Source organism: Streptomyces sp. NPDC017529 (genome assembly GCF_044329785.1).
Taxonomy (GTDB): domain Bacteria; phylum Actinomycetota; class Actinomycetes; order Streptomycetales; family Streptomycetaceae; genus Streptomyces.
This window is the reverse complement of the sequence record NZ_JBIRJY010000005.1, coordinates 568,726-624,518: the sequence shown is the minus strand read 5'-3', so window position 1 is coordinate 624,518 and position 55,793 is coordinate 568,726. Positions and strand designations below refer to the sequence as shown.

Below are 55,793 nucleotides of genomic sequence, written 5' to 3'. Positions count from 1 at the left end.
CGTCGTCGGCGTCATCACCAGTACGACGAGCCCGGTGGGCGGCGAGGCGTTCACCGGGCCGCGGGACGGCGCGCTGGCGTACTTCGCGGCGGTCAACGCCGAGGGCGGCGTCAACGGCCGGCCGGTGCGGGCCGTCACCTGCGACGACGGGGGCAGCGGCGTCGGCAACGACGCGTGCGTGCGCAAACTCCTCACCGAGGACAAGGTCTTCGCGCTGGTCGCGACCACCGCACTGGACTACGCGGGGGCGCCCAGGGTCTCCGCCGCCGGCGTCCCCGACATCGGGGGACAGCCGGTCGGCGCCGCGTACGACACGTATCCGCACCTCTACGGGATCTACGGCAGCCAGGCGCCGCGGGACGGCAAGGCACCGGGCTGGGGCGGGAAGCTGTACGGCGGCACGGAGGTCTACCGCTACTTCAAGCGCGCCCAGCGGGCCCGCAGCGCCGCCGTCGTCTCCTACAACCAGGCGGCGTCCGCCGCGTACGCCCGGCTGATCGTGCGCGGCCTGGAGGCCGAGGGGTACGACGTGACCACCGAGCAGGTCGACTTCGCGCTGCCCAACTTCCCCGCGGTCGCGGCGGGGCTGCGCGACCGGGGCGCCGACCTGGTCTTCGACGCGATGGACACGCACGGCAACGCGCAGCTGTGCGAGGCGATGGACGCGGCGGGGGTCCGGCCGACCGCGAAGGTCACGAACGTCCAGAACTGGTCGGACACGGTCGCCGAGGACTACAAGGACTCGCCGGGCTGCCGCAACGCCCTGTGGGCCACCGGGGCCAGCCGCAACTACGACGATCCGGGCAGCGGTCCGGGCGGCGCGGCGGTACGGGAGTTCCGGGCGGGGATGGCCCGGCACGCCGGGGACGGGCCGCTGTCCCAGTGGCAGCTGGAGGGCTGGGCGGCGGCGATGTGGTTCACCGACGCCGCGCGCTCCTGCGGGGACCGGCTCACGCGCGCGTGCGTGGAGCGCTTCGTCGGCCAGGGCGCGCCGTACACCGCCCGTGGCCTGCTGCTCCCGGCCTCGTACCGGCCGCGTGCCGAGCCGCCCGCCACCGACCGCACCTGCCTGTCGGTCGCCCGCTGGCGGGACGAGGCGCGCGGCGGCAAGGGCGGCTGGGTCACCCAGGGCACCATGGACACCAACTGTTTCACCGTGCCGCAGCTTCCGTACCGGCCGTGAGGCGCCGCGTGCCGGGCGGCCGAGCCGGTGGCCGCACGCCTCGTGACGGGAGGGCCCGGGGCGGCATAGCTTGTGGCGATACAGCACGGAACGGAACTGACGAACAAAGATCCGGGAAAGTTCCGCGATGTTGCTACCGATGTCCTAACTCTTTCGGAACAAGTTGGCCAAACGCCTCAACCCGGAACCACGGCCCGAGGTCTAACCGTTCAGCAGACGGACGACCGAACGCGTCCGCGGGGCGGCCAAGGAACACGGGGACGGGATACCGGAACGGATGCACATCTCATTCCTGACGCATGTCCGCGGCATGGGGGAGACGACCCGGACGACGTACAACCCGGCCCCGGGGCGCGGGGCGTACGCAACCAAGGACGCGGCGCGAGCCGCTGTGAGAGGGGTGCGGACGGTATGAACGCGTCGACGCAACTGCCCGCGACGGGCGCCGGGACGGCCGCCGACCCCGGCAGCCGCCCGGCGGACGGAGCCGCGCAGCCGCTGCGCGCGGACTGCATAGCCGACTCCGCCGGCGGGCTCACCTTCGACATCACCGCCCCGCGGGGCAGCAGCACGGTCTGGAGCGCGGCGCTCGTGCTGCGCCCGCGCGACGGCGGCGAGGAGACCCGGCTGCCGCTCGGCCCGAACGGGACCGGACGGCTGCGCGCCGTGCTGCCCAGCACCGTCGCCCTCCCCGAGGGCCGCTGGAACGCCTACGCCGACCTCGGCGACGGCCGGGAGCCGCAGCGGCTGCTGCCCGGCGTCCACGACCTGCGCTCACTGGTGGACCGCCGGCCGCTGGCCGGCATCGGGCGGCTCGGCGTGCGCATCCCGTACACGACCGGCTCCGGCCGTCTCGCGCTGCGCAGCTGGCTGCGCGGACCGCACGCCGAGGCCGGTGACATCCTCGTCGACGCCGGCGGCATGACCGTGGTCGGCCGGCTGTACGGCGCCGCGCTCGGGCCGGGCGCCCGCGCCGAGGCCCGGCTCCGCCGCGGCGCGCCGGAAGCGGACGGTACGGCCGTGCCCGGCGCGACGGCGGGCCCGGCCATCACCGTCCCGCTCACCGGCGAGGGCCCCGGCTTCTCCTTCACGCTGCCCTACACGCAGCTGGCCGAACGCTGGGAGCGGGGCGGCGAGCACTGGGAGCTGTGGCTGCGCGCGGACGAGGGCGCCGAGCCGGTCCGTATCGCCCGGCTGCTCGACGACGTGCCGGAGAAGGAGGAGGTCTTCGTCTATCCGGCGCTGCCCGTCGGCTGCGTGGCGGGCCGGCTGCGCATCGGCCCGTACTACACGTCCGACAACGACCTGACGATCCGGGTCACGGACGGCCCGCCGGACACGGAAACGGCCGGCCGGTGACCGTACCGCCGTACGGCGCATAACACCGCGCACCCGGGGCACTCGGAGCAGCGGAGGTGCGAAACACATGGTTCCTGTTCTCTTGGTCCTGCTTCTCGCGCTGATCCTCTTCGGCGCGGGGTTTGCGCTCAAGGCACTGTGGTGGATCGCCGTCGCGGTGCTCGTCGTATGGCTGCTCGGATTCCTGTTCCGCTCCACGAGCGCGGGAGGCGGCCGTACCCGCTGGTACAGGTGGTAGACCGCGGACCGTAGCGGTCCGCTCTTCCCTCCGCAGGCACACGGCCCCCGGCACCGCCGGGGGCCGTCGACTTACCACCGAGCACTCACCGGGCGCGGTCGACCGGCGGTTCGGTCCGCACGATCTCGGGGTGGTGCAGGTCGAAGGCGGGTGACTCCGAGCGGATGCGGGGGATGGTCAGGAAGTTGTGGCGCGGCGGGGGGCAGGAGGTCGCCCACTCCAGGGAACGGCCGTAGCCCCAGGGGTCCTCCACCTCGACCTTCGTGCCGTACTTCGCCGTCTTCCAGACGTTGTAGAGGAACGGCAGCGTGGACAGGCCGAGCAGGAAGGCGCCGATGGACGACAGCGTGTTCAGCGTGGTGAAGCCGTCCGCCGCCAGGTAGTCGGGGATCCGCCGCGGCATGCCTTCCACCCCCAGCCAGTGCTGCACGAGGAACGTGGTGTGGAAGCCGGTGAAGAGCGTCCAGAAGTGCAGCTTGCCGAGCCGTTCGTCGAGCATCTTGCCGGTGAACTTCGGCCACCAGAAGTAGAAGCCGGCGAACATCGCGAAGACGACCGTGCCGAAGACGACGTAGTGGAAGTGGGCGACGACGAAGTACGTGTCGGTGACGTGGAAGTCCAGCGGCGGCGAGGCCAGGATCACGCCCGTCAGCCCGCCGAACAGGAAGCTCACCAGGAATCCGACGGCCCACAGCATGGGCGTCTCGAAGGACAGCGAGCCGTGCCACATCGTGCCGATCCAGTTGAAGAACTTCACGCCCGTCGGCACCGCGATCAGGAACGACATGAACGAGAAGAACGGCAGCAGCACCGCCCCCGTCGCGAACATGTGGTGCGCCCACACCACCACCGACAGCCCGGTGATCGCCATCGTCGCGCCGATCAGCATCACGTATCCGAAGATCGGCTTGCGGGAGAAGACCGGGATGACCTCCGTGATGATGCCGAAGAACGGCAGCGCGATGATGTAGACCTCGGGGTGCCCGAAGAACCAGAACAGGTGCTGCCACAGCAGCGACCCGCCCCACTGCCCCTCGAAGACCACCGAGCCGAAGCGCCGGTCCGCCTCCAGCACCAGCAGCGAGGCCGCCAGCACCGGGAAGGCGAGCAGCACGAGGATCGAGGTGAACAGCACGTTCCAGGTGAAGACCGGCATCCGGAACATCGTCATGCCCGGCGCGCGCATCCCGATGATGGTGGTGAGGAAGTTGACCGAGCCGAGGATGGTGCCGAAGCCGGAGAGCGCCAGCCCCATGATCCACATGTCGGCGCCGATGCCGGGGGAGCGGACCATCGAGCTGAGCGGCGCGTACGCGGTCCAGCCGAACGCCGCGCCGCCCGTCGACACCAGCAGACTGCCCAGCACGATCAGGCCGCCGAAGAGGAACAGCCAGTACGAGAGCATGTTCAGCCGCGGGAAGGCCACGTCGGGCGAGCCGATCTGCAGCGGCATGATCTCGTTGGCGAAACCCGCGAAGGCCGGGGTGGCGAACAGCAGCAGCATGATCGTGCCGTGCATCGTGAACGCCTGGTTGAACTCCTCGTTCGTCATGATCTGTAACCCGGGGCGGGCCAGCTCCGCCCGCATCAGCAGCGCCAGCAGGCCGCCGACCAGGAAGAAGCCGAAGGCGGTGACCAGATAGAGATGGCCGATCTTCTTGTGGTCGGTGGTCGTCAGCCAGTCCACCACCACCGCGCCGGGCCGCCGCGCCCGCACCGGCCCCGGGCTCGCCTCCACGGTCTCCGTACCCATCTGCGCCACCTCGTTCACCAAGAAACCACCGGTGGGCCGCCGGCTCACCGGTAAGGGACGTGCTCGGGCTCACGCCATGATGGCCGCCCGGCCCGCATCACGCGAGAGGGCGTGCGCAGCCCGGCCGGATCATTGCGGCACCCCGCGGGGTGCGCCGCGGTGTTCACTCCCGGGGCAGCAGCGGGCCCAACGGCCCCAGGTCGAGATTGAGTTCGTCCTTCCCGATGCCGTACCGCTCGCACAGCTCGCCCATCCGGCGCTCCAGCAGCATCAGCGTCAGGCCGATCCGCTCCTCCTGGTCCTCGGACAGATCGCCCTGGTCGACGCGGCGCAGCGCCTGCCGCTCCATGAGCTGGTGCAGCAGCTCCACCACGGTCAGCACCAGCCGCACCAGGTCCCGCTCCACGGTGTCCTCGTCCAGCTCGACGCGCCGGGTCATCCCGCCACCTCCTCGCAGTTCTCCGATGTCACGACCCCGGCTCCTCGAAGGGCGAGGGAATGTTGGCGTTCACCGAGCTGATCAGCGCCCGCAGGTCGATCCGTACGAGATCCACCTCCGCGATCCGCAGGGTGAGGTCGCCCGCGATGACCGCGCCGCCAGCCAGCAGCCGGTCCAGCAGGTCGACGAGGGCGATCTGCCGTTCGGCCAGGGGATTGTCCGAGACCGGTCCTGCCGCCGGGTAGGTCATACGGCGCCTCCGTCCGCGGCGGTGGGCTGCGGTGGCTGCGCGAAGGAGTAGGGGGCCCACGGCCCGGTCAGCTCGATCCGCACGCCGGGACTGCGGTCGGCCAGCTCGCCGACCAGCCCCGCGAACGCCCCCGCCTGCTCGCGCGGGATCAGGTAGGCGCCGTTGAGCACGTTGCGTCCGCTGACCCCGGACAGCCGGGCGTCCTGCGGGCGGTGCAGCCGGCTGCGCTCCGCGAACTCCTCCAGCGCCTCGTGGGCGGCGCGGGCCAGCTCGTCGGCGCGCCGCTGGGACTGCTCCCGGGCCTGCCGGTGGGCGAGCCGCCGGCGCAGGAAGTCACGGCCCGAGCCGTCGGCCGGCGCCTGGCGGGCGGAGCCGTTCGCGGGCACGGCCGGCTTGGCGGTGCCGGCGTCGTCGACGTACGCCTTCACGCCCCACTCCACCCGGCCTTCCAGGCTCACCAGCGTGCTCAGGAACTCCTCGGCGCGCTGCGCGAGCACCTGCCGGACACCGCGCTCGTCACGGTGCACGGTCACCAGGCGCAGCGGCAGCACGCAGAAGTGCGCGGCGGCGGTGTCCACCACACTGCGGTGCGCGCGGGCGGTGCGCTCCAGCCACGCCATGTCCTCCAGGTGCGCGCGCAGCGCCTCCTCCTCGAAGTCGGCGGCGGGCACCCGGGAGACCAGGGCGGCGAGGGCGCCCTCCGTGACGGTCTCCACGGGGGCGTCCGCGACGCCGAGCAGCCCGTCCTGCGGCCGGCTGCCGGCCCGGGCGACGGCGTAGGTGTACAGCAACTCGTCGCCTTGGGTACTCAATTGATCTCCTCTCGCGGCTCCTGCTCCTCCAGGGCGGCGATCCGCTCGCGCAGCCGCTCGTTCTCCCTGGCCAGTTCGCGGCGCCGGGCACCGGAGGACAGCGACGGGTCGTCGCGCCACCAGTCGATGCCCATCTCCTCCGCCCGCTCGACCGAGGCCACGATCAACCGGAGCTTGATCGTGAGCAGTTCGATGTCGAGCAGGTTGATGCGGATGTCACCGGCGATCACCACGCCCTTGTCCAGGACGCGTTCGAGGATGTCGGCGAGGTTGGCGCCGCCGTTGGAGGAGCCGTAGGGGGAGGGAACCTGGGAACTCATCGGGCCGGCTCCGGCTCCGGCTCGTACTCGGCGTCCTCCTCGTCCGCCGGCTCCTCCTCGTAGTCGTCAGCGGCCTCGTCCTCGTCCGTGGCCTCGTCGTCGTCCTCGTCCGCGGCTTCGTCCTCGTCGTCGTACGCGCCGTCGGCGTCGGAACCGGCCTCTTCGTCTTCCGCTTCCTCGTCCGCTTCCTCGTCCTCGTACGCGTCCTCGGCGTCCGGCTCCTCGTCGGCGCCTTCGGTGCCGCGCCGCTCCCCGGACTCCTCCCGCTCCTCGCGTTCGACGGCCTCGTCGTGGCCGACGACGACCTCGCCGTCGCGGATCTCGCCGCGCCACTCGCCGGTCGCCTCGCCGCGCATCATCACGAAGCGGCGGAAGTGCTTGAGGTCGAGCCGCGCGCGGCGGCCCTGCGCACGCCAGATGTTGCCGGTCTTCTCGAACAGGCCCTTCGGGTAGTACTCGATGACGAGCAGCACCCGGGTGAGGTTCGCGGCCAGCTCGTGGAAGGTGACCACGCCCTTGAGGGTGCCCTTGGCGCCCTCGGAGGTCCACGCGATCCGCTCGTCGGGGACCTGTTCGGTGGTGTGCGCCTTCCAGCTGCGGGTCGACCAGAAGACCTTGGCGCGCCAGTTGGAGTCGGTGTCGTCCGCGGACTCCACCCCCTGCACCCCCTTGGTGAAGGTGCTGAACTCCTGGAACTGCGTCCACTGGTTGTACGCCTCGCGGACCGGCACGCCCACGTCGACGTCCTCGCTGATCGTCACGTACTTGCCCTGGCCGCCGCCGCCCTTGCGCTTGCCGGTGAGCTTCCCGAAGGCGCCCTTGACGGTGTTCTTGGCGGTGTCCTTGACCGCGCCCTTGAGCGTGTCCTTGATGACCGGGCCCACCAGCCCTTCGCTGCGGCCCTCGGCCACGTCCGTGAGCCGGGTGGTGGCCTCGCCGAGCCGCTTCCCGGTGGCGACCAGCAGGCGCTGTGCCTGGGCCGCGGCGAACGAGGCGGCCTCCTCCTTGAGGCGGTCGACGGCCGGGTTGCCCGCCACGCTCTCCTTGACGGCGGCCACGGGACCGCCGGACTTCGAGTCAGCCACGGTCCTCACCGCCCGTCCGGCGCGCGGTGGCGCGGGCCGTCTTCTTCGCTGCCGAGGCGCTCTTCGCGGCGGTCTTCTTCGGGGCGGCGGACGCCTGCTTGGCGGGCCGCTTGCGCCGTTCCCGCGCGTCCCCGGTGCCGGATTCGGCGCCGGACTTGGCGCTGGACTTGGCGGATGCCTTCGAGCGCGCGCTCTGCTTCTTGGCGGCGCCCCGCCCGTCTCCCGAGGACTCCGAGGGCTCCTCCTCCGCCTCCTTGCCGCCGCGCCCGGACGCACCCGCGTCCAGCTGGTCGCGCACGTTCAGCGTCCGTTTGTGCAGGCTGTCCGCCAGGGAGTCGAGGCGCTTGGTGACCAGCGCGCCGGTCGCCGCCTTGCCCACGCCCTTGAGGTCGCCGCGCAACTGCTCGCGCAACTCCTTGAGCTGCGGATTCGCGGCTATCTGGTCGTTGACCAGAGAGAGGAGTTGCTGCGGGCTGAGGTTCAGGCGCTTGCCCAGGACCATGCTGCCGATACCGATGGCGAGCTTGGCCTTTTTCGTACGGCCGAGCAGATAGCCTCCGGCGACGGCCAGCACCAGTGCCGGCCGGTTCTTCATATCGGGGATCTCCTCAATGTCTGTGCGGTGGTTGACACGGGCCCGGCGGGCCGGGCGGCGGTTACGCCCCGGACTGCTGCTGCCGCTGCCGCAGTTCCTCCAGCCGGTCCAGCAGTTCGTCCTCGCGCCGGTCGAACTCCGCCTCGTCGATCCGCCCGGCGTCCAGCTGGTCCGCCAGCTCCCGCAGTTCCCGCTGGACCGCGGCCGGGTCGTAGTACTGCCGCTCGGCCTCGGTGAGGACCTGCCGCAGCACCCAGCCGGTCCCGCGCACGGGAGCGGCCGGAAGCAGCAGCAGTTCCTTGATCAGGCCCACCGGTCACTCCGCGGCGGCGGACTGCAGGGGGCGCACGAAGCTGTACGGCGGCAGCGGCCCGTTGACGAGCAGCTCCAGGTGCGGGTTCTCGGTGCCGAGCCGGTCGGCGGCCTCCAGGAACGCGGCCGCGTCCTCGCGCCGCATCAAGAAGGACAGGTTGACCAGCCAGCCGGAGCCCTCGGGCCCGGGGCAGGACTGTTCCGACCTGGGCGTGAGCGCCGTCTCGACGGTGTGCGCGTCGGCGACCTCGCGGGCCCGCACGGCGTTGGCGACCAGCTCGCCGAGGCGCAGCTTCTCCTGGTACGCGCCGCCGCCGGATGCCTGGTTGGCCTCGTTGAGGGCCCGGATCTCGGGCTCCTCGGTGAGCACCCGGCGCAGGACCTCCTCCTCGCGGTGGGCCGCCTTCACGTTGTACTCGACCCGCCCGTTGAGGTCGTCCAGCTGCGCCTTGTAGTGCTCGGCGTGCTCGGCCAGCACCTCGTGGACCGCCTCGTCGCTGTCCGACAGCGAGCCGAAACGCAGCGGCAGCACCGCGCCGACCGCGCCGGCCTCGGTCAGCACGTGCTGGTGGGCGAGCAGGTCACGGCGCTTGGGCCGGAGCTTGTCGGGGCAGTCGCTGACGACCGCCGCCAGCTCGCCCTCGCGGACGACGCGGACCGGGCGCGGCGGGTCGCCGATGCCCAGCAGCTCGTGCTCGGGCGCCGGGTGGTCGGCGCGGGCGATGCCGTAGACGTACGTGCTCACTCGTTCTCCTCCTTCTTACGGGAGGCGGCGCGCCGGGGCCGGCGCTGCGGCTCGCCCTCGCTCTCTGCCTTGTCCCGCCCCTGTCCGATCGCGTCGGCGAAGGTCTCGGCCGCGCCCGACAGGGCGCCCTTGGACTTGCCCTTGGCGCCGGACTCGGTGACCTGGCCGACGACGTCGGGCAGGCCGGGGCTCTTGTTGGCGCCGGTCTCCAGGTCCAGGCGGTTGCAGGCCTCGGCGAAGCGCAGGTAGGTGTCGACGCTGGCCACCACGACCCGGACGTCGATCTTCAGGATCTCGATGCCGACCAGTGAGACGCGGACGAACGCGTCGATCACCAGGCCGCGGTCGAGGATCAGCTCCAGTACGTCGTAGAGGCCACTGGTGCCGCCCCCGCCCCCGGACTGCTGTTGTGCCGGGACAACGGTCATGTCTGTGGTCTTCCTCTCGCGCGCTCGTAGCGGCTGACGCGCCGGTAGCCCGTGAGCATGCCGTCGGGGTCGAGAGTCACCTCGTACAACGCCATGAGGCTCATCGTCTCGGGCACCCGGGCGAGCTCCAGCACCTCGGTCTCCAGGACCCAGCCGTCCTCGGTCTTCTCGAACCGGGACACCGTCTCGGGGTTCAGACCGGTCAGCTCGGCGAGCTGTTCCCGGGCCGAACGCAGGAGTTCGGGTGCACTGGGGCCGGCGGACGCCGCTCGGTGGTTGCTGCTTCTGTCCGGTGTGTTCGCTGTGTTGTCTCCCATGGGCTCCTCGGCAACAGCGAGTACCGCGCGGCGGGGCGCTCAAACCCGCCGACCGGGCCCGATGCGTGCGAAATATGCGCGGACGGCGTGCCGTCGGCCAATTCCCCGGCGTCGAATACCGGCAATTCGGTGTACGGAATTGGCTGCTGACGGTGAATTGATTACCGGCCGCCTCGCGCCCGCCCGGCGGCCTCCGGAGGGCCCCGATCAAGGGGAAATTCAGCCGACCTGGATTCCCACCCGGTTGGGGCAGTGGCGGGCTCGTACGGGTGAAGGGAGTTACGGCAAACACGTACCGCCGCGCTGTGACAGAAGTGTGACCAATGGCGGACCGGACGGGTACCGCAGTGTGGCATCCCGGCCCTTCCACCGCCTTCCCGGTACGCCTACGGTGGCTGCCATGGCACCGGTACCGAAGTCCCCGTACGAACCCGACGACGACCCCGAGACCTATGTCGGGCTGGCTCAGGAGGCGGCCGAGGAACGCGCCCGCGCACGCGGCTGGACCACGGTCCGCTCCCTCGCCCCGGGCACGATCATCACCATGGAGTACCTGGGGGGCCGGCTGAACTTCGAGGTCGAGGACGGCGTCGTGACCCGCACCTGGAAGGGCTGATCCGCGGCCGTGTGACGGCCCGTGAGCGCGGAGCGCAGCAGACGGCCCCGGCCGCTCCTGGTGGAGCGCCGGGGCCGTCCGCCGCGGGGAGAAGGCTGTGCGTACCGTCCCCGCATGCCGGGCCGGAGGTCAGCTGCCCCCGGTGCGCCCGCGGGCCGGGGCCGGGGCCAGCGGCCCGGTGCGCGGCGCGCGGTCGGCGTGCGGCGGCCGGCGGCTGCCGGTCGGGGTGACCGGGGTGCGCTCCGAGCGGGCCGTGTGCGGCCGCGGCGGGTGGTGCGGGCGGCCCTCCGGGGTGCGGGCGGCACCGCCGGAGCGGTTGGTGCCGGCGACCACCGCCTCCGGCACCAGGACCTCGTCCTCGGGTGCGGGCCGCTGCGCGGACAGTCCGGCGTGGGCGTTCGCCGGCGCGGGTACGGGGGTGAGCAGGCGGCCGGCCCGCAGCCGCAGCCACAGGGCCGTCAGCCGGGCGTCGGCCCACTCCATCGCGGGCTCGAACCAGGGCAGCGCCAGCAGCACGAGCAGTCCGGCGGCCCAGCCCAGCAGCACATCGCTGACCCAGTGGGTACCGAGGTAGACGGTGGTCATGCCGACGCCGAGGGCGCCGAGCGCTGCGATCACGGACAGTGCCCGGCGGCGCAGCGGCGTGGTCGCCAGGTAGGCCAGTACGCCCCAGGTGACGACGGCGTTCGCGGTGTGGCCCGAAGGAAATATATCGCCGCCGAGCCACATCTCGTTGGCGCCGATGGTGGTCGCGTAGTGCGGGCCGAGCCGGCCCATGCCCAGCTTGGCGGCGCCCGCGGTGATGTTGAGCAGCAGCAGCGAGGTGCCGAGCACCAGCAGCGGGTGGAGGTTCTTCGTCCGCCAGCAGCGCCAGCCCAGCCAGGCCGCCACGGCGACCGCGGTGGGGCCGCGCTGGCCCAGGACCACGAAGTAGTCGAGGAAGGCGTGGATCTCCGGCCACTGCTTGTACGGCCTGAAGAGCATGGCCTGCCAGTCGAAGGTGACCAGCCATGTGGAGGCGAGCACACCGGCCACGATCGCCACGTACACCGCCAGCGTGCCCCCGAACAGCCACCAGCGTGTCCGGGTCATGCGTGGTGGGGGGCGGTCGGCCGGGTGCTCCTCCATCTGGTCGAGCTTGTCATCGGTACGCACTCAATCGACGTTACCGCGTGTGATGTCGGTGCCTGGTCAAACTGTGAGCTTTGTAATGACGATGTGATGTGCAATGTGTCTCAATCGGGACTTTGGTCAGTGGTTTTCGGAAGGAATTCGCCGACGGCCGGCTAATGGTCGCCGCGGCCGCCGGAAGCGGTCCGTAGCCGGTCCTTCCAAATTCGCCGGAAGAGTTTATCGCCGATTCGTGCGGCTGTCGCGGCCCGTTTCCCTCGGCGGGTGTTTCGGAGCGGAATATTCCGTTCACGGCGGGCCCGAACCGTTCAGCCAGACCGCCCCGTACACCGCGGAGCCCGCGGCGGCCAGGCCCGTCACCGTCCAGGCCCATGCCGGACGCCACCGCGCCAGCCCGGCGGCGAGTGGCAGCAGCAGCGGAAACGCCGGCAGCATCAGCCGCGGCTTGGAGCCGAAGTACCCCTTGGCGGTCAGCGCCAGCAGCAGGACGGCACCGCTGTAGACGAGCAGCGGAAGCGGCTGTCCGCGGCGCGCGCCCAGTACGTACAGCCAGACCACCAGCGCGACACCGGCCAGCAACCCCAGACCGGCCGGGAACCCGAGGTCCCACAGGAACGAGGCGAAGGCGGCGCCCCCGTCGAAGCCGTTGCCCCAGCCGCCCTGAATGTCCAGGTACGCGGTGAGACTGCCCTCCCGGGCGCCCACCCACAGGAAGTACCCGCACCAGCCCAGGGGCGCCAGCAGCACGCCGAGCAGCATCCGCCGGTGCCGGGCCGGGCGCGGTCCGCCGTCCGGCGCGCGGTCCCGCCACAGCGTCACCGCCGCGGTGATCCACACGGCCGCCACCACCGCGGCCCCCACCGGCCGGGTCAGCCCCGCCAGCGACGCCAGCACGCCCGCGCACACCCACCGCCCGGTCAGCACGCCGTACACGCCCCACGCCGCGAGCGCGGTGAACAGCGACTCCGAATACGCCATCGACTGCACGATCCCGACCGGCAGCGCCGCCCACAGCGCGGCGAGCGCGACCCCGGCCCGCGGCCCGTGCAGCCGCTCGCCGGCCAGGTACAGCGCCCAGGCGGCGGCGAGCGACGCCAGCCAGGACACCACCATCCCGGCGTCCGCGGCCGACAGCGGCGACAGCGCGGACAGCGCGCGTTCCAGCCACGGAAGCAGCGGGAAAAAGGCCAGATTCGAGTGCACGTCCCCGTTGGCCAGCTGGACGCTGTAGCCGTAGCCCTGCTCCGCGACGCGGGTGTACCAGAGCGAGTCCCAGCGGGCGGCGAGCAGCGTGTGCCAGTCCTTGCCGTGCGCGGCGGACCACGCGGCCAGCACGAGGACGCCCAGGACCCGGATCGCGGCGAACGCCAGCAGCGCCGGGGCCGCCCGGCGCAGTGCGGCCGGCGCCCGGCGCCCCGGCGCCGGCCGCCGTACCGCTGCGGTGGTGGCAAGATCGTTCATCAGGCCGATTATCCAGTGGCCGGAGTCCGGCGCCCGCCAGCGGGTATGGGAACCGCCAAGCCCTGCGATGCGCGTCTCATCGTGAGGTGAGCCACGCGTCACGTCACGCGACTCGCGTAGTCTGACGTCTCAACTCGCCCGTGCCGCCGGTTCCGCCGGGGCGTTTTTCGCGCCCTGATCCGCGGCAGCGAGAGCATGACAGGAGGTACGCGAATGTCCGGGACGACCACGTCCGGCAGCGAGCGGACGGCGGGTGTTCCCCGGCATGGAGGCGGCGGCGCAGGCCGCTGGACCGTTCTGGTCGTGCTCTGCGTCAGCCTGCTGTTCGTCGCGCTGGACACCACCATCCTGTACGTGGCGGTGCCCTCGGTCACCGAGGACCTGCGCCCCGGGCCGGTGGAACTGCTGTGGATCGTGGACATCTACCCGCTGATCGCGGCGTCGCTGCTCATCCTGTTCGGCACCCTCGGCGACCGGGTGGGCCGCCGCCGCATCCTGCTCCTGGGGTACGGCCTGTTCGGCGCGGCCTCGGCCGCCGCCGCGCTGGCGCCCAACCCGCAGACGCTGATGATCGCCCGCGCGCTGCTCGGCATCGGCGGCGCGATGATCATGCCGGCGACGCTGTCGATCCTGCGCCAGGTCTTCCCCGACCGGCGCGAACGGGCGGTCGCGATCGGCGTGTGGAGCGCGGTGGCCGCCGTCGGCGCCGCCGTCGGCCCGGTCCTCGGCGGCTTCCTCGTCGAGAACTTCTGGTGGGGCTCGGTCTTCCTCATCAACATCCCGATGATGGCGGTCATGGCCCTGATAGGCCGCTGGCTGCTGCCGGAGTCCCGCGGCGAGCGCAACGGGCCCTGGGACACCGTCGGCGCCGTCGTCGCGGCGCTCGGCGTGCTCGGCGTCGTCCTCGGCGTCAAGCGCCTGGGCAGCGGCGAGGCACTGATCGGCCCGACCACGCTGGGTTCCATCCTCGTCGGCACCCTGCTGCTCGTCGTCTTCGTACGGCGCCAGCGCAAGCGGGAGCACCCGCTGATCGACATGCGGCTGTTCGCCCGCCCGGCCTTCGGCACGTCCGTCGGCTGCATCGTGCTGGCGATGCTCGCCCTCGTCGGGCTCCAGCTGATAGCCGTCCAGTACCTCCAGCTCGTGCTGGGCCTGAGCCCCCTGGAGACCGGCCTGCGGATGCTGCCGCTGGTCTTCGCCGCGATGGCCGCCGGGCTGGCCGGCTCGAAGGTCCTCCAGGCCGTCGGGCCGCGGGTGATGGTCTCGCTGGGCTTCGTGCTCACCGCGGCCGCCGTGCTCTGCCTGACCGCGATGGACGAGACGGACCGCCCCTGGCTGCTCGTCCTCGGCTTCGTGCTGCTCGGCTTCGGCTTCCAGAGCACGCTCTTCGGCGCCTACGAATCGATGCTCAGCGAGGCCCCGGCGGAGCAGGCGGGCGGCGCCGCGGCCATCGGCGAGACCTCCTACCAGCTCGGCGCCGGCATCGGCGTCGCGCTCCTCGGCAGCGTCATGAACGCCGCGTACGCGCCGGGGCTGACCCATGTGGACGGCGTCCCCGCCCAGGCGTCCGCCTCGGCGGCGCACTCCCTGGGGGAGGCGTACAAGGTCGCCTCCTCGCTCGGCGGCTCGGCCAAGGACGTACTGCGGGACGTGGCGCAGGGCGCCTTCGTGCACGGGCTGCACGTCACGCTCGTCGCCAGCGCCCTGTTGCTGCTGGTCGGCGCGGCGATCGCGCTGCGGCTGCCGCGCAAGGCCGCGGACGCGGGGGACCGCACCGACGACGACGCGCGCTGCGACACGGCACCGGCGTCCGCGAACTCGGGCAGGTGACCGGGGCCGGGGGGTGACCTGCGGCGGGGGCCCTTGCCGCCGCGCCGCGGCCCGCCGTACCGTCGGACGCGATAACTACCGCCGCTAGTTTTCGTGCGCGCAGCTACCGCCGGAGGCCCCGCCATGTCCGCAACCCCGTCCCCGCAGCTCCCGCCGTTCGACGCCGCCGACCCGCTGGGCCTCGACGACCTGCTGACCGACGAGGACCGGGCGGTGCGCACCACCGTCCGCCAGTGGGCCGCCGACCGGGTCCTGCCGCACATCGCCGACTGGTACGAGCGCGGGGAACTGCCCGGCATCCGGGAACTCGCCCGCGAACTGGGCTCCCTCGGCGCCCTCGGCATGACGCTGACCGGCTACGGCTGCGCGGGCGCCTCGCACGTCCAGTACGGCCTGGCCTGCCTGGAGCTGGAGGCGGCCGACTCCGGCATCCGCTCGCTGGTCTCCGTACAGGGCTCGCTCGCCATGTACGCGATCTGGCGGTTCGGCTCCGAGGAGCAGAAACAGCGCTGGCTGCCGGGCATGGCCGCGGGCGAGACCATCGGCTGCTTCGGCCTCACCGAGCCGGACCACGGCTCGGACCCGGGCAGCATGCGGACGTACGCCAAGCGGGACGGCGGCGACTGGGTGCTGACCGGCCGCAAGATGTGGATCACCAACGGGACGGTGGCCGGCGTCGCCGTCGTCTGGGCGCAGACCGACGACGGCATCCGCGGCTTCCTCGTCCCGGCCGGTGCCCCCGGCTTCACCGCGCCCGAGATCAAGCACAAGTGGTCCCTGCGCGCCTCGGTCACCAGCGAACTGGTCCTGGACGAGGTGCGGCTGCCCGCCGACGCCGTACTGCCCGGCGCCACCGGGCTGGGCGGCCCGCTGCGCTGCCTGAGCCACGCCCGGTACGGGATCGTGTGGGGCTCGATGGGCGCCGCGCGCGCCAGCTTCGACGCGGCGCTGGACTACGCCCGCACACGCGAACAGTTCGGCAGGCCCATCGGCGGCTTCCAGATCACCCAGGCGAAGCTGGCCGACATGGCCGTGGAACTGCACAAGGGCGTGCTGCTCGCCCACCACCTGGGGCGGCGCTTCGACGCGGGACGGCTGCGGCCGGAACAGATCAGCTTCGGCAAGCTCAACAACGTGCGGGAGGCGATCGAGATCTGCCGTACGGCGCGGACGATCCTCGGCGCGAACGGCATCTCGCTGGAGTACCCCGTCATGCGGCACGCCACGAACCTGGAGTCGGTGCTCACCTACGAGGGCACCGTCGAGATGCACCAGCTCGTGCTGGGCAAGGCGCTCACCGGCCTCGACGCGTTCCGGTAAAGGCAAAGGCCGGGGGCCCGGGGGCGACCCCTGGACTCCCGGCCGAGATACCCCGTGGCCCCTCAGCTCTGGTTGCTGCGTTTCCCGGGGGCAACCCCCGGACTCCCGGCCGAGATACCCCGTGCCCCCTCAGCTCTGGTTGAAAAAGCCGCCTTCGCCGCGGCGGCGGCCGGGCTCGCCGTTGAGGACCCGGTAGTCGGCCGGGGTCAGCAGGAAGACCCGGGTGGCCACCCGCTCGATGGAGCCGCGCAGGCCGAAGGTCAGCCCGGCCGCGAAGTCCACCACGCGCTTGGCGTCGGCGGACTCCATCGCGGTCAGGTTGACGATGACCGGGACGCCCTCGCGGAACAGCTCGCCGATGCCGCGGGCGTCCCCGAAGCCGTCCGGGGTGACGGTGGCGATGCGGGTGCCCTGGTCCTGGGCGCTCTCGTCGGTGACCTGGACGCGCGGGTCGGTCACCCAGGGGTTGTTCCCGGTGCTGCCGGCCTCGGACCCCTCGGCGTAGTCGTCGTCGTAGTAGCGCTCGTCGTCGTTGTCGTCGACGAGGCCCAGCCAGGCGCTTGCCTTGCGTACCGATCCCATTGACGCCTCCTCTCACCCGCGGTCTGTGTGCCCGCACCTCTATCGTCGTCCATGATGCGGATGCTGTGCCAAGTGGATAGCCGCCGCACGGGGGGTTCGTGACACATCTGGTGCAAAGAGGGTGGCATGGCGTCAGAACTGGGAAGAGTCGCGGGAACTGACAGTGTGAAGGCTGTCACATTGAGTGCTGGAACGTCCAGTGCCGGACCGGTACCCGATCCCTCTCGTGCCCAAACAGGCCGGATCTCGATCGGCCCTCGTACGGATGATGACCCTTCCGTGTCGTGCACAGGTTGGGGTGAATCCGGCGGGGTGGGGTGAATCCGGCGCGAAGGGGGGAGGGAATGCCCCGCTTCGTCACGTGACGGCCAGGTGTTTCTCGAAGGGCAGCGGGCCGATCGTCTCCGGATCGGCGGACAGGTCGAAGAGGGGCCGGTAACCGGCGGCGAGGTAGAGCCGCTTGGCCTCCGGCTGGCGCGGGCCCGTCGTCAGGTATATACGGCGGTAGCCGTGGGCGGCGGCGTCGCGTTCCAGGGTGTGCAGGACGTGGCGGGCCAGCCCGCGGCGGCGGTGTGCGGAGTGCGTCCAGATCCTCTTCAGCTCGGCCGTTCCCGCGTCGTACCGGCGGTACGCGCCGCCGGCGACGGGTGACCCGCGCTCCAGGAGCAGCAGGAACGCGCCGCCGGGCGGTTGGAACGCCTCGGGCGGGTACTCCTCGTCAAGGCTGACCGGTTTGTGGTAGCGCGTGCTGTATTCGTGGGTCAGCTCTTCGAGCAGGGGCCGAGCCAGGGGATCGGTGACGGTGGTGTGGAGCAGGGTGAGCTCCGCCGGGAGCGGGGCGGGGTGGAAAGTCGTCACGGGTGCTCCGCGCCCTTCTTGAAGCGTGCGGGAGGAACCGGGGAAGCCGTGCTGTGCTGCGAGGGGAGGGGGCGCCGGCGGGGCGCGGGTGTGTGAAGGCGCGGCGGAAGAGGGGAGGCGATGCCGCGTGGAGCCCGGCCGGGCGATCGCGGGGCCGGGAGGGGCAGGGGGTCAGCTCAACAGGACGACGACCACACTCGACCGAAGTCGATGTGGTCGCGGGTGACCAGCCGCTGCCATGAGTACATGCGGCTAAGTGGAACAGGCATCCGGTTTCCCGTCAACCGTGATGTGGACCACGGCTCACAGTGCGGACGGCCTTGACAACAGGGCGTGTTGGCCGCATAGCCTCAAGGATCGGCCGCGCTGAGGGGCGTGGCCGGTGACGGCCCTGTGCCGCGTGTGTGAAGGCGCTCGACTCCCCAGTGGGATCACTGCGTCCACGGAGCCTTCGCGCATGTCTGTCAACAACCACGCGGCGCCCGCCTTGACATCGCCGCGCACCTTCCGCCCCTCCTCCTCTTCGCCGCACCAGCTCGGGCCCGGTCTCCGGTGAGGCCCGCCGTCGTGATCGTCGGTGCGGGTCCGCGCGGCACCGGCCTGGTCGAACGCATCGCCGCCAACGCCCCCGAGCTGTACGGCGGCGGGCCGCTGGACCTGCACCTGATCGACCCCTACCCGCCCGGCGGCGGCCGTATCTGGCGCCGCGACCAGTCCCCGCTGCTGTGGATGAACTCGACGGCGGAGGACGTCACCATGTTCACCGACGAGACCGTCGAGCAGGAGGGGCCGGTACGCAACGGGCCCTCGCTCGCGGAATGGGCCGGCCGGGTCTGGTCGGGGGAGATCCGAACCGACCCCGAACTGCCCGCAGAGATAAGCGAGTTAGGGCCGCAGGCGTTCGCCGGGCGGCAGGTGCAGAGCGCCTACCTGGAGTGGGTGTACGAGCAGTCGGTGGCCGCGCTGCCGCCGGGCGTCACCGTGCACGAGCACCGCCGCCGGGCGGTGCGCGTCGCGGGCCCGCGCGACGGCCGGCAGCAGGTGTGGCTGGAGGGCAGCCCCACTCCGCTCGCCGCCGACCTCGTCGTCCTCGCCCTGGGCCACCTCGACGCGCAGCTCCCGCCGGACCAGCGGGCGCTGGCCGCCTTCGCGGAGCGGCACCGACTGGCGTACGTGCCCGCCGACTTCACCGCCGATGCCGACCTGGACGGGCTGGCCCCCGGCGAACCGGTGATCGTACGCGGCTTCGGGCTGGCCTTCGTCGACCTGATGGTCCTGCTGACCGAGGGGCGCGGCGGCTCGTACGGGACGGGGCCCGGCGGCGAACCGGTGTACCGGCCGTCGGGGAAGGAGCCGGTCCTCCACGTCGGCTCGCGGCGCGGCGTCCCGTACCACTCCAAGCTGGGCTACACATGGCAGGGCGAACGGCCGCCGCTGCCCCGCTTCCTGGGGCCCGCACAGGTCGACGAGCTGCTCGCCGGGCCCGGCCGCATCGACTTCCGGCGCGACGTCTGGCCGCTCGTCAACAAGGAACTGGGCTTCGCCCACTACTACCGCCTGTTCACGGCACACCCGGAGCGGGTCCGCGCCGAGTGGACCGCCTTCGAGGAGAAGTACGCGGCCGCCGAACCGCTCAGCGCCGAACTGCGGGCGCTGGTCGCCGCCGCCGTGCCCGACCCCGCCGACCGCCTCGACCTGGACGCCCTGGACCGGCCCCTCGCCGGCCTCCGCTACCCCGGCACGGACGCCCTCCAGGACGGCCTGCGCGGCTACATCGAGGCCGACCTCGCCCGCAGGCACGACCCCGCGCACAGCCCCGACCTGGCGGTCTTCCTCGCCCTGCTGTCGGTCTACGGGCAACTCGTGCGGATCGGGGACCACGGCCCGTGGTGGCACGGGTTCTTCAGCTACCTGGCCTCCGGGCCGCCGGGACCGCGGCTGCGGCAGCTGCTCGCTCTGTCCAGGGCCGGTGTGGTGCGCTTCCTCGGCGCCAACACCACCGTTACGGCGGATCCGGAACGCGGTGTGTTCCGGGCCGGCGGCGACAGCGTCCCGGGCGCCTTCGTGGAGGCTCGCGCGCTGGTGGAGGCGCGGCTTCCGGAGCCCACCGTGGCGGCGACGAAGGACACCCTGTTGCGCGCCCTGTACGACGACGGCGCCGCCTCGACCGCCACCGGCCTGCTCGCCGTCGACCCGCTCGACAGCCGGGTGCTGGACCGCGCCGGGCGGCCGCACCCGCGCCGCTTCGCGCTCGGCCCGTACACCGACGCCCGCTCCGCCGGGGCGTTCGCCAGGCCCCGTACCAACGCGCCCTCCTTCCGGCAGAACGACGCCACGGCGCGCGCCCTGCTCCGCTTCCTGCGCGAGCGTGCCGGACCGGCGCCCGCCCGCTGTGCCGCGCCCGCCCCGCCCGTGCCCGCCCACGCCCCCGAGGATTCCCATGCCCCTGACCAGTGATCCGAGCCTCGGCGAGGCAGCGCCCGCGCCGCGGTCCGGCCCGCCGCAGGCCGCGGCGCCGGACGACGACGCGGCGCTGAAGGTCGTTCCCGTACGCCGCCCCTGGCGCTGGCTCGCCGTCGCGGTCACCGCGGTGCTCGTCGTCCAGTTCGACCACGGCCTGGTCACCAATCCGGCCTGGGAATGGGAGGTGTTCGCCCGGTTCTTCACCGCGCCGGCCATCCTCGGGGCCGTCTGGACCACGACGCCTACTTCGGCCCCCACCCGACCGCCGCCACCACGAAGAAGGGCAGCGGCCTGGTACGCGCCTATGCCGCGGCCCTGCGGCACGTCATCGGCACCGGGCAGTACGGCCGGGTGCCGGCCCGCTGGGGCCTGGGCAGCGAAGCCGTACGGACCTCGGAAATCAACCCGCGCGGCCTGCCCGGCGCCGCCGGATAGCGGCCCCCGCCGACCGGCGCACCCGTGACCCGCAAACAACGGAAAGGCCACCGTCATGTCCGTAACCCCCTGCTCCCTGCGCCCCCTGCACCTCGCCTTCGCGCTCGACACCCCGGGCCGCAGGGCGCGCCGCGGCCCCGAGATCTACGACGCGGAGCACTACGTCCGCCTGGCGCGGCTCGCCGAACACGGCGCCCTGGACTTCGTCACGCTCGGCGACTCCTTCGCCCGGCCGGGCCCGGACGCGCTCGCCGTACTGGCCAGGGTCGCGCCGCGCACCGGGCGCATCGGCCTGGTGCCGGCCGTCACCACCACCCACACCGAGCCGTTCCACGTGTCGACCGCCGTGAACACCCTGGACTGGGTCAGCCGCGGGCGCGCGGGCTGGACGGTCGAGGTGTCCCGGAGCCAGGCCGAGGCCGACCTGTTCGGCCGCCGCGACGCGGCGCCCGCCGACGCGCTCTGGAGGGAGGCGGGGGAGGTCGCGGACGTGGCCGCCCGGCTGTGGGACAGCTGGGAGGACGACGCGGAGATCCGCGACGCCGCCACGGGCCGGTTCGTCGACCGCGACAAGCTGCACTACGTCGACTTCCGCGGCACGTCCTTCTCCGTGCGCGGCCCCTCCATCACGCCCAGGCCGCCGCAGGGCCGCCCCGTCGTCGCCGTCGACGCGACCGCGGGACCCGCGCGGGAGGTGGCCGCCGCGCACGCGGACATCGCGTTCGTACGGGCCGAGGACCCCACCACGGCGGGCGCCGCCCGCGCCGAACTGCGCCGGCGCGCCGACGCGCTGGGCCGGGACCCGGACCGGCTGCTGGTCTTCGCCTCGCTGCCCGTCGAGCTGTACTCCTCCGGCGACGCCGTCGGGCTCGCCGAGCTGATCGGCGACTGGCACACCGACGGCGTGGCCGACGGCTTCCACCTGCGGCCCGCCGACCCCGGCCGCGACCTCGCCCTGCTCGTCGACGCCACGGTCCCGGTGCTCCAGCACCGCTGCCTGCTCCGCCGCTTCTACCCGGGCGCCACCCTGCGCGAGCACCTCGGCCTGCCGCGCCCGGCCAACCGCTACGCACCGGTCCGGAAGGTCTCCTCGTGACCACGTCCGACAACAGGCGCCTGCACCTGGCGGCGCACTTCCCCGGCGTTAACAACACCACCGTATGGGCCGATCAGGGCGCCAAGTCCCAGATCGACTTCTCCTCCTTCGAACACCTCGCCCGCACCGCCGAGCGCGGCCGCTTCGACTTCTTCTTCCTCGCCGAGGGCCTGCGGCTGCGCGAACACAAGGGGCGCATCCACGACCTGGACGTCGTGGGCCGCCCGGAGTCGCTCACCGTGCTGAACGCGCTGGCGGCGGTCACCGACCGGCTGGGCCTGGCCGCCACCGTCAACACCACCTTCAACGAGCCGTACGAACTCGCCCGCCGCCTGGCGACCCTGGACCACCTCAGCGCGGGCCGCGCCGCCTGGAACGTGGTCACCACCTCCGACGCGTTCACCGGCGAGAACTTCCGCCGCGGCGGCTACCTGGACCGCGCCGACCGCTATACCCGCGCCGCCGAGTTCGTCGCCACCGCACGCGAACTGTGGGACTCCTGGCCGGGCGAGGCGCCGCGGCCGGTCGCGCACCGGGGCCGGCACTTCGGCGTCCGGGGCGCGTTCACCCTCCCGCGCAGCCCGCAGGGCCACCCGGTCGTCATCCAGGCGGGCGACTCGGCCGAGGGCCGCGACTTCGCCGCCGCCACCGCCGACGTGATCTTCACCCGGCACAGCGGGCTGGCGGCGGGGCAGGAGTTCTACGCCGACGTCAAGGGCAGGCTGGCCGCCCACGGCCGCGGCGAGGACTCCCTGAAGATCATGCCGGGGGTCACCTTCGTCCTCGGCGACACCGCGGCCGACGCCCAGGAGCGGGCCGCCGCGATCCGCCGCCAGCAGGTCTCGCCGCAGAACGCGCTGCTCGCCCTCGAACAGGTCTGGGGCGTGGACCTGTCCGCGTACGACCCGGACGGGCCGCTGCCGGACTTCGACCCCGAGCCGGACTCCGGGCTGGCCCAGGGCCGCGTCCGGATCGGCGACCCCAAGGCGGTCGCGGACCGCTGGCGCGCGCTGTCCGAGGCCAAGGGCCTGTCGATACGGGAGACCGTCATCGAGACCACCGGGCGGCAGTCCTTCGTCGGCACGCCCGCGGCCGTCGCCGAGGAGATGGCCGCCTTCGTGGCCGCCCGCGCCGCCGACGGCTTCATCCTCGTACCGCACCTCACCCCCGGCGGCCTGGACGACTTCGTGGACCGGGTGGTGCCGCTGCTCCAGGAGCGCGGCGTACTGCGCACGGAATACGAGGGCACGACGCTGCGCTCGCACCTCGGGCTGCCGGACCCCGCGAGCCCGCTGTGGAAGGGTTGACCGTCATGAGCACCACCGGCACACAGGCAGAGCGCGACTGGCAGACCTGGCACGAGCGGCGCACCGAGGAGCTGTCCCGGCCCTACGGCCCGGCGGCGCTGACTGCCACGCACTGGCTCGCCGACTTCCCCGGCGGCCGCCTCGACGGCGTACCGGGCCACTGGAGCACGGACGGCGAGGCCGTGGCCCTGCGCGCGGCCGCCGCCGACGGGCTGACCGTCGACGGGGCGCCGCTGGACGGCACCGTACGGCTCGGCGCCGACACCGCCCCCGAGGCCGCCCGGGTGGCACACGGCGCACGGCGGCTGCCGGTGCTGCGCCGGGAGGGACAGTGGGCCGTACGGGTCTTCGACCCCGGCTCCGAGGCGCGGCGCACCTTCGGCGGGATCGACGTCTTCCCCTACGACGAGCGTTGGGTACGCCCCGGGCTGTTCCGGCCGTACGCCGCCGGGCGCACCGTCCAGGTGCCCAACGCCGACGGGCAGCGGCGCGGCCTCGGGCTCGCCGGCGAACTGGCCTTCACGCTGGACGGCGACGAGCACACGCTCCAGGCCGCCGTCGAGGCCGACGGCTCGCTGTGGGCGGTGCTCGCCGACGCCGGCAGCGGGACGGAGAGTTACCGCTTCCGCTTCCTGCGGCCGCCGGCCCCCGCGCCGGACGGCACGGTGCGGGTGGACCTCAACCGCACCCTGCTGCCGCCGTGCGCCTTCGCCGACCACTTCGTCTGCCCCTTCCCGCCGCCCGGCAACACCCTGCCCTTCGTCCTGCGCGCGGGGGAGCGGAACCGCCTGGCGCGCTGACACGTCACAGCGTCGACCGAGGGGGTCAACAACCGCCCCGGCAGCGCCTGTTGGTGCTGCCGGGGCGTCAGCGTGTACGGGTGCGGCACGCGCGTCCGAAAGGCACCCTTGCGCCTGCGGGCCGCGCCCTCGAAACTCCCGAGCAGCGCTGTCCGGGGCATGCGCGAACGGGACGTGCGGAGTCCCGCGTGCCCGCCGGGGCGGCGCCGCACGGACCTGCCCACAGGCAGGTCCCCGATCCCCTCGGAGGCAGCAGTGAGACACGAGCGCACTACCCCCCAAAGCGGCATAGCCAGACGCGGGCGGCTGATCGCCGTCGCGTCCGGGCTGGCCGCGATCGGCGCCCTGACCCTGCCGACCGCCCACGCGGGCGAGGCCGCGCCGGCCACCACGTTCAGCGCCTCCCAGCTCGCCGCCGTGAGCGACTCCGTACGGTCGGCGGACGTCGCGGGCACCGCCTGGGCCGTCGACCCCAAGACCGGCAAGGTGGTCGTCCAGGCCGACAGCCGGGTGACCGGGGCGCAGCTCGACAAGATCAAGCAGGCCGCGGGCGCCAACGCCGGCGCGCTCAAGGTGGAGCGCGTTCCCGGCGTGCTGCGCAAGCTGATCTCCGGTGGCGACGCCATCTACGCGACGAGCTGGCGCTGCTCCCTCGGCTTCAACGTCAAGAAGGGCAGCACCTACTACCTGCTGACGGCCGGCCACTGCACCGACGGCAACCCGCCCTGGTACACCAACTCCTCGCGCAGCACGAGCATCGGCCCGACCGCCGGTTCCAGCTTCCCCGGCAACGACTACGGCCTGGTCCGGTACAGCAACAGCGCCGTCTCGCACGAGGGCACCGTCGGCGGCCAGGACATCACCCGGGCCGGCAACGCGACGGTCGGCCAGTCGGTCACCCGCCGCGGCTCCACGACCGGCACCCACAGCGGCAAGGTCACCGGCCTGAACGCCACCGTCAACTACGGCGGCGGCGACATCGTCTACGGCCTGATCAAGACCACCGTCTGCGCCGAGCCCGGCGACAGCGGCGGCCCGCTCTTCGCCGGCAGCACCGCGCTCGGCCTGACCTCCGGCGGCAGCGGCAACTGCTCCTCCGGCGGCACCACGTACTTCCAGCCGGTCACCGAAGCGATCAGCGCGTACGGGGTCAGCATCTACTGACCCGCCCCCACGCAGCCGGCAGTGCAGTGTCCCGGGCCCCCGGCCGCACCCGCGGCCGGGGGCCCGTCGCCGGTGCGCGGCACGGCGTACGGCCGACGCGGGCCCTCGACCGTTCCACGGCCCGGTCATACCGTGGTAAGGACGTACGACTCGGACGCGGCGCAGGGCAGTTCGGACGGCAGGGGGCCGTGATGGTCGAGGAAATCGTGATGGCCGGGGTCTCGCTGGCGGCGGCGGGCGCGGTGTACGTGATGGCGGCGGCGCGGGTGGTCAAGCAGTATGAACGCGGCGTCGTCCTGCGGTTGGGGAAGCTGACGTCGGCCCCGCGCCCACCGGGCTTCACCATGATCATTCCGGCGGTCGACCGGATGCGCAAGGTCAACATGCAGATCGTCACCATGCCGGTGCCCGCCCAGGAGGGCATCACCCACGACAACGTGACGGTCCGGGTGGACGCGGTGGTCTACTTCAAGGTCGTGGACGCGGCCGAAGCGGTCGTCAAGGTCGAGGACTACCGCTTCGCCGTCTCCCAGGTCGCCCAGACCTCGCTGCGCTCCATCATCGGCAAGAGCGACCTCGACGACCTGCTCTCCAACCGCGAGAAGCTCAACCAGGGCCTGGAAGTGATGATCGACAGCCCGGCGCTGGGTTGGGGCGTGCAGATCGACCGGGTGGAGATCAAGGACGTGTCGCTGCCGGAGACCATGAAGCGGTCGATGGCGCGGCAGGCGGAGGCCACCCGCGACCGGCGGGCCCGGGTCATCAACGCCGACGCCGAACTCCAGGCGTCCAAGAAGCTGGCCGAGGCGGCCCAGGCGATGTCCGACCAGCCGGCCGCGCTGCAACTGCGCTTGCTACAGACGGTCGTCGCGGTCGCCGCCGAGAAGAACTCCACGCTCGTCCTGCCGTTCCCGGTCGAGCTGCTGCGTTTCCTGGAGCGCTCCGGTCTCCAGGCGCAGGCGCAGACGGAGGCGTACGAACAGCGGCGGCCCGCCGCCGAGCCGCGGTCCGCGTCCGCGCCGGTGTCCGCAACGGCGCCGGCGCCGGGAAGTGACGCGGCTGCCGTGCTGGAGGAGTTGCCCGAGGCGGAGGACCTTCCCTGACGCGGGGGCGGCGGTCCGCGGGGGCGGTTTTCAGACAGGTGTAGACCTCACGTGGGGCGAGTTCGCGCCACCCCAAAGTGTTCGTTTGGTGTCCGCACAGGGAGACGACGTGCGCGGATATCGGAACTCCGGGCGAACGACCGGTCGGTCAACTTCCGTTCTCCAGACCGGATCTCGGTCTTGTGCGCGAGCGGCGATCCTCGGAATACTCGATACCGCGCATTGGCATGGACGCGACTTCCTGCGGCAGGCTGCGCAGGTCTCTCCCGTTCCGTGTCTGTTCCTCAACACTCTCCGGGTCCGTGGTCCCCCACACACCGCGGCCCCGTCCCCCCACGGGAGGCTTTGAGTTGAAGCACCGACGGAATTCCCAGCGGCGCGCGGTCCTGGCCGGCGCGGGAGCCCTGGCCCTCGCGGCCACCGCCACCCTTACGCTGGCCAACGCCAACGCGACGACGCCCCCGCCGCCCGCGCGGCAGCTGACCCCGGCCGCGGCGACCGCGCTCGCGTCCCAGCTCAGCGGGCACGCGGCCGGTTCGTACTACGACGCGGGCAGCAAGAAGCTCGTCGTCAACGTCGTCGACCGGAAGGCCGCCGACGCCGTGCGGGCGAAGGGCGCCGAGGCCAGACTCGTTCCGCACAGCCTCGCCCAGCTCGACGCGGCGCGGCAGACGCTCAAGGAACGGGCCACCATCCCCGGCACGGCCTGGGCGATGGACCCGCGGTCCAACAAGGTCGTCGTCACCGCCGACCGCACGGTCTCGGGCGCGAAGCTGGACAAACTGAGCAAGGTCGTCAAGAGCCTCGGCAGCAAGGCCACGCTGCGGCACAGCAAGGGCGAGTTCACCCCGTTCATCGCCGGCGGCGACGCGATCTGGGGGAGCGGCTCACGCTGCTCGCTCGGCTTCAACGTCACCAAGGGCGGCCAGCCGTACTTCCTGACGGCCGGGCACTGCGGCAACGCCGTCAAGTCGTGGTCCGACAAGCAGGGCGGCCAGGAGATCGCCACCACGGAGGACTCCAAGTTCCCCGGCAGCGACTACGCCATCGCCAAGTACACCGGTGACACCCCGCACCCGAGCGAGGTGAACACCTACGGCGGCAGCCCGCAGAAGATCACCAAGGCGGCCGAGGCGACGGTCGGCGAGAAGGTCACGCGCAGCGGCAGCACCACCCAGGTGCACGACGGCACGGTCAAGGCGCTGAACGCGAGCGTCAACTACCAGGAAGGGACGGTCGAAGGGCTGATCCAGACCGATGTCTGCGCCGAGCCGGGCGACAGCGGCGGCGCGCTGTACGACGGCGACTCGGCGGTGGGTCTGACCTCGGGCGGCAGCGGCGACTGCTCCTCGGGCGGCGAGACCTTCTTCCAGCCGGTCCCGGCCGCCCTCAAGGCGGTCGGCGCGGAGATCGGCTGACCTCGGCCGGCGGCTGACGCCGCGCTCTTGAGCACGGTCTTTCCGGAACGGTCCCCGGGTGCAATTGCCGCCGGGGGCCGTTTCCGTTTTCCGTGCCGGGCCACCGGCGCGGCACGTACCGCTGGCGCGGCAAGTCGGCACGGTGCAGCGCGCCGGCGCGGCAATAGAAAAGAAGTCTGCTTAATTACCGGACGGGCGGGTGCCGACTTCCGTGATGGCGTGTCCGGGGAATCGTTTCCATGAAGGGGCCGTCAACCGTTGAAGTGTTGACGAGAATGTCACGTGACCCGCCTATTCGAAGGAGATGTGAGGCACCTCTCATGCGTGCCGCCTTTCGGAGAAACGGCAGGCAAATGTCCGGTATGGGGGCGTTTTTACGGTGCGGCTCGTGACGACTTAAGGAAGTCGGCGAGAGCGGGACGAAATGCTTTCCCGGCTTTTCCGCGCGGCGGCCGGAACGGATTTGCCAAGCCCGTTGCCGCTGGCTCTAATGATGCGCAGCCCGTGGCCGAAAAGAATCCGGCGAACAGCCGGTGCGCCGACCGCCGTGCCGATCCGGCGGACGGACCGGGGCCACCGCGCTGCCGCCCCGCGGAGGGGGCGGGGCGGCAGCGCGGGCCGGGCGGCGCCCTGCCGGGGGCTGTTCATCCGGCGGACCGCGGGCGGCCCGACGAAAGTAGGGGGCGGGGGCTGTCCTTCGGGCAATGTGCGGCCCGAGCGGGATTCCTAGCGTCGACGGCGAACGGTTTCCCGTACGGAGAACAGGACTCGCCATGCTCCCGACCACCGCACCCGCCCCGGCCGTACCGCCCGCCGGGCCCGCGACCGGCCGCCCCGCCTACGTCACCACCCTCGCCGAGACGCCCGCGCAGCTACGGGCCGCGCAGCGGCTGCGGTACGAGGTGTTCGCCGGAGAACTGGGCGCCGTCCTCCACACTCCCTTGCCGGGGCACGACATGGACGGCTTCGACGACCTGGCGGATCACCTGATCGTGACCGAGACGGCCACCGGCGACGTGGTCGGCACGTACCGCCTGCTGCCGCCGGGGCGCACCCAACGCTCCTACTCCGAGACCGAGTTCGACCTGCGCGCCCTGCACGGGCTGCGGGCGCGGACGGTCGAGGCGGGCCGCTCGTGCGTCCGCGCCGACCACCGCTCCGGCGCGGTCGTCAACCAGCTGTGGGCGGCGCTCGCCCGGTACGTCACGCTGTCCGGCCACCGCTACCTGGCCGGCTGCGCCTCGGTGCCGCTGGACGACGGCGGGCGGGCCGCGGCCGACGCCTGGCTGCTCGGCGCCACCCGGCACGCGTCGCCGCCGCACCTGCGGGTGCACCCGCGGCGGCCGTGGACACCCGGGCCGCCCGACGGGGGAGAGCCGCTGCCCGGCGCCGGCGCGCCGGGCGCGGACCGGGTGGGCGGGCCGAGCTACGCGCGGCTGCCCCCGCTGCTGCGCGGCTATCTGCGGATCGGCGCCTGGATGTGCGGGGCGCCCGCGCACGACCCGGAGTTCGGCGTCGCGGACTTCTTCGTCCTCCTGGACATGGAGCGGCTCAACGACCGTTACCGCCGCTTCTTCCTCGGGGACTCCCGGTGAACCCGTGGGCCGCGGCCTCGACCTGCACCCCGCGCTGCGCCCGCCACACCGTCCCGCGCGTACCGGCCCTGCGGCTCGCCGGGCGCTATGCAGCGCTGGCCGGAGCGCTGGTGAGGGGGGCCGTCGCGGGCGAGCGGCTCGCCGACCCGCGGACCATGCGGCTGCGGGCCGCGGCGGTGCTGCGCGCGCTGGGGGTACGGGTGGAGATCACCGCCAGCGGGCCCGCGGCCGCCCCCGGACCGTACGGCGGGCCGCTCAGTGTGCCGCGTACGGCAGGCGGCCCGGGGACGCTGATCGTCGCCGACCACATCTCCTGGCTGGACGTCATCACGCTGCTGGCCGTGGAGCCGGTGACGGTGCTCGCCAAGCGGGAGATCGGCGAGTGGCCGCTGCTGGGCCCGCTCGCCAGGAAGGCCGGCACCCGGTTCATCGACCGCGCGGGCCTGCGCGAACTGCCGCGGGTCGTGGCGGAGCTGGCGGGGATCCTGCGCGGCGGGCGCTCCGTACTGGTCTTCCCGCAGGGCACCACCTGGTGTTCGGCCGGGGCCGGCCGCTTCCGGCGGGCGACGTTCCAGGCCGCGGTCGACGCGGGCGCCCCCGTGCGGCCGGTGACGGTCGGCTACGTACAGCACGGCGTGCCGAGCACGGTGGCGGCCTTCCTCGGCGACGAGGGCTTCGGCAGCTCGCTGCGCCGGGTGGCCGGGGCCGGCGGGCTCACGGTGCGGGTGACCGTCCACCCGCCGACGGCGCCCGCAGCGGACCGGCGCGTGCTGGCCGAGCGGGCGCAGCGCGCCGTCTGCGGAGGGGAGCCGCCCGCCCATGGGTGACGTGCTGGCCCAGGCGGTGGAACTGCTGCGGGCACAGGTGGAGTCGCCGTGGCTGTGGGCGATCGTCTTCCTGGTCGCGGGGCTGGACGCGCTGCTGCCGTTCATGCCGAGCGAGACGACCGTGGTGATGGTGGCGGTGCTGCTCGGGCCCGACCTGCCGCGGCTCGCCGCGCTCGTGGCGGTGGCGGCGGCGGGCGCGCTGGGCGGGGACTGCCTCAGTCACGGCATCGGCCGGTGGGGCGGTCCGCGCCTGACCGCACGGCTGCTGCGCGGCGAGCGCGGGCGGCGCCGGTACGCGTGGGCCTGCGGCGCGGTCGAGCGGCACGCGACGCTCCTGGTGGTCGCGGCGCGGTTCCTGCCCGGCGGGCGGGTGGCGGCGGGGCTGTCCACCGGCGGACTGCGGTTCCCGCTGCGGCGGTTCGTGCTGCTGGACGCCGCGGGCGCCGGCCTGTGGGCGGTGACGAGCACGGCGATCGGCCGGATCGGCGGCGCCGGCTTCGCCGAGGACCCGGTCAAAGGGGTGCTGCTGGCCTTCGCGCTGGCCCTCGCGGTGGTCGCGGTGCCGGCGGGCGTCCGCCGCGCGCGTGCCGCCCGTCCGTCCTCGGTGCGCTGAGGGCGTACGACGGGGCCGGCCCCCGGACATCCTGGTGGATGCCCGGGGGCCGGTCGGCGGTGCGGCCGCGAGGTGCCGGCGGCCGAACCGCTCAGCGGCTCACCGCCCGGTCAGAACTCGAAGAGCAGGCCCTTGCCGCCCTCCATCGCGCAGGGGTTGGCGAAGGTGTGCTCGTACGCCACGCGGCGGCCCTGCCAGACACCGTTGGCGGTGACCACGACAGGGTTCCACTCCTTCGTGCACATACGGTCCGAGGCGGCCTTGGTGATCTTGTCGAAGTCGCCGTCGGCCTTGCGGAGTTCGCCGCAGGCGGCGCGCGCCATGGGGTGCGAACCGGTCCCGGACGAGCTACAGCTCAGCGACACCGCGCGCTGGATGGAGGCCGTAGCGGCGGTGTCCCCGTACCCGACGGTGAGGACCAACTCCGAGGGTGCGTACAGGCTCTTCGGCGTCGCGGGCTGGGCCTGGGCCGTGGTGGCCAGACCGCCGAGCGCGAGCGCCGCGCCGAGCGCGATCCCCCCAGTGATGTACCGCATTTTCGAACTCTCCTTCGGTTGTCGTCTCGAATGCCGGACAGTGAGGAGTCTGGCCGAGGCGCATCAGGAAAGCACATCGATCGGTGACTTCCAGTCTCTGGTTGAAAACGCTGCGTGGTGGCGTGAAGTCGTGCGACGGGCGTTTCGGTACGGGATGTGTGCTATGCCGTGCGATCAGCGGGAACATCCGGGGCGCGAGGTTCCGGACGGTCCCGGGCGGTGGCGAAAAGCGGCCAACTCCCGTTACCCCGGGGGGTTCAGGATGCTCGTGCGGGTTCGCCGCTAATGGCCGAAGTGTGGTCGCTGGTGGGGGTTGCGGGGGACACGGGCGGACACCGCGGCATCCGTGCCGGAGAAGGGCGTATGCGGACCGACCGGCTGATCTAGAGTTCTCTGGAAGGCCCGTCACCTGGTGACATGAGAAGGAATCAAGGAATATGCCGACCGAGACGTTCGAGTTCCAGGTAGAAGCACGCCAGCTCCTGCAGATGATGATCCACTCGATCTACTCGAACAAGGACGTTTTTCTGCGCGAGCTGATCTCCAACGCCTCCGACGCGCTGGACAAGCTGCGCCTCGAAGCGCTGCGCGACGACACGCTCGACGCCGATGTCTCCGACCTCCACATCGCCATCGAGACCGACGGCGAGGCCCGCACCCTGACCGTCCGTGACAACGGCATCGGCATGTCACACGACGAGGTGGTCCAGCTCATCGGGACGATCGCGAACTCCGGCACCGCGAAGTTCCTCCAGGAGCTGAAGCAGGCCAAGGACGCGGCCACCGCGGAAGGGCTCATCGGGCAGTTCGGCGTCGGCTTCTACGCCGCCTTCATGGTGGCCGACGAGGTCACGCTGGTGACCCGGCGCGCCGGGCAGAGCGAGGGCACCCGCTGGTCGTCCACCGGCGAGGGCACGTACACCGTCGAGCCGGTCGACGGCGCGCCGCAGGGCACGGCGGTCACGCTGCACCTCAAGCCGGTGGACCAGGAGGACCAGCTCTTCGACTACACCTCCCGCTGGAAGATCAGGGAGATCGTCAAGCGGTACTCCGACTTCATCACCTGGCCGGTCAGGATGGCCCCCGAGGCGCCGGCCGGGAAGAAGGACGGGGAAGCCGAGGAGGCCGAGGACGGCAAGGCCGCACCGGAGCCCGAGACGCTCAACTCCATGAAGGCGCTGTGGGCGCGCTCCAGGGACGAGGTGAGCGACGACGAGTACCACGAGCTGTACAAGCACATCAGCCACGACTGGACCGACCCGCTGGAAACCCTGCGCATGCAGGCGGAGGGCACGTTCGAGTACCAGGCTCTGCTGTTCCTGCCCTCGCGCGCGCCCCAGGACCTGTTCGCGCGCGACCACAAGCGCGGAGTGCAGCTCTATGTGAAGCGCGTCTTCATCATGGACCACTGCGAAGCGCTGCTGCCCGAGTACCTGCGCTTCGTCAAGGGTGTCGTGGACGCGCAGGACCTGTCGCTCAACGTCTCCCGCGAGATCCTCCAGCAGGACCGCCAGATCCAGCTCATGCACCGCCGGCTGGTGAAGAAGGTGCTGTCCACCGTCAAGGAGATGATGACGCAGCGCCCGGAGAACTACGCCACGTTCTGGCGGGAGTTCGGCCGGGTCGTCAAGGAGGGGCTGCTCAGCGACCACGAGAACCGCGACGCGATCCTGCGCATCGCCTCCTTCGACTCCACCCACGACCAGGAGAAGCCGGTCACCCTCCAGCAGTACGTCGAGCGCATGAAGGAGGGCCAGGAGCACATCTACTTCATGACCGGCGAGTCCCGCACCGCCATCGAGAACTCGCCGCACATGGAGGCCTTCCGCGACAAGGGCTACGAGGTGCTGCTGCTCACCGACCCGGTCGACGAGGTGTGGGTCGAGGCCGTCCCCGACTTCGACGGCAAGGAGCTGCGGTCGATCGCCAAGGGCGAGGCGGACCTCGCGGAGGAGGAGACCGAGGAGGCCAAGGCCGAGCGGGCCAAGCGCCAGGAGGACTTCGCGCCGCTGCTGTCCTGGATGACCGAGCGGCTCGGCGAGGAGGTCAAGGAGGTACGGCTCTCCTCCCGTCTGACCGTCTCCCCGGCCTGCATCGTCTCGGACACCGACGACGTGACCCCGGCGCTGCGGAACATGTACCGCGCGATGGGCCAGGAACTGCCCGAGGCCAAGCGCATCCTGGAGCTCAACCCCGGCCACCCGCTGGTCGAGGGGCTGCGCGCGGCCCAGGCCGAGCGCGCCGCCGACCCGGACCTCGCCGGGACGGCCGAGCTGCTGTACGGCATGGCGCTGCTCGCGGAGGGCGGCGAACTGCGCGACCCGGCCCGCTTCACCAAGCTGATGGCGGAGCGGCTGGAGCGCGCCCTGTAAGCGCTGTGCCGGGGACGGGCGACGCCCCGCCCCGTACGAACTGCCGCCGGGCCCTTTGCGGGGCCCGGCGGTGTCATGTCCGGCGCCGGTCCAGGCCGGGCAGGCCGGCCGTCAGCGCGTGCATGTTCCGTACCACCAGCTCGGCGAGGCCGTCCGCCCGCTCGTCCGGGGCGCCGTCGTCCGCCGCGGCCCAGGTCTCCACCGCGACCCGCATCGCCGTGTTCGCGGCCGCCGCCGCGAGCCGTGCCTCCGGCGCCCCGGCGCCCGTCATCCCGGACAGCACGGGGACCAGCGCCTCCTCGGAGTCGTGGTGGACGCGGTGCCAGACCGCGCGCAGCGCCGGGTCGTCCCGCATCGCCCGCAGCAGTCCGCGCGTCCAGCGCAGCGCCTCGGCGGCCCCCTCGTCGGACGGCGTCAGCGCCCGGCGTGCCGCCTGCTCCAGCACGTCCCGTACGGGGGGCGCGGCCGGCCCGCCGGCCAGCCGGCGCAGGTCGGCGAGCCACTGCCGGACGCCCACCGCGAGCAGCGGCGCGACCGCGTCCTCCTTGGTGCGGAAGTAGCGGTAGAAGGTGCGCAGGGCGACGCCGGCGGCGCGGGCGATGTCGTCGGCGGTGACGGCGGTGCCGTGCTCGGCGAAGAGCGCCGCCGCGGCGCGGGCGATCTCCAGCTCGGTCGCCGCCTTGCGCCGCTCGGTCAGGGAGGGTGCGGAGGGCATGGGACGAGCTTACGACGTCCGGAGACAAGGCGGCACGCCACGCGAATATGGCACAACATGCCAGTAGGGCGTACGGTGCCGGTGTCGTACACGGAGAACACCCACCAAAAGAGACAGGAGACCCGCGCATGGAGCGTTTCGAGGGACGCCGCGTCCTGATCACCGGGGCCGGTTCGGGCATCGGGCAGGCCACCGTCCACCGGGTGCTGGCCGAAGGCGGCCGGGTGGTGGCCGCCGACATCAGCGAGGCGGGGCTGAAGGCCACCGCCGAGCGCGCCGCGGCGGACGGCCACGGCGACCGGCTCGTCACCACCGTCCTGGACATCGCGGACGAGGCCGCGGCGCGCGCGGGCGTCGCCGCCGCCGTCGAGGCGCTGGGCGGGATGGACGTCCTGGTCAACGCCGCGGGCATCCTGCGGGCCTCGCACACCCACGAGACCAGCCTGGACGCCTTCAACCGGGTCATCGCGGTCAACCTGACCGGCACCTTCCTGATGATCCGCGAGGCGCTGCCCGCGCTGCTGCGGGGCCGGGCGCCGGTGGTGGTCAACTTCAGCTCCACCTCGGCCGCGTTCGCGCACCCCTACATGGCGGCGTACGCGGCCAGCAAGGGCGGCATCCAGTCCATGACGCACGCCATCGCGAGCGAGTACGCCAAGCAGGGGCTGCGCGCGGTGTGTGTGGCGCCGGGGTCGGTGCGGTCCGGCATGACCGCGGACCCGGGCCTGCCGGCGGACGCCGACATGAGCCTGTTCGGGAAGCTGATGCCGGCCATCGGCGAGGGGTTCGCGCCCCCGGAGACGGTCGCGGGCGTCATAGCGATGCTCGCCTCCGAGGACGGCGCGTTCGTCACCGGTACGGAGATCCGCATCGACGGCGGTACACACATGTGAGCCGCGCGGCGGGCGGCGGCGCCGGGCCGGGCGCCGCCGCCGTCACTGCCGTACCTCGCTGCGGTTGACCGCGGCGCGGCCCTTGGTGAGGGAGGCGAAGACCAGGGTCAGGACGGTGCCGGCGACGGCCCACGCGGAGAGCACCAGCAGCGGCCCGGTCACCGCGTTGCCGTGGAAGTACGCGATGGAGCGGGCCACCCAGGTGCCCGCGCCCGGCGGCAGCGCGGGGCCGATGGCCCGCCAGAAGTCCGGCAGCAGGGGATAGGGGTAGGCGCCGCCCGCGCTGGGATTGCCGGCGATCACGACCAGGAGGATGGTCAGCCCGATGCCGATGATCCCGGCGGCGGCCTGGAAGGCGAAGGTGGCCGCGCCCACCGCGAACACGATGAGGGCGCCCAGCCCCCACAGGCCGAAGAGGCTGCCGGGCATCGCGCCCAGGATGGGGCCGATGACGACGGCCCCCGCCAGGCCGGTGAGGACCGAGTAGACGGCGAGCGCGCCCAGCCGGACGACCGCCCGCTTGAGGTTGACGGGGCGGGCGCCGAAGCTGATCGCGAGGATCGCGGCGCACAGGTAGCCGCCCACGCACCAGCCGACCACCAGGTAGAACGAGGACAGGCCGCGGGTGTCGTCCTTGTCGGCGGGGGCGATGTCCTGGACCTGTACGGTGCGCTTCTGCGCCTTCTCGGCCTGGGTGACGACCTGTTCGACGGCCTGGGAGAGCGAGGCCCCGGAGCCGCTGGCCACCAGCAGCTTGTCGGTGCTGCCGCGCGGGTCGACGATCAGCGCGCCGTCGATGTCCCGCTCCTTGATCTGCCGCGCCGCGTCCGCCTCAGAGGGGGCCGTACGCGGGTCCAGGGGCGAGCCCGGCAGCTTGTCGAGCCGTTCGACGAGCTGTCCGCCCATCTGCTGGGGTGCGACGACCGCGAGCGGGACGTCCTTCGGTTTGGGGGAGTGGAAGGCGCCCGCGTACGACGCGATGAACAGCGCCGTCAGGGCCAGCACGCCGATCATCAGCAGGGCGGCCCGCCCCGAGATCGCGTCCTTCACCTCCCCGAGGAAGCTCCTGTCGCGGGTGTCCTCGTCCCGGATCCCGCGGGTGCCGTCGTCCGCCGTGGCCATGCGCCACTCCCTCGCCCTGTCGTACCGAGTAGATCTTCCGTTCTGACCTTTTGCCCCATATCTTCCGGCCCATTACGGGTCTTCGCAGGCCGGGCGGGCTGATCGGGGCGGAGGAGCGCGCCGAGCGGGCAACGTCGGGCGCTGTTCGATTTTCGTACGGTTGTTCGAGAAAAGAGTTATGGTGGAACCGCGACGGGGGACGCAGCAACGGTCAGGGGGTGTACGAGCGGCAGGAGGCGCGGATGCCACGGTTCACGCATCTGCACACCGCCTCGGGGTTCTCCCTGCGGTACGGCGCCGCCCACCCGGAACGGCTTGCCGAGCGCGCCGCCGAACGCGGCATGGACGCTCTCGCGCTGACCGACCGGGACGGCTTGGCCGGAGCCGTCCGCTTCGCCAAGGCCGCGGCGCGGGCCGGCGTCCGCCCGCTGTTCGGCACCGAACTGGCGGTGGCCCCGCCCGAGGACGGCCGTACGGTCCCGGGCGCCACCCCGGGGGCGGCCCGGCGGCGCGGCCCGGTGCGCGGCGGCGCGTTCGTCGACGAGTCGGCGGCCCGCGCCGTCTTCCTCGCCCGGGACGGCGCGGCCGGCTGGGCCATGCTCTGCCGCCTGGTCTCGGCCGCGCACGCGGCCACCCTGCCGGGGGACTCCGCCAAGCCCGTACTGACCTGGGCCGCCCTCACGGAAGCGGTGCGCGCCGGAGCGCCGGACGCGGTCACCGTCCTGCTCGGGCCCGACTCCGAGACCGGCCGCGCGCTGGCCGCCGGCCGCCCCGACCGCGCCGCCCGGCTCCTCGCCCCCTGGCGCGAACTGTTCGGTGACGCGCTGCGCCTGGAAGTCGTCGACCACGGCCGCACCGGTACAGGACCCGGCTCGCTGCGCCTCGCCGCCCGCACCCTCGGCTTCGCCGTCGAACACGGCGTCCGCGCCGTCCTGGCCAACGCCGTCCGCTACGCCGATCCCGGCCAGGGCCCGGTCGCCGACGTCCTGGACTCCGCCCGCCGCCTGGTGCCCGTGGACCGGCACCGCCCGGAGGCCCGGGACGGCGGTGAACGGTGGCTCAAGGACGCGAACGCGATGGCCCGCGCCGCCGAGCGGATCGCCGAGGCGGCCGGCCTCGGGCGCGGCACCGCCCAGCGGCTGCTGGAGATGACCGAGGAGACGGCCGCGCACTGCCGGGTCGACCCGGAGGACGACATCGGGCTGGGTACCGTCCACTTCCCCGAACCGCGCCTGGTCGGCGCCGCGCGCCGCACGGCCGGGCGGGTGCTGCGCTCGCGCTGCGCCGCCGGGATGGTGCTGCGCGGCTACGACCGGCGCCGTAAGTACTGGGAGCGGATGGACCACGAACTGGACATCATCGAACACCACGGCTTCGCCTCGTACTTCCTGACCGTCGCCCGGGTCGTCGAGGACACCCGGGACCTGGGCATCCGGGTCACCGCGCGCGGCTCCGGCGCGGGCTCGCTCGTCAACCACCTGCTGGGCATCGCGCACGCCGACCCGGTCGAACAGCACCTGCTGATGGAGCGCTTCCTGTCCAAGCGCCGCGCGGTGCTGCCCGACATCGACATCGACGTGGAGTCCGCGCGCCGCCTGGAGGTCTACCGCGCGATCTTCGACCGGTTCGGCACCGAGCGGGTCGCCACCGTCGCCATGCCCGAGACCTACCGGGTCCGGCACGCCGTACGGGACGTCGGCGCCGCCCTGGGCATGGACCCGGCCGAGGTGGACCGGCTGGCCAAGTCCTTCCCGCACATCCGGGCGCGCGACGCCCGCGCGGCACTCGCCGAACTGCCGGAGCTGCGCGGCGTGCACGCGGAGAAGTACGGGCCGATGTGGGACCTGGTGGAGGTGCTGGACGCCCTGCCGCGCGGCATCGCCATGCACCCGTGCGGGGTGCTGCTCTCGGACGCCTCGCTGCTGGACCGCACCCCCGTCGTACCGACCCGCGGCGAGATCCCGCACCGCGATGGCGCGGGCGGCTCCCCGCTGCCGATGTCGCAGTTCGACAAGGAGGACGTGGAGGAGATGGGGCTGCTCAAGCTGGACGTGCTGGGCGTACGGATGCAGTCCGCGATGGCGCACGCGACCGCCGAGATCGGCCGCGCCGCCGGCCGCGCCGTCGACCTCGACGACCCGGCGCAGGTGCCGCCCGGCGACCCCGCCACGTACGGCCTGATCCGCTCCACCGAGACGCTCGGCTGCTTCCAGATCGAGTCGCCCGGCCAGCGCGACCTGGTCGGCAGGCTCCAGCCCGCCACCTTCCACGACCTGGTGGTCGACATCTCGCTGTTCCGCCCCGGGCCGGTCTCGGCCGACATGGTGCGGCCCTTCATCGAGGCCCGGCACGGCCGCAGCCCCGCCCGCTACCCGCACCCGGACCTGGAGGGGCCGCTGAGCGAGACCTACGGCGTGGTCGTCTTCCACGAGCAGATCATCGAGATTCTGCGGATCATGACCGGCTGCGACCGGGGCGAGGCGGACGAGAAGCGGCGCGCGCTGTCGAAGCCGGAGATACAGGGGCAGGTGCGGGCCTGGTTCACGGAGCGGGCCGGCCGGCGGGGGTACACGCCCGAGGTGGTCGAACGCACCTGGGAGATCGTCGAGGCGTTCGGCTCGTACGGCTTCTGCAAGGCGCACGCGGTCGCCTTCGCGGTGCCGACGTACCAGTCCGCCTGGCTCAAGGCGCACCACCCGGCGGCCTTCTACGCCGGGCTGCTCACCCACGACCCGGGGATGTACCCGAAGCGGCTGCTGCTGGCGGACGCGCGGCGGCGGGGGGTGCCGGTGCTGCCGCTGGACGTGAACCGGTCGGCGGCCACCCATCGAATCGAACTGGTGTCTGATAGGGGTGGTCCGGCGGTATGGGGCCTGCGGCTCGCCCTGGCCGACGTGCACGGCATGAGCGAGGCCGAGGCGCGGCGCATCGAGGAAGGACAGCCGTACACCTCGCTCCCCGACCTGTGGCAGCGGGCCCGGCCCAGCCGCCCGGTGGCCGAACGCCTCGCCCGCGTGGGCGCGCTGGACGCCTTCGGCGCCAACCGCCGCGACCTGCTGCTGCACCTCGCCGAACTGCACGGCCGGCAGCGGGGCGTGGCGGAGGGGCAGCTGCCCCTGGACGCGGGGGACGGCGCCGCCGCGCACGTCGAGGCGGTCGAACCGGCCGGGCTGCCCGACCTGACCGACGTCGAAAAGCTCAGCGCCGAACTGGGCGTCCTCGGCATGGACACCACCCGGCACCTGATGAGCGACCACCGGGAGTTCCTCGCGGAGCTGGGGGCGCTGCCCGCCAAGCGGCTGGGCGACGCCGAGCACGGGGAGACGGTGCTGGTCGCCGGGGCCAAGGCGGCCACCCAGACCCCGCCGATCCGCTCGGGGCGCCGGGTCGTCTTCACCACCCTCGACGACAGCACGGGCCTGGTCGACTGCGCCTTCTTCGACGATTCGCACGAGACGTGCGCGCACACCGTCTTCCACTCCTGGCTGCTGCTCGTACGCGGTACGGTCCAGCGGCGCGGACCGCGCAGCTTCAGCGTGGTCGGCGCCGCCGCCTGGAACCTCGCCGAACTGGCCGAACTGCGGCGCGAAGGCGGCTTGGAGGCGGTCACGGCGCGTCTCGCGGAAGGGGGCAGGGCGGTGGCCCCGCCCGGACCGGCGGACGGCCGCACCATCCGGCTGGAGACCGGCTACGAGATGCACCCCTGGGCCGACCTCCGGCCGGCGGGCGAAGGCGCCGCCACCGGACGCAAGCTGTGGCACTCCAGCCCGGGGAGCGCGGGATGACCGGCACCGGCAGGACGGGCGCAGGGAGGGACGGAACGCCTCCCGAGATGCTGTACGTACGGTTCCGCGCCGCCGGAGGCGGCGCGGACGAGGGCCGGGGCGCTCCGCCCGGCGAGGAGACCTACGAACAACTCCTGCGTCTGCTGGGGCAGTTCACACCGGTGATCGAGGCGCTGCCGCCGGACGCCGCGCTCGCCGACGTGCGGGGGGCGCTGCGCTACTTCGAACGGGACGCCGCCGGCATCGCCGAACTGATCCGGCTGCGGGCGCTGGCCTGGTACGGCGTGCGGTGCACCATCGGCATCGCCGGCAACCCGCTGCTCGCGCGGATGGCCGCGCAGGGCGCGGCACCCGGCGAGGTGCGCCGGGTGCCGGGGGAAGCCGCCGCCGTCGCCGCCTTCCTCGACCGCAAACCGGCCGCCGCGCTGCACGGCGTCGGGCCGGCGACCGCGCGCGCCCTGTGCGCGTACGGGCTGGACAGCGTCGGCCGGATCGCCGCCGCGCCGCCCGCGACCCTCCAGCGCATCCTCGGCGCGAAGACCGGCCGGGCGGTGTACGACAAGGCCCGCGGGATCGACCCGGCGCCGGTCACCCCGAACGCCACCGCGCGCTCGATCGGCGCCGAACACCGCTTCGCGCACGACGAACTGGACCAGGACCGGCGGCGGCGCGCACTGCTCTCGCTCGCGGACGACCTCGGGGCCCGGCTGCGCGGCAGCGCCCGTGCGGCCCGCGCGCTGACCCTCACCGTCCGCTATGCCGACCGCTCCACCACGACGCGCACCCGCCGGCTGCCCGAACCGACCGCGCACGGGCCCGCGCTGACCGACGCGGCGTACGCGCTGCACGCGGCGCTCGGCCTGCAACGGGCCCGCGTACGGTCCGTGGCGCTGCGCGCCGAGGACCTGTGCCACGCCGAACTCGCCAGCCGGCAGCTGACGTTCGACCCCGCCGAGGACAAGGCGCGCCGCATCGAGGCCGCCGTGGACCGGGCGCGGGCCCGCTTCGGCGAGGAGGCGGCCCGGCCCGCGGCGAAGCTGGCCCAGCCGTACAGCCGCTCCGCGTACCGCGGGCCGTAGTGCTCCTCCAGTGCCTCCGGCGGGGTGTCGGGACCTTCGGCTCCCTTGGCTGTGCGGCTCGCGCCTCAGCCCGCCAGTAGCGCGAGCGTGCACTCTTCGGCGAGGTCTTCCGCATGGGCGGGCAGCGGGGTGCCGCCGCGCAGATGCCGGCGTACGAGCGACAGCGGTACGTCGATGACCGCGAGGGAGACGCGTTCGGTGTCCTGCGGGGCGCGCGCGCCCAAGTCCCGCGCCAGGGACTCCACCGCCTCGCGTACCCGCCGGTGTCCCCGGTCGGCCCGTTCGGCGTACGCGGCAGGCCAGCCGTCCCGGCCGAAGTCCCGTGCCCCGTACAGGAGGAGCGCCGCTTCCTGCGGGTGGGCACGGCTCCACGCGACGACATGCCGGGCCGCCGCCGCGCCCGCGGCCCGCGGGTCCGGTGCCGACCGCAGTGCCGCGAAGTACCCCTCCTGGAAGCGTTCGACCGTACGCAGCCACACCTCGGCCAGGAGGGCCGGCCGCCCGGCGAAGCGGTGGTAGAGCGAACCGCTCGGCGCGCCGACGGCCGCGGCCACCGCCGACATGGTCACTGCGGCCGGTCCCGCCTCGGCGGCCAGCCGTACGGCGGCGTCCAGGAGCAGGGTCGTGTCGAAGAGTGGTGGTCTGGCCATGTTCTGGAGGGTAGCCTCTGAAACGTATTGGAGGGCTCTCTCCAAAACGCTTCCGTCCCCACGGGAGCGGACCGGGGCGTGCCCTGCCGTGACCCGCTCTCCTCGAAGGTGGACGGATATGGGGATCTTCAATGTGCACGAGCGTGAACTGCCGGTGCCGCGGTGCACGGCCGGCGCGCTGATCGACAGCCTGGCGAGCGCGCACGACCCGCTGTGGCCGGGCCGCGACTGGCCGCCGATGCGGTTCGACGGCCCCCTCCGCGAAGGTGCGGCAGGCGGCCACGGCCCGGTCCGCTACACGGTGACCGCCTACGTCCCGGGCGCCTGGGTGCGCTTCACCTTCAGCGGGCCGCGCGGATTCGACGGCTTCCACGAGTACACCGCGCACGCCCTCGGTGAGCAGCGGTCGGTGCTGCGGCACACCCTGGCGATGCGGGCCCACGGCCGGGCCCGGCTGACCTGGCCGCTGGCCTACCGGCCGCTGCACGACGCGGTACTGGAGGACAGTCTGGACCGCGCCGAACTCGCCTGTACGGGAACGGTCGTGCGCCCCGCGCGCTGGAGCCCGTACGTACGCCTGCTGCGCCGCCTGAGCGGGAATTCCCCGAATTCCTCTGCCGGAACGGGAATCTCCGCCATGCCGCCGGCCGCTGAGAGGTGACACGACGGGGGAAGCACCACGGCCGGGCGCGTCTGCCCGCTGCCACGCCGCACCACAGGGGAGTGCGGCGCGGGGCGGGGCGCGCAGGGCGGCGCCGCCGTCCCCTGAGGTGAAGGAAAGGGGACGGCGGCGCCAGTGTGGGGGGTGGTGCGTGGGGGGAGTGTGGGGAACAGGGGCGCGGGTCAGCCGCGCTGACGGGCCGCCTTGCGGCGCGTGGTGGCGAACACGACCGCGGCGCCCAGCGCCAGGACGGCCGCGCCGCCGACGGCGATCGGCGCGGTCGAGCCGTCGCCGCCGGTCTCGGCGAGCAGGTCGCCGGCGGCCTGCTGGTTGCCGGCCTGCCTGGTGACGGCCTCCTCGGCGGCGCCGCCGTTGGGGCGTGCGGCGTTGCCGGCGGTGCCGTCGCCGTGGGCCTCGGCGTGGCCGCCGGCCGCGGGTGCGACCGCGTCACCGCCGTGGCCCCCGTGGTCGATGGTCGACTTGGCGGCGTCCGCGGCGATCTGCCGGTCGCTCGGGGCGGCGGCGGACGGGCCCGCGGCGCCCCGGCCCGTACCGCCCTTGCCGAAGACGACGTCGGAGCACGTGTAGAACGCCTCGGGGCTGTCCGAGCGCTGCCAGATGCTGTAGATCAGGTGGCGTCCCGACTTGGCGGGCACCTTGCCGCCGAAGACGTAGTCGCCGCCCGTCAGCTTCGGGTTGGTGACCTTGGCGAACGGCTTGGCCTCCAGGTCGGACCACTTGAGCGGCTTGGCGGGGTCGTAGCCGTCCTTGGTGATGTACAGCTCGAAGGAGCCTCGGTGCGGGGCGGTCGCCTTGTACCGGAAGGTGTGGTCGCCCGCCTTCAGCTTCGTGGACGGCCAGTCGGCCCGCGCCAGGTCCAGGCCCTTGTACTCGGGGCTGTTGGCGCTGCACAGCTTGCCGTCCGGGATGCGCTTCCTGGACTGGCCGCCCGCGTTGCCGTCCCGTACGCCGTTCCAGTCGTAGAGGGCCTGCGTGCCGCCGGCCGCGACCATCGCCTTGCAGGCGGCGGACTTCGGGTGCTCGGGGCCCTCGGCGAAGCAGGCGGAGATCCGGCTGACCGGGTCGGTCATCGAGCCGTGGGCGACGGCCGGGGTCGCGGTGAGCGCGGTGAGCACCAGCGGCGCGATGCCGGTCAGCGCGATCCCGGCGGCCTTGCGGCGAGCGGTCATCGTGGGGGTCTCCTTCGTCGGTCAGGGGGAGCGGCACCGGCCGGAGCGCTCGGGCCCGGCGGTGCGATCAGCACGCTAGCCCCGCTGAGCAGCGTTTTTGCGGCCGGAAGCCGGTTGGGGGCGATCTTTATGGCGCCGTTAAGGGAGATCTGAGGAGGGGTTAAGCCCGGGTGCGGGACGGGGCGGGAAGGGCGCGTGGTGGGGTCGCGGGACGCGCGGTCCGGAGTGCCGGGAGGGGCCACGGGGCGGCGACGCGGCGCGAGTTGACAGAGTTAGGTATGCCTAACCTAATGTTCGGGATGTGAACGGAGCCGCAACCCCGAACGACGCCTGCGCGGGCCTGGTCCTCCTCGCCCGCAACCCCACCGACTCCGTGACGGAGGGCTTCCTGCCGGCCGCGGCCCGCCTCGGCCTCGCCGTGACGCTGCTGACCGATCAGCCGGACGCCCACCGGCAGGCGTACGAGCGGTATGCGGACGGGCGGCACGCGGGCGGGCCGCCCGCCGGAGCGCGGCCGGAGATCGTGCCCTGCGACGTGCCGGACGTCCGCGAGGTGATCGCGCGGATCTCCGCGCGCGGCAAGCGCTCCGGCACGCCCGCCGCCGTCTTCACCAACAGCGACCACCTCCAGGTCCAGGCCGCGCTGGCCGCCGACTACTTCGGGCTGCCCGGCAAGGATTGGCGGGCGGCGTTCCGTACGAAGAACAAGGCCGAGCTGCGCCGGAGCCTGGCCGCCGCCGGACTGGACACCGTCACCTCCGCCGAACTGGCACCGGACGACGACCCGGCCGGCCACGGCGTCCCGTACCCCTGCGTCGTCAAGCCGCGCGAGGGGGTCGCGAGCGAGGACGTCCTCCTGGTCGCGGACGACGCGGAACTCGCCGCCAGGTGCCGCGAGATCAGGGCCAGGCGGCCCGGCGCCGCGCTGGTCGTGGAGGAGTACCTGGACGGCGCGCTGCACACCCTGGAAACCCTCGGCGACGGGCACACGCTGCACCCGCTCGCCGCCTTCCGTACGGACGTCTCGCCGCCCCCGCACTTCATCGAGGAGCGGCTGCGCCTGCTCCCCGCACCGCCGCAGCCCTGCACGGAGCAGGTGCTGGCGCAACTGCGCGCGCTCGGCGTCGGCTTCGGCGCCTGTCACACCGAATACGTGGACCAGGGCGGCCGGGCCCGGCTCATCGAGGTCAACTACCGCGCCGTCGGCGACCGGTGCGACCTCGCCCTCGCGGAAGCCCTGGACCTGCCGCTCTTCGAACTGATCCTCCGCACGCACCTGGGGGAACCGCTGCCGGACCACCTCGGCGCGCGGCGCGGCGTCCGGGTGCGGATGGAGTACGTGTGTGCCGACCGCGGCGGAGTGCTCAAGGCGGCGCCGGAGGCGCAGGTACGGGAGGCGGGTGGCGTCCGCCTGGACTACCGGCCCTTACGGGAGGCCGGCGAGCGGCACCCCCTGTACGGCACCAACCGCGACTTCCTCGGGGTGCTGCGGGCGACCGGCCGCGACGAGGAACGGATCGACGCGGCCGTACGGGAGTTCCTGGCCGCCCACTGTTGGGAGATCGTGCCGTGACGGCGGTGACGGGTGACGGGGTGCCGGGCGCGGTGCCGGGCACGGTGCCGGGCGCCGGCCCGAGGGACGGGTACCCCGGCCGCCCGGAGGACCCCGAAGCGGAACTGATGCGGCGCGTGCTGAGCGCGCTGCTGCGCGAGGACGCGTACGGGCTGCGCCGCCGGGCCGGGCCGCTGCGCAGGGCCGACGGGGACTGGCTGCGGCTGCGCCTCCCGGAGGGCCCGGCGCTGCTCCCGGTCGAGGCCGACGGCTTCCAGTGCGAGATCGCCGCCCGTACGGGAGAGCTGGAACGCCCCGACGGCACACGCGCGGTGGGCATCGACGGAGTGCTGGGGCTGCTGCGCACCGCCGTGGCGCCCGAGGACCTGCCGGGCTTCGACGCCTTCACCGGCGAGTGCCGCCAGGCCCTGGCCACGGCCCGGATGCAGGCGGCGGAGCGCGCGGCGGTGGTCGGCCGGCTCGGCCCGCACGCGGGCGGCGGCGCGTACGGCACCGGCGACGGCGACCGGGCCTGGTGCGGCCCCGGCGGCGCCCTGGACTACGACACGCTCGCCGCCTACCGCGACCACCCCGTGTACCCCGCGGGCCGGGCCCGCCTCGGCCTGGAGGAGGCCCAGATCCGCGCCTACGCGCCGGAGTTCGCGCCCGGCTTCGCGCTGCGCTGGCTGGCCCTCCCACACGAGCACGTCAACGGCGACCCGGCGGCGCTGCCCCGCTGGTGGCCCGCCCCCGGGGACCTGGGGCTGCCCCGGCTGGACGGCAGCCACCTCGCCCTGCCCGTCCACCCGCTCACCGCGGACGGACCGCTGGCCGGAGCGCTGCGCGACCGCGGCCTCGAAGGCGGCGCGCACCTCGCGGGACGCGCGTGGCTGCGGGTGCGGCCCACTCTGTCGATGCGGACCGTCGCCGTCGCCGACGACCCGTACACCCACCTCAAACTCCCGCTCGCCACCGCCACCCTGGGCCGCCTCAACCGGCGCGGCATGAAACCCGGCACGCTCGTGGACGGCGCGGTGGGCCAGCGGCTGCTGGAAGCCGTCGTCGCCCGCCACCCGCGCTTCGCCGAGACCGTGCTCCTCGCCGACGAGGCCACCCACCTGGACGCCGGGCACGACCTGCTGGCCGCCCTGGTGCGCCGCTACCCCAAGGGAAGCGGCGGCGCCACGGCCGCGTGCGGGGGCGCCGACGGGCTGAACGGGGCGCGGAGCCTGCGCGGCCTGCGCGGGTCGAGCGGCCTGAGAGGCGCGCGGGTGGTGCCGGTGGCCGCGCTCGCGGCCCGGATGCCGGACGGCTCCCTGGTCGCCGACGACCTCGCCCGCCGCTTCTACGGCGGTGACCTGTACGCCTTCCTGGACGCTTACCTGACCCTCCTCCTGGACTGGCACACCACCCTCTTCGCGTACGGCATCGCACTGGAGTCGCACCAGCAGAACACCTCGGTCGTCCTGGACGAGGTCGCCGGGCACCCCCGTCTGCGCCTGCTGCTCAAGGACAACGACGGGCCGCGGGTGAACGCCGTACGGCTGGCCGCCGTGCTGGGCGGGGACGCCGCCGACCTGTGCGGATTCGACGACCGGCGCATCCTGGTGGGCAGCGACGGCCCGGTGGCGGACGTCTTCGCCACCATCACCGTCCACCTGTGCGCCGGTGCCCTCGCCTTCGAACTGGCCCGGCTCGGCCGCGCGCCGCTGCCGGTGCTGCTCGGGCAGCTCAGAGCCCGGCTGGCGGAGGCCGTCGACCGGCTGGACGGCGCGCCCGGAGCGGCCGCCGCCGTGCTGCGCGCCCGCGTCCTGGACGCCCGCAGGCTCCCCGTCAAAGCCATGGTCACCGCCGGCAGCCTGCTCACGAAGCGGCGGTCCGGCGCGACGGACGTCAACAAGCACTACGTCACCGGCCCGAACTACCTGGCGCCGGGCCGCTGACGGCCTCCGGGCCCCGCCGGTCCCGCGTTCCGCGCCGGGCCGCGCCCTCCCCCTTCGTCCCCTCGCTGGAGTCCCCGCATGCCCCTCGCCCCCACCCGCACGGCCGACGCGGACCGTACGGTCCCGCTCTCGGCCGACGAGCCCGTCGCGCACACCCTGCTCAACTGCCTGCTGCGGGAGATCTGCGGACCGGAACAGCAGACCGCCGTGGACGGCGCGCACCTGCTGCTGCGGCTGCCGCGCTGCGGCGAACTGCTCCGCGTCGGACTGCGCCGCACCTCGCTGACCGGGGCCCACCGCTTCCGCGGCCCCGCCGGGCGGTGGAGCGGCGGCGGCTGGCGCGAACTGGGCTGGCGGGAACTGGCCGACTGCGCGCAGCGCGAGCTGGAACTGCGCACCGGAGTGCGGAACGAGGAATTCCGCGCGCAGGTCGCGTCGAGCCACGCCGGCGTCACCGCCGGCCTGCGCCGCGCCGCCGGCCCCGGGCACCCGCCCGGCGGCACCGGCACCGGCGCCGACGCCCGCTACCTGCGCTCGGAACAGTCACTGCTGTTCGGCCACCGGTTCCACCCCACGCCCAAGTCCCGCACCGGCAGCGCCGAGGACTGGGCCCGGTACGCACCCGAGGCCGGGGCCCGCTTCCCGCTGCGCCACCTGGCCGTGCGCGCCGGCCTGGTACGCCAGGAGACCGCATCGCCCGGCGCGCTGGCGGCGCTGGACCGGCAGGGCGACGTGCCCGACGGGTACCGGCTGCTGCCCGCGCACCCCTGGCAGTACGCCATGCTCCGCGACCACCCCGCCCTCCGGGCCGCCGTGCGGCGCGGGGACGTGCTGGACCTGGGGGAGCGCGGCGCGCACTTCGCGCCCACCGCGTCCGTCCGCACGCTCTACGACGGCCGGGACTTCCTCAAGTTCAGCCTCGACGTCCGGATCACCAACTGCGTACGCAAGAACGCCGACTACGAACTGCGCGGCGCCGTCGCCCTCACCCGCCACCTGGAACCGGCCGCCACCGCGCTCGCCGCCCGCTTCCCCGGCTGCGACCTGCTGCGCGAACCCGGATACCGCACCGTGGACACGGGCGACCGGGAACTGGCCGAAGGGCTCGGCGTCATCGTGCGGGAAGGGCTGGGGGCACGGCTGCGGCCCGGGACCACCCCGCTGCTGGCCGCCGCCGTCGCCGACGAACACCCGGCCAGCGACGCCCAGGTCGGCGAGCTGCTGCGCGGCGCGGGGCCGGTGGCGGCGCTGGGCTGGTGGGACGCGTACCTCTCGCTGCTCGTACCGCCCGTACTGGCCGCCTACTTCGACCACGGCGTCGTCCTCGAACCGCACCTGCAGAACGTCGTGCTCGGCGTGGACGCCGCCGGCACCCCCGTACAGGTCCTCTTCCGCGACCTGGAGGGCACCAAACTGCTGCCGGAACCGCACGCCGCGTTCCTCGCCGGACTGCCGCCGGAGGTGGCGCACCCCCTCGTGTACCCACCCGGGCGCGGCTGGGACCGGGTCGTCTACTGCCTCCTCGTCAACCACCTGTCCGAAACGGCCGCCGCCCTCGCCGACCGGCACCCGGCGCTCGAAGGCGAGCTGTGGCGCGCCGTACGCGGAGTGCTCCGCGAGCGCAGCGCCGCGCACGGCGAACCGGCGGAACTGCGCGCCCTGCTGGCCGGCGCGCCGCTGCCCGCCAAGGCCAACCTGCTGACCCGGTGGGGGCGCGCGGCGGACCGGGAGGCGGGATACGTACGGATCGCCTCGCCGGTCGGCCCCGGCGCGCCGGACGGTACGGTGGCCGGCGGCCCGGCCGCGTCCCGCCTCCTCCCCGGCCCCCGGGCCGCCGCCTCCCGCCCCCGGAGTACGACGTGATCACGGAGCTGGCCGCACGCCACCTCGACACCCTCGCGGCCGACCGCCCCGGCCCCGGCGGAGCACTGCCCGCCTACGTCTACGACCTGGCCGACCTCGCCGCCCACGCGGCCGCCGTACGCGCCGCCCTGCCGCCGCGCGTCGAGCTGTACTACGCCGCCAAGGCCAACCCCGACCCGCGCCTGCTGCGGGCGCTGGCCCCGTACGCCGACGGCTGCGAGGTCTCCTCGGGAGGCGAGGCCGCACACGTGCGCGCGGCCGTGCCCGCGCTGCCCCTGGCGTTCGGCGGGCCGGGGAAGACCGAGGCGGAGCTGCGGTCGGCCCTGGACCTGGGCGTGGAGCGGTTCCACATAGAAAGCGAGCACGAACTCCGGATGCTCACCGCGCTCGCCTCCGAAGCCGGCCGGCGCGCGGACGTCCTGCTCCGCGTCAACCTGCCACTCGGCGCGGCGGCCACGGCGGGCGCCGCCCTCGCCATGGGCGGCCGGGCCACCCCCTTCGGCCTCGACCCCGCCCGCGCCGAGCACTGCCTGCCGCTGCTCTGCGACGGCCCGCTGCGGCTGCGCGGCATCCACGCACACCTGGCCAGCGGCCTGGACGCGCCCGCCCAACTGGCCCTCGCCGCCCGCATCACCGACTGGGCCCGGCACTTCGCCGCTCGGCACGGCCACTCCCTGTGCGAAGTCGGCCTGGGCGGCGGCATGGCGGTCGACTACGAACGCCCGCACACCCGCTTCGACTGGGCGGCATACGGCACCGGCCTCGCCGACCTGGCCGACCGCTACCCCGAGTTCACCCTGCGCATCGAACCGGGCCGGGCGCTGACCGCGTACTGCGGCTGGTACGTCACCGAGGTACTGGACGTCAAACACAGCCACGGCGAGGCATTCGCCGTACTGCGCGGCGGCACCCACCACCTGCGCACCCCGGCCGCCAAGGGCCACGACCACCCCTTCGTCGTGCTGCCCGTCGACGAGTGGACCAGACCCTGGCCGCGGCCGGGCGCGCACGGCCGGCCGGTCACCCTCGCCGGACAGCTGTGCACCCCGAAGGACGTACTGGCCCGCCAGGTCCCGGTGGCCCACCTGCGCGCCGGCGACCGGGTCGCGTTCGCCCTGGCCGGCGCGTACGCCTGGAACATCTCCCACCACGACTTCCTGATGCACCCGGAGCCGGGGTTCCACTACGTGGGCGGGCCCGACGGCACCGCGGACGGCGAGGACCGTCAGCCGTCCGCCGGTTCGCGCGCGCAGTGCCAGTCGCCGGCGAAGCGGCGGTAGCCGAACGCGGTGTTGATGGCGAGCATGGGGGCGTTGGCGGCGTCGTTGCTCGTGAACGCCTCCGTGCAGCCCGCGTCGCGGGCGCGGCGCAGGGAGGCGGCCTTGGCCAGTTTGGCCAGCCCGCGGCCGCGGTGGGCGCGGCGGGTGCCGGTCCCCTCCGACCCGTAGCGGCCCTGCCCGTCCGTCCTGGCCACGCTGAACGCGGCGACCTCGCCGCCCACGGTCACCACCGTGGTCAGGTCCAGGTCGGTGTCCGGATGTTCCCAGAACTGGATGATCCAGTCCTCGTAGGTCATCGCGTCCACGGTCAGGTCGTCCGGCTCGTCGGCCGTCGCCTCGGCGTCCGCCTCGAACAGCGGGCGGGGGTCGGCGCCGAAGTCGGCGGCGGTGCGCAGCTCCACCCCGGGCGGCAGGGCGTCGGGCAGCGGCGGCAGCGCGGCGCGGGCGAGGTCGAGACGGAGGTAGTGGCCCTGCCGCAGGCGGCGGTAGCCGCGGCGTTCGGCGAAGGCCAGCGAGCCGGGGTCGTCATGGGCGTAGGCGTGGAGGCGGGTGGTGCCCAGACCGGTCAGGTGGTCCTCGGCGGCGGCCAGCAGGGCGCTGCCGATGCCCCGCCCGCAGTGGGCCGGGTCCACCAGGGGCACGACGACGCCCTGCCCCGGCGTACTGCTGTCGTGCCGGACGGAGGCCTTCGCCACGCCGACGACACGGCCGGCCGCCTCGGCGACGAACACCCGCAACTGCCGGGCGGCGGGCGCCTCGGCGACTTCCCAGGCGACGGACTGCGGGGTGGAGATCGCGTAAGGCAGCGCGCGGCGCCGTACGTCACAGACGTCTCTGGCGTCGGAGCGGTGGAAGGGGCGCACGGTGACGGTCATCAGCGAGCACGGTACGCCCGGCGGTTGCGCGCCGCCTCCGAATATCGGGGGAGCGCGGGCCGGGCGCGCGACCCGGCGCACGCCCCGTGCCGCGGCGTGACGCGGGCAGACCCTGCGGACACGGCGGGCGCCCCTGGCGCACAATGGGTGCGACCCACCCCTCGCGTCCCCCGCAGCCCTCGTACCAGGAGAGCCACCGTGGCCGTCCAGCAAGCGCCGCCCCTGCGGCTGACCATCGACCCGGACGCGGCGGACGCGCCGTTCGAACAGGTCCGCGCCCAGATCGCCGGCCAGGCCCGCGCCGGCGGCCTGCCTGTCGGCCGCAAACTGCCCACCGTACGCGGCCTCGCCGAACAGCTCGGGCTGGCCGCCAACACCGTGGCCAAGGCCTACCGCGCCCTGGAGACGGACGGCGTGATCGAGACCCGCGGGCGCAACGGCACCTTCATCGCGGCGGCCGGCGAGGCCGCCGACAAGGAAGCCGCGGCCGCCGCCGACACCTACGCGCGGCGCGCCCGCCGGCTCGGCCTGGACCACACCGCCGCCCTCGCAGCCGTCACGGACGCCCTGCGCGCCACCTATGGCGAGGACGCCTGACGGAGCACGCGTGCCGCGCCGGAAACCCGGTTGACGGGGGCGGTGCGGCGCGGTCTAGGTTCGCGTATGGCCGAGATTCAGGGTTCGTACGACGATCTCTTCTCCGCGGTACCCGGCGTGCTAGCCGGGTTGCTGGACGCCGGGGACGCGGGCGCCTCGGTGGCGGTCTTCGTGGACGGCGAGCCGGTGGTGGATGTCTGGGGCGGATGCGCCGACGCGGACCGCACGGTCCCGTGGCGGCGCGACACGATCACCGGCGTGTGGTCCGTCACCAAGACGATGACGGCGCTGTGCGCCCTCGTCCTGGCCGACCGCGGTGACCTCGACCTGGACGCGCCGGTGGCCCGGTACTGGCCGGAGTTCGCCGCGGCGGGCAAGGACGGCGTGCTGGTGCGGCACCTGCTCGCGCACACGGCGGGCCTGCCCGACTGGGACGGGCCGGTCGAGGAGCTGTACGACTGGCCGTCCGCCACGGCACGGCTCGCCGCGCAGGCTCCGCGGTGGGAGCCGGGCACCGCGGCCGGGTACCACTCGCTGACCCAGGGATTCCTCGTGGGCGAGGTGGTGCGCCGGATCACGGGCCGCGGTGTGGGCGAGTTCCTCGACGACGAGGTGGCCGGGCCGCTGGGCGCGGACTTCCACATCGGGCTGCCCGCCGAGCACGACCACCGGGTCGCTTTATCGGTCGCGCCGCCGTCGCGGGACGAGGACTACCTCGCGAGCGCGCCCGGCAAGGCCGCGGCCTCCGCGGCCGCGACCGGGATCCGGGTCCGCGACGGGAACAGCGTCGCCTGGCGCCGCGCGCAGATTCCCGCGGCGAGTGGTTTCGGCAACGCCCGCTCGGTCGCGCTCGTGCAGTCGGTGATGGCGTGCGGGGGGACGGTGCGCGGTGTGCGGCTGCTGTCGCAGGCGGGCTGCGACCGTGCGTGGGAGGAGCAGTTCAGCGGCGAGGACCGCGTCCTGGGCATGCCGATGAGCTACGGCCTGGGCTACGGCCTGTTCGGCGGCACCTACGGCTGGGGTGGCTGGGGCGGCTCGTTGGTCATGATCGAGCCCGCGACCCGCACGGTGGTGGCGTACGTGACGAACCAGATGCGCGAGCCCGGGGACGACAACCGCGGACTGGAGGTCGGGACGGCCGCCTACGACGGGGTCCGGGCCCTCAGGCCGAGGCGATAGCGTGACCGGCAAGAAGGCCCTCGTCCGCGTACGGGCGCCCGGCACCCTGGACGGCGGCGACGTCCTGAAGGTGGGCGACACGGTGTACGTGGGCCGCGGGGGACGCACCAACGCCGAGGGCGTACGCCAACTGCGCGCCGTCTTCCCGCGCTTCCTGGCCGTCCCGGAGGAGTCCGGGGCGCACGTGGTCCTGCTCGGCGGCGGGCGCCTGCCAGGGGTGCGTGACGTGCCTGTCGGTGCGGCTGCGGGAGCTGTACACGCGCCTACAGGTACAGCCCCGCGTCGGCCCCCGGGTCCTGGGACGGCACCGAGGCGGGGCGGGTGCCGCGCCGCAGGGCGTACAGCTCGGCGAGGGTCGCGCCGTCGCGGCCGACGCCCTCCTCCCTGCCGAGCCAGCCGACCGCCTCGGCGCGGGTCAGCGGGCCGACCTCGATGCGGGCCAGGCAGCGGCCCGGACGTACCACCGCGGGGTGCATCCGCTCCAGGTCCTCGTTGGTCGTCACACCGACCAGGACGTTGCGGCCCTGGCCCAGCAGCCCGTCCGTCAGGTTCAGCAGCCGGGACAGCGCCTGTCCCGCCGTGTGCTTGGCCTCGCCGCGGATCAGCTCGTCGCAGTCCTCCAGGAGGAGGAGCCGCCAGCGGCCCTTGCCCGCCACGTCGTCCTCGCCGATCGCGATGTCCATCAGGTAGCCGACGTCGTTGAACAGGCGCTCCGGGTCCAGGACGCAGTCGACCTGGCACCAGTCGCGCCAGGAGCGGGCGAGGGTGCGCAGCGCGGAGGTCTTGCCCGTACCGGGCGGGCCGTGCAGCAACAGCAGCCGCCCGGCGATCTCCTCAGGCGCCACCTTCATCAGCTGCTCCAGCGCACCGGCCACCGGCGCGGTGTAGTTGGGGCGGATCTCGTCCCACGTGCCGGCCGAGATCTGCCGGGTCGTGCGGTGCGGGCCGCGCCGGGGGGAGAAGTACCAGAAGCCCATGGCGACGTTCTCCGGCTGCGGTTCCGGCTCGTCCTCCGCGCCGTCGGCCGACTGGCCCAGCACCTTCTCGGCCAGCTCGTCGGTGGTGGCCGTGACGGTCACGTCCGCGCCGCGGTTCCACCGCGACACCAGCAGGGTGAAGCCGTCGCCCTCGGCGAGGGTGGCGCTGCGGTCCTCGTCGCGCGCGGAGCGCAGGATCTTGGCGCCGGGCGGCAGCAGCGTCAGGCCGGCCCTGACCCGGTCCACCGAGCGGCTGCGCGCGTACGGCTGCTCGCCGCTGGCGAAACGCCCCAGAAACAGGGCGTCGACGACATCGGACGGCGAGTCGCTGTCGTCCATGTTGAGGCGGATCGGAAGGGACTCCTCGGCGGCGGACGGCTGGACGTGGTCGGCACACATGCCAGCCATGATCCGCCAATACCGGCCGCCGCGTACACGTAATTTCCGCGGAACCCCCTCCTTTGCGCATCCCGGGGAAAGACGGCGGGGTCCGGGCGGGCCCCGGCACTTAGCGGGAAACGGGCCGCCCGGCCCGCGGAGCTGGCTAGGCTGGCCCGTTGTGGGACGTCATGGTGGGGAACGTCACGGTGGGGAACGGCGGGGCGGCCGGCGGTACCGCAACCGGTGGCGGGGCACGGCCCTGCTGGTGACGGGCGTGGCGGCGCTGGCGATGGCCCTGGTGATGTGCGGCTTCCCGCCGGAGGACGGGGGCGGACCGCGGTCGGGTTCCTCGCGCGCCGCCGAGGTGGGCTGGGGGTTCACGCACACCGAGTACAGCGCGGACACCGGCAACAAGGAGGCCACGGCCGGCGCCGACCGGCTGCTGTCGGCGGACCCGATGCCGCAGAACCAGCACATCATGGGCTGGGGCGCGCAGAACCCCGAACCGAGCCCCGGCAGCTATGACTTCAAGGAGCTGGACAGCCGCGTCGACCTGATCCGGCGGACCGGCGGCACGCCCGTCCTGACGCTGTGCTGCGCTCCGGACTGGATGAAGGGCGGCAAGGCGGGGGAAACGGACTGGAGCACGCTGGAGAAGGCGCCGAGTCCGCAGCATTATGAGGACTTCGCCAAGCTGGTCGGCACCGTCGCCCGCCGCTACCCCGACATCCGCCATTTCGTCGTCTGGAACGAATTGAAGGGCTTTTTCGACGAGGCCAAGAACCGCTGGAACTACGAGGGGTACACCCGCCTGTACAACCTGGTTTACCAGGAATTGAAAAAGGTGAACCCCGACAACCAGGTGGGCGGCCCGTACGCGGTCATGGACAGCCACGCGCCCGGTGACGACACCTACGCCTCCGATGTGAAGGGCCCCTGGGGCAGCCTCGACCGGCGCGCCGTCGACGCCGTCGAGTACTGGAACGAGCACAAGGCGGGCGCGGACTTCGTCGTCGTCGACGGGTCCAGCTACACCAAGGACGACCGGTACGTGCCCGGCGAGTTCGCCGCGACCCGCAAGTTCGCCGACATCGGGCGCTGGCTGCGTCACAAGACCGGGCTGCCGCTGTGGTGGGCGGAGTGGTACGTCGAGGTCGCCGACGCCAACGACGACCGCAACGGCTGGAGCGAGCCGCGCCGGACCGCCGTCCAGGCGAGCGCCCTGATCTCCATGGCCGAGGGCGGGGCCACCAGCGGCTTCTACTGGAACCCGCAGAACGAGGGCGCCGACTGCCCCGGCTGCCTGTGGCGCAGCACCCAGCTGCCCGGCGGCGGGAGCAAGCTGCCCATGATGGACCTGCTGTCCCGCTTCTCCCGCGCGTTCCCGCCCGGCACCTCCTTCGAGAGCGTCGACGTGACCTCCGGCGACCGCGCCGGCCTCCGGGTCCTGGCCGGCCGCCGGACCGCCCTGGTCGTGAACACGCTTGGCCGGCCCGTCGAGGCGCGGGTGGACGGGCAGGACATCACCCTGGACCCGTATGGGATCCGGTGGCTTGAGCGGTCGTGAGGCCCGGGGCCGGGGGGGGGCCCCCCCCCCGCCCCCCCCCCCCCCCCCCCCACCCCACCCCCCCCCGCCCCCCCCCCCCCCCCCCAACCCCCAAAAGGGGGGGGGGGGACACAAAACAGCC

General features: G+C 73.5%; 50 protein-coding genes and 3 pseudogenes (1 of these 53 running past the window's edge). 31 read left to right on the top strand and 22 right to left on the bottom strand.

Annotated features, from left to right (window positions below):
* From ACH4K4_RS16670 to ACH4K4_RS16660, 3 genes are all read left to right on the top strand, one after another.
* Positions 1-1,183, top strand: partial view of an ABC transporter substrate-binding protein gene (locus ACH4K4_RS16670; RefSeq protein ID WP_398167920.1) — the 3' portion only. 149 nt of this gene lie to the left of the window's left edge; 1,183 of the gene's 1,332 nt are visible here — the last part of the coding sequence; the start codon falls outside the window, past its left edge; the stop codon is at positions 1,181-1,183.
* 411 nt (positions 1,184-1,594) lie between these two features.
* Positions 1,595-2,542: a hypothetical protein gene (locus tag ACH4K4_RS16665; protein WP_398167919.1), complete on the top strand. Its 948-nt coding sequence runs from the start codon at positions 1,595-1,597 to the stop codon at positions 2,540-2,542.
* Between the two features lie 67 nt (positions 2,543-2,609).
* The gene (locus ACH4K4_RS16660) at positions 2,610-2,780 is read left to right on the top strand and encodes a hydrophobic protein (protein ID WP_360136636.1); all 171 of its coding nucleotides are present in this window, start codon (positions 2,610-2,612) and stop codon (positions 2,778-2,780) included.
* 85 nt (positions 2,781-2,865) lie between these two features.
* Here the strand turns inward: ACH4K4_RS16660 and ctaD are convergent, their stop codons facing one another.
* The 11 genes from ctaD to ACH4K4_RS16605 all read right to left on the bottom strand — a co-directional run bounded on the left by ctaD (position 2,866) and on the right by ACH4K4_RS16605 (position 9,836).
* The gene (gene ctaD, locus ACH4K4_RS16655; protein ID WP_398167917.1) at positions 2,866-4,533 is read right to left on the bottom strand and encodes a cytochrome c oxidase subunit I; all 1,668 of its coding nucleotides are present in this window, start codon (positions 4,531-4,533) and stop codon (positions 2,866-2,868) included.
* A gap of 163 nt (positions 4,534-4,696) precedes the next feature.
* The gene (locus ACH4K4_RS16650; protein ID WP_030671485.1) at positions 4,697-4,972 is read right to left on the bottom strand and encodes a gas vesicle protein K; all 276 of its coding nucleotides are present in this window, start codon (positions 4,970-4,972) and stop codon (positions 4,697-4,699) included.
* A gap of 28 nt (positions 4,973-5,000) precedes the next feature.
* On the bottom strand, positions 5,001-5,222 hold the full coding sequence (locus tag ACH4K4_RS16645) for a gas vesicle protein (protein ID WP_398167915.1): 222 nt from the start codon (positions 5,220-5,222) through the stop codon (positions 5,001-5,003).
* A complete protein-coding gene (locus tag ACH4K4_RS16640; RefSeq protein ID WP_398167914.1) occupies positions 5,219-6,034 on the bottom strand; it encodes a GvpL/GvpF family gas vesicle protein in 816 nt (271 codons plus the stop codon). The genes ACH4K4_RS16645 and ACH4K4_RS16640 overlap by 4 nt, the downstream gene beginning before the upstream one ends.
* Positions 6,031-6,354 carry a gas vesicle protein gene (locus tag ACH4K4_RS16635; protein WP_360136640.1) on the bottom strand — a complete coding sequence of 108 codons (324 nt, stop codon included), beginning with the start codon at positions 6,352-6,354 and terminating at the stop codon, positions 6,031-6,033. Before ACH4K4_RS16635 ends, ACH4K4_RS16640 begins: the two co-directional genes overlap by 4 nt.
* The gene (locus tag ACH4K4_RS16630; protein ID WP_398167912.1) at positions 6,351-7,439 is read right to left on the bottom strand and encodes an SRPBCC family protein; all 1,089 of its coding nucleotides are present in this window, start codon (positions 7,437-7,439) and stop codon (positions 6,351-6,353) included. Before ACH4K4_RS16630 ends, ACH4K4_RS16635 begins: the two co-directional genes overlap by 4 nt.
* Positions 7,432-8,034 carry a DNA primase gene (locus tag ACH4K4_RS16625; RefSeq protein WP_398167911.1) on the bottom strand — a complete coding sequence of 201 codons (603 nt, stop codon included), beginning with the start codon at positions 8,032-8,034 and terminating at the stop codon, positions 7,432-7,434. The genes ACH4K4_RS16630 and ACH4K4_RS16625 overlap by 8 nt, the downstream gene beginning before the upstream one ends.
* A 61-nt stretch (positions 8,035-8,095) precedes the next feature.
* Positions 8,096-8,347, bottom strand: coding sequence for a gas vesicle protein GvpG (locus ACH4K4_RS16620; RefSeq protein ID WP_398167909.1), 252 nt, complete (start codon positions 8,345-8,347; stop codon positions 8,096-8,098).
* 3 nt (positions 8,348-8,350) lie between these two features.
* A complete protein-coding gene (locus ACH4K4_RS16615; RefSeq protein ID WP_398167907.1) occupies positions 8,351-9,091 on the bottom strand; it encodes a GvpL/GvpF family gas vesicle protein in 741 nt (246 codons plus the stop codon).
* Complete coding sequence (locus ACH4K4_RS16610; protein ID WP_398167906.1) at positions 9,088-9,519, bottom strand: gas vesicle structural protein GvpA; 432 nt, start codon at positions 9,517-9,519, stop codon at positions 9,088-9,090. The genes ACH4K4_RS16615 and ACH4K4_RS16610 overlap by 4 nt, the downstream gene beginning before the upstream one ends.
* Positions 9,516-9,836: a gas vesicle protein gene (locus ACH4K4_RS16605; RefSeq protein WP_398167905.1), complete on the bottom strand. Its 321-nt coding sequence runs from the start codon at positions 9,834-9,836 to the stop codon at positions 9,516-9,518. Before ACH4K4_RS16605 ends, ACH4K4_RS16610 begins: the two co-directional genes overlap by 4 nt.
* 400 nt (positions 9,837-10,236) lie before the next feature.
* Here ACH4K4_RS16605 and ACH4K4_RS16600 point away from each other — a divergent pair, with 400 nt between their 5' ends.
* Positions 10,237-10,452, top strand: a complete 216-nt coding sequence (locus tag ACH4K4_RS16600) for an I78 family peptidase inhibitor (protein WP_398167903.1) — start codon at positions 10,237-10,239, stop codon at positions 10,450-10,452.
* A 129-nt stretch (positions 10,453-10,581) separates the two neighbouring features.
* Here ACH4K4_RS16600 and ACH4K4_RS16595 read toward each other — a convergent pair whose 3' ends face one another.
* Positions 10,582-11,607, bottom strand: coding sequence for a phosphatase PAP2 family protein (locus ACH4K4_RS16595; RefSeq protein ID WP_398167902.1), 1,026 nt, complete (start codon positions 11,605-11,607; stop codon positions 10,582-10,584).
* Between the two features lie 264 nt (positions 11,608-11,871).
* The gene (locus ACH4K4_RS16590; RefSeq protein WP_398167901.1) at positions 11,872-13,044 is read right to left on the bottom strand and encodes a hypothetical protein; all 1,173 of its coding nucleotides are present in this window, start codon (positions 13,042-13,044) and stop codon (positions 11,872-11,874) included.
* 213 nt (positions 13,045-13,257) lie between these two features.
* On the opposite strand from ACH4K4_RS16590, the gene ACH4K4_RS16585 reads away from it, so the two are divergent.
* Both ACH4K4_RS16585 and ACH4K4_RS16580 read left to right on the top strand, forming a co-directional pair.
* The gene (locus ACH4K4_RS16585) at positions 13,258-14,874 is read left to right on the top strand and encodes an MFS transporter (protein WP_398167899.1); all 1,617 of its coding nucleotides are present in this window, start codon (positions 13,258-13,260) and stop codon (positions 14,872-14,874) included.
* A gap of 123 nt (positions 14,875-14,997) precedes the next feature.
* Positions 14,998-16,194: an acyl-CoA dehydrogenase family protein gene (locus tag ACH4K4_RS16580; RefSeq protein WP_398167898.1), complete on the top strand. Its 1,197-nt coding sequence runs from the start codon at positions 14,998-15,000 to the stop codon at positions 16,192-16,194.
* Between the two features lie 129 nt (positions 16,195-16,323).
* Here ACH4K4_RS16580 and ACH4K4_RS16575 read toward each other — a convergent pair whose 3' ends face one another.
* Complete coding sequence (locus ACH4K4_RS16575) at positions 16,324-16,776, bottom strand: cell division protein SepF (RefSeq protein WP_398167896.1); 453 nt, start codon at positions 16,774-16,776, stop codon at positions 16,324-16,326.
* A 357-nt stretch (positions 16,777-17,133) separates the two neighbouring features.
* On the bottom strand, positions 17,134-17,634 hold the full coding sequence (locus ACH4K4_RS16570) for a GNAT family N-acetyltransferase (RefSeq protein ID WP_398167895.1): 501 nt from the start codon (positions 17,632-17,634) through the stop codon (positions 17,134-17,136).
* A 552-nt stretch (positions 17,635-18,186) separates the two neighbouring features.
* Here ACH4K4_RS16570 and ACH4K4_RS16565 point away from each other — a divergent pair.
* From ACH4K4_RS16565 to ACH4K4_RS16510, 12 genes and pseudogenes are all read left to right on the top strand, one after another.
* Positions 18,187-20,091, top strand: a complete 1,905-nt coding sequence (locus tag ACH4K4_RS16565; RefSeq protein ID WP_398167894.1) for an FAD/NAD(P)-binding protein — start codon at positions 18,187-18,189, stop codon at positions 20,089-20,091.
* A pseudogene (locus tag ACH4K4_RS16560) lies at positions 20,075-20,335 on the top strand (amino acid ABC transporter permease); the annotation flags it as partial. The gene ACH4K4_RS16565 and the pseudogene ACH4K4_RS16560, both read left to right, overlap by 17 nt.
* Positions 20,336-20,361: 26 nt before the next feature.
* A pseudogene (locus tag ACH4K4_RS16555) lies at positions 20,362-20,532 on the top strand (ABC transporter substrate-binding protein); the annotation flags it as partial.
* Positions 20,533-20,587: 55 nt separating this feature from the next.
* Positions 20,588-21,628: an LLM class flavin-dependent oxidoreductase gene (locus tag ACH4K4_RS16550; protein WP_398167893.1), complete on the top strand. Its 1,041-nt coding sequence runs from the start codon at positions 20,588-20,590 to the stop codon at positions 21,626-21,628.
* Positions 21,625-22,935: an NtaA/DmoA family FMN-dependent monooxygenase gene (locus ACH4K4_RS16545; protein WP_398167891.1), complete on the top strand. Its 1,311-nt coding sequence runs from the start codon at positions 21,625-21,627 to the stop codon at positions 22,933-22,935. The genes ACH4K4_RS16550 and ACH4K4_RS16545 overlap by 4 nt, the downstream gene beginning before the upstream one ends.
* 5 nt (positions 22,936-22,940) lie before the next feature.
* Complete coding sequence (locus ACH4K4_RS16540) at positions 22,941-23,735, top strand: DUF1684 domain-containing protein (RefSeq protein ID WP_398167890.1); 795 nt, start codon at positions 22,941-22,943, stop codon at positions 23,733-23,735.
* 255 nt (positions 23,736-23,990) lie between these two features.
* Positions 23,991-24,899: a S1 family peptidase gene (locus ACH4K4_RS16535; protein ID WP_398167889.1), complete on the top strand. Its 909-nt coding sequence runs from the start codon at positions 23,991-23,993 to the stop codon at positions 24,897-24,899.
* Between the two features lie 191 nt (positions 24,900-25,090).
* Positions 25,091-26,002, top strand: a complete 912-nt coding sequence (locus tag ACH4K4_RS16530) for a slipin family protein (protein ID WP_398167887.1) — start codon at positions 25,091-25,093, stop codon at positions 26,000-26,002.
* A gap of 350 nt (positions 26,003-26,352) precedes the next feature.
* Positions 26,353-27,420: a S1 family peptidase gene (locus ACH4K4_RS16525; protein WP_398167886.1), complete on the top strand. Its 1,068-nt coding sequence runs from the start codon at positions 26,353-26,355 to the stop codon at positions 27,418-27,420.
* A gap of 773 nt (positions 27,421-28,193) precedes the next feature.
* Positions 28,194-29,015 (top strand): GNAT family N-acetyltransferase, encoded by an 822-nt coding sequence (locus ACH4K4_RS16520; protein WP_398167885.1) that lies wholly within the window; start codon positions 28,194-28,196, stop codon positions 29,013-29,015.
* Positions 29,012-29,842, top strand: a complete 831-nt coding sequence (locus ACH4K4_RS16515; RefSeq protein ID WP_398167883.1) for a lysophospholipid acyltransferase family protein — start codon at positions 29,012-29,014, stop codon at positions 29,840-29,842. The genes ACH4K4_RS16520 and ACH4K4_RS16515 overlap by 4 nt, the downstream gene beginning before the upstream one ends.
* Positions 29,835-30,455, top strand: coding sequence for a DedA family protein (locus ACH4K4_RS16510; protein WP_398167882.1), 621 nt, complete (start codon positions 29,835-29,837; stop codon positions 30,453-30,455). The genes ACH4K4_RS16515 and ACH4K4_RS16510 overlap by 8 nt, the downstream gene beginning before the upstream one ends.
* A gap of 110 nt (positions 30,456-30,565) precedes the next feature.
* On the opposite strand, the gene ACH4K4_RS16505 is transcribed toward ACH4K4_RS16510, so the two are convergent.
* Entirely contained in the window at positions 30,566-30,991 is a 426-nt protein-coding gene (locus ACH4K4_RS16505) for a subtilase-type protease inhibitor (protein WP_398167881.1), read from the bottom strand.
* A 437-nt stretch (positions 30,992-31,428) separates the two neighbouring features.
* Between ACH4K4_RS16505 and htpG the strand changes: the two genes are divergently transcribed.
* Positions 31,429-33,363, top strand: coding sequence for a molecular chaperone HtpG (htpG, locus tag ACH4K4_RS16500; protein ID WP_398167879.1), 1,935 nt, complete (start codon positions 31,429-31,431; stop codon positions 33,361-33,363).
* Positions 33,364-33,436: 73 nt separating this feature from the next.
* Here the strand turns inward: htpG and ACH4K4_RS16495 are convergent, their stop codons facing one another.
* On the bottom strand, positions 33,437-34,078 hold the full coding sequence (locus tag ACH4K4_RS16495; protein ID WP_398167878.1) for a TetR family transcriptional regulator: 642 nt from the start codon (positions 34,076-34,078) through the stop codon (positions 33,437-33,439).
* A gap of 128 nt (positions 34,079-34,206) precedes the next feature.
* Here ACH4K4_RS16495 and ACH4K4_RS16490 point away from each other — a divergent pair, with 128 nt between their 5' ends.
* Positions 34,207-34,971 carry an SDR family NAD(P)-dependent oxidoreductase gene (locus ACH4K4_RS16490; RefSeq protein WP_398167876.1) on the top strand — a complete coding sequence of 255 codons (765 nt, stop codon included), beginning with the start codon at positions 34,207-34,209 and terminating at the stop codon, positions 34,969-34,971.
* 42 nt (positions 34,972-35,013) lie between these two features.
* Here ACH4K4_RS16490 and ACH4K4_RS16485 read toward each other — a convergent pair whose 3' ends face one another.
* Entirely contained in the window at positions 35,014-36,093 is a 1,080-nt protein-coding gene (locus tag ACH4K4_RS16485) for an ABC transporter permease (RefSeq protein WP_398167875.1), read from the bottom strand.
* Positions 36,094-36,335: 242 nt separating this feature from the next.
* On the opposite strand from ACH4K4_RS16485, the gene ACH4K4_RS16480 reads away from it, so the two are divergent.
* Both ACH4K4_RS16480 and ACH4K4_RS16475 read left to right on the top strand, forming a co-directional pair.
* Positions 36,336-39,878, top strand: a complete 3,543-nt coding sequence (locus ACH4K4_RS16480; RefSeq protein ID WP_398167874.1) for a DNA polymerase III subunit alpha — start codon at positions 36,336-36,338, stop codon at positions 39,876-39,878.
* Positions 39,879-39,925: 47 nt separating this feature from the next.
* A complete protein-coding gene (locus ACH4K4_RS16475) occupies positions 39,926-40,957 on the top strand; it encodes a DNA polymerase thumb domain-containing protein (protein ID WP_398167873.1) in 1,032 nt (343 codons plus the stop codon).
* 65 nt (positions 40,958-41,022) lie between these two features.
* Here ACH4K4_RS16475 and ACH4K4_RS16470 read toward each other — a convergent pair whose 3' ends face one another.
* On the bottom strand, positions 41,023-41,607 hold the full coding sequence (locus tag ACH4K4_RS16470; protein ID WP_398167871.1) for a TetR family transcriptional regulator: 585 nt from the start codon (positions 41,605-41,607) through the stop codon (positions 41,023-41,025).
* 118 nt (positions 41,608-41,725) lie between these two features.
* Between ACH4K4_RS16470 and ACH4K4_RS16465 the strand changes: the two genes are divergently transcribed.
* Positions 41,726-42,268 carry an SRPBCC family protein gene (locus tag ACH4K4_RS16465; protein WP_398167869.1) on the top strand — a complete coding sequence of 181 codons (543 nt, stop codon included), beginning with the start codon at positions 41,726-41,728 and terminating at the stop codon, positions 42,266-42,268.
* A 182-nt stretch (positions 42,269-42,450) separates the two neighbouring features.
* Here the strand turns inward: ACH4K4_RS16465 and ACH4K4_RS16460 are convergent, their stop codons facing one another.
* Positions 42,451-43,458, bottom strand: a complete 1,008-nt coding sequence (locus ACH4K4_RS16460; protein WP_398167868.1) for a lytic polysaccharide monooxygenase — start codon at positions 43,456-43,458, stop codon at positions 42,451-42,453.
* A 301-nt stretch (positions 43,459-43,759) separates the two neighbouring features.
* Here ACH4K4_RS16460 and ACH4K4_RS16455 point away from each other — a divergent pair, with 301 nt between their 5' ends.
* The 4 genes from ACH4K4_RS16455 to ACH4K4_RS16440 all read left to right on the top strand — a co-directional run bounded on the left by ACH4K4_RS16455 (position 43,760) and on the right by ACH4K4_RS16440 (position 50,096).
* Positions 43,760-45,031 (top strand): acetyl-CoA carboxylase biotin carboxylase subunit family protein, encoded by a 1,272-nt coding sequence (locus tag ACH4K4_RS16455; protein ID WP_398167866.1) that lies wholly within the window; start codon positions 43,760-43,762, stop codon positions 45,029-45,031.
* Between the two features lie 107 nt (positions 45,032-45,138).
* A complete protein-coding gene (locus ACH4K4_RS16450; RefSeq protein WP_398168037.1) occupies positions 45,139-46,953 on the top strand; it encodes an IucA/IucC family protein in 1,815 nt (604 codons plus the stop codon).
* Between the two features lie 78 nt (positions 46,954-47,031).
* Positions 47,032-48,816: an IucA/IucC family protein gene (locus tag ACH4K4_RS16445; protein ID WP_398167864.1), complete on the top strand. Its 1,785-nt coding sequence runs from the start codon at positions 47,032-47,034 to the stop codon at positions 48,814-48,816.
* An 8-nt stretch (positions 48,817-48,824) separates the two neighbouring features.
* Positions 48,825-50,096 carry a type III PLP-dependent enzyme gene (locus tag ACH4K4_RS16440; RefSeq protein ID WP_398168035.1) on the top strand — a complete coding sequence of 424 codons (1,272 nt, stop codon included), beginning with the start codon at positions 48,825-48,827 and terminating at the stop codon, positions 50,094-50,096.
* On the opposite strand, the gene ACH4K4_RS16435 is transcribed toward ACH4K4_RS16440, so the two are convergent.
* The gene (locus ACH4K4_RS16435) at positions 50,042-50,971 is read right to left on the bottom strand and encodes a GNAT family N-acetyltransferase (RefSeq protein WP_398167862.1); all 930 of its coding nucleotides are present in this window, start codon (positions 50,969-50,971) and stop codon (positions 50,042-50,044) included. The two genes, ACH4K4_RS16440 and ACH4K4_RS16435, sit on opposite strands and share 55 nt — an antisense overlap.
* A gap of 198 nt (positions 50,972-51,169) precedes the next feature.
* Here ACH4K4_RS16435 and ACH4K4_RS16430 point away from each other — a divergent pair, with 198 nt between their 5' ends.
* The 3 genes and pseudogenes from ACH4K4_RS16430 to ACH4K4_RS16420 all read left to right on the top strand — a co-directional run.
* Complete coding sequence (locus ACH4K4_RS16430; RefSeq protein ID WP_398167861.1) at positions 51,170-51,568, top strand: GntR family transcriptional regulator; 399 nt, start codon at positions 51,170-51,172, stop codon at positions 51,566-51,568.
* Between the two features lie 66 nt (positions 51,569-51,634).
* Positions 51,635-52,747 (top strand): serine hydrolase domain-containing protein, encoded by a 1,113-nt coding sequence (locus ACH4K4_RS16425; protein WP_398167859.1) that lies wholly within the window; start codon positions 51,635-51,637, stop codon positions 52,745-52,747.
* A gap of 25 nt (positions 52,748-52,772) precedes the next feature.
* A pseudogene (locus ACH4K4_RS16420) lies at positions 52,773-53,004 on the top strand (N(G),N(G)-dimethylarginine dimethylaminohydrolase); the annotation flags it as partial.
* Between the two features lie 6 nt (positions 53,005-53,010).
* Here the strand turns inward: ACH4K4_RS16420 and ACH4K4_RS16415 are convergent.
* A complete protein-coding gene (locus tag ACH4K4_RS16415) occupies positions 53,011-54,123 on the bottom strand; it encodes a DUF5925 domain-containing protein (protein WP_398167858.1) in 1,113 nt (370 codons plus the stop codon).
* A 160-nt stretch (positions 54,124-54,283) separates the two neighbouring features.
* On the opposite strand from ACH4K4_RS16415, the gene ACH4K4_RS16410 reads away from it, so the two are divergent.
* Entirely contained in the window at positions 54,284-55,672 is a 1,389-nt protein-coding gene (locus ACH4K4_RS16410) for a xylan 1,4-beta-xylosidase (RefSeq protein WP_398167857.1), read from the top strand.
* Positions 55,673-55,793 lie beyond the last annotated feature (121 nt).

Excerpts from the sequence above, each read along its gene's own strand:
- ACH4K4_RS16485 (WP_398167875.1), bottom strand. The coding sequence starts at position 36,093 with ATGGCCACGGCGGACGACGGCACCCGCGGGATCCGGGACGAGGACACC.
- ACH4K4_RS16480 (WP_398167874.1), top strand. The coding sequence starts at position 36,336 with ATGCCACGGTTCACGCATCTGCACACCGCCTCGGGGTTCTCCCTGCGG.
- ACH4K4_RS16435 (WP_398167862.1), bottom strand. The coding sequence starts at position 50,971 with ATGACCGTCACCGTGCGCCCCTTCCACCGCTCCGACGCCAGAGACGTC.
- ACH4K4_RS16660 (WP_360136636.1), top strand. The coding sequence starts at position 2,610 with ATGGTTCCTGTTCTCTTGGTCCTGCTTCTCGCGCTGATCCTCTTCGGC.
- htpG (WP_398167879.1), top strand. The coding sequence starts at position 31,429 with ATGCCGACCGAGACGTTCGAGTTCCAGGTAGAAGCACGCCAGCTCCTG.
- ACH4K4_RS16465 (WP_398167869.1), top strand. The coding sequence starts at position 41,726 with ATGGGGATCTTCAATGTGCACGAGCGTGAACTGCCGGTGCCGCGGTGC.
- ACH4K4_RS16450 (WP_398168037.1), top strand. The coding sequence starts at position 45,139 with ATGCGGCGCGTGCTGAGCGCGCTGCTGCGCGAGGACGCGTACGGGCTG.
- ACH4K4_RS16635 (WP_360136640.1), bottom strand. The coding sequence starts at position 6,354 with ATGAGTTCCCAGGTTCCCTCCCCCTACGGCTCCTCCAACGGCGGCGCC.
- ACH4K4_RS16580 (WP_398167898.1), top strand. The coding sequence starts at position 14,998 with ATGTCCGCAACCCCGTCCCCGCAGCTCCCGCCGTTCGACGCCGCCGAC.
- ctaD (WP_398167917.1), bottom strand. The coding sequence starts at position 4,533 with ATGGGTACGGAGACCGTGGAGGCGAGCCCGGGGCCGGTGCGGGCGCGG.
- ACH4K4_RS16490 (WP_398167876.1), top strand. The coding sequence starts at position 34,207 with ATGGAGCGTTTCGAGGGACGCCGCGTCCTGATCACCGGGGCCGGTTCG.
- ACH4K4_RS16605 (WP_398167905.1), bottom strand. The coding sequence starts at position 9,836 with ATGGGAGACAACACAGCGAACACACCGGACAGAAGCAGCAACCACCGA.
- ACH4K4_RS16550 (WP_398167893.1), top strand. The coding sequence starts at position 20,588 with ATGTCCGTAACCCCCTGCTCCCTGCGCCCCCTGCACCTCGCCTTCGCG.
- ACH4K4_RS16590 (WP_398167901.1), bottom strand. The coding sequence starts at position 13,044 with ATGAACGATCTTGCCACCACCGCAGCGGTACGGCGGCCGGCGCCGGGG.
- ACH4K4_RS16510 (WP_398167882.1), top strand. The coding sequence starts at position 29,835 with ATGGGTGACGTGCTGGCCCAGGCGGTGGAACTGCTGCGGGCACAGGTG.
- ACH4K4_RS16495 (WP_398167878.1), bottom strand. The coding sequence starts at position 34,078 with ATGCCCTCCGCACCCTCCCTGACCGAGCGGCGCAAGGCGGCGACCGAG.
- ACH4K4_RS16520 (WP_398167885.1), top strand. The coding sequence starts at position 28,194 with ATGCTCCCGACCACCGCACCCGCCCCGGCCGTACCGCCCGCCGGGCCC.
- ACH4K4_RS16425 (WP_398167859.1), top strand. The coding sequence starts at position 51,635 with ATGGCCGAGATTCAGGGTTCGTACGACGATCTCTTCTCCGCGGTACCC.
- ACH4K4_RS16585 (WP_398167899.1), top strand. The coding sequence starts at position 13,258 with ATGTCCGGGACGACCACGTCCGGCAGCGAGCGGACGGCGGGTGTTCCC.
- ACH4K4_RS16645 (WP_398167915.1), bottom strand. The coding sequence starts at position 5,222 with ATGACCTACCCGGCGGCAGGACCGGTCTCGGACAATCCCCTGGCCGAA.
- ACH4K4_RS16665 (WP_398167919.1), top strand. The coding sequence starts at position 1,595 with ATGAACGCGTCGACGCAACTGCCCGCGACGGGCGCCGGGACGGCCGCC.
- ACH4K4_RS16625 (WP_398167911.1), bottom strand. The coding sequence starts at position 8,034 with ATGAAGAACCGGCCGGCACTGGTGCTGGCCGTCGCCGGAGGCTATCTG.
- ACH4K4_RS16475 (WP_398167873.1), top strand. The coding sequence starts at position 39,926 with ATGCTGTACGTACGGTTCCGCGCCGCCGGAGGCGGCGCGGACGAGGGC.
- ACH4K4_RS16470 (WP_398167871.1), bottom strand. The coding sequence starts at position 41,607 with ATGGCCAGACCACCACTCTTCGACACGACCCTGCTCCTGGACGCCGCC.
- ACH4K4_RS16445 (WP_398167864.1), top strand. The coding sequence starts at position 47,032 with ATGCCCCTCGCCCCCACCCGCACGGCCGACGCGGACCGTACGGTCCCG.
- ACH4K4_RS16415 (WP_398167858.1), bottom strand. The coding sequence starts at position 54,123 with ATGTGTGCCGACCACGTCCAGCCGTCCGCCGCCGAGGAGTCCCTTCCG.
- ACH4K4_RS16530 (WP_398167887.1), top strand. The coding sequence starts at position 25,091 with ATGGTCGAGGAAATCGTGATGGCCGGGGTCTCGCTGGCGGCGGCGGGC.
- ACH4K4_RS16505 (WP_398167881.1), bottom strand. The coding sequence starts at position 30,991 with ATGCGGTACATCACTGGGGGGATCGCGCTCGGCGCGGCGCTCGCGCTC.
- ACH4K4_RS16650 (WP_030671485.1), bottom strand. The coding sequence starts at position 4,972 with ATGACCCGGCGCGTCGAGCTGGACGAGGACACCGTGGAGCGGGACCTG.
- ACH4K4_RS16610 (WP_398167906.1), bottom strand. The coding sequence starts at position 9,519 with ATGACCGTTGTCCCGGCACAACAGCAGTCCGGGGGCGGGGGCGGCACC.
- ACH4K4_RS16575 (WP_398167896.1), bottom strand. The coding sequence starts at position 16,776 with ATGGGATCGGTACGCAAGGCAAGCGCCTGGCTGGGCCTCGTCGACGAC.
- ACH4K4_RS16600 (WP_398167903.1), top strand. The coding sequence starts at position 10,237 with ATGGCACCGGTACCGAAGTCCCCGTACGAACCCGACGACGACCCCGAG.
- ACH4K4_RS16540 (WP_398167890.1), top strand. The coding sequence starts at position 22,941 with ATGAGCACCACCGGCACACAGGCAGAGCGCGACTGGCAGACCTGGCAC.
- ACH4K4_RS16460 (WP_398167868.1), bottom strand. The coding sequence starts at position 43,458 with ATGACCGCTCGCCGCAAGGCCGCCGGGATCGCGCTGACCGGCATCGCG.